Annotated in this window: 51 protein-coding genes and 1 pseudogene; 29 read left to right on the top strand and 23 right to left on the bottom strand. The window is 68.1% G+C overall.

Annotated elements, in window-relative coordinates:
* The first annotated feature begins 102 nt into the window (after positions 1-102).
* From ACTVZP_RS18830 to ACTVZP_RS18805, 6 genes are all read left to right on the top strand, one after another.
* Positions 103-1,005: a GntR family transcriptional regulator gene (locus ACTVZP_RS18830; RefSeq protein WP_443213711.1), complete on the top strand. Its 903-nt coding sequence runs from the start codon at positions 103-105 to the stop codon at positions 1,003-1,005.
* Positions 1,006-1,118: 113 nt separating this feature from the next.
* On the top strand, positions 1,119-1,820 hold the full coding sequence (locus ACTVZP_RS18825; protein WP_443213710.1) for a FadR/GntR family transcriptional regulator: 702 nt from the start codon (positions 1,119-1,121) through the stop codon (positions 1,818-1,820).
* Between the two features lie 23 nt (positions 1,821-1,843).
* On the top strand, positions 1,844-2,818 hold the full coding sequence (locus ACTVZP_RS18820; protein ID WP_443213709.1) for a C4-dicarboxylate TRAP transporter substrate-binding protein: 975 nt from the start codon (positions 1,844-1,846) through the stop codon (positions 2,816-2,818).
* Positions 2,819-2,888: 70 nt separating this feature from the next.
* Entirely contained in the window at positions 2,889-3,383 is a 495-nt protein-coding gene (locus ACTVZP_RS18815) for a TRAP transporter small permease (protein WP_443213708.1), read from the top strand.
* Positions 3,384-3,408: 25 nt separating this feature from the next.
* Entirely contained in the window at positions 3,409-4,680 is a 1,272-nt protein-coding gene (locus ACTVZP_RS18810; RefSeq protein WP_443213707.1) for a TRAP transporter large permease, read from the top strand.
* Between the two features lie 231 nt (positions 4,681-4,911).
* Complete coding sequence (locus tag ACTVZP_RS18805) at positions 4,912-5,541, top strand: class I SAM-dependent DNA methyltransferase (protein WP_443213706.1); 630 nt, start codon at positions 4,912-4,914, stop codon at positions 5,539-5,541.
* Between the two features lie 90 nt (positions 5,542-5,631).
* Here ACTVZP_RS18805 and ACTVZP_RS18800 read toward each other — a convergent pair whose 3' ends face one another.
* A complete protein-coding gene (locus tag ACTVZP_RS18800) occupies positions 5,632-6,561 on the bottom strand; it encodes a DMT family transporter (protein WP_443213705.1) in 930 nt (309 codons plus the stop codon).
* A 99-nt stretch (positions 6,562-6,660) separates the two neighbouring features.
* On the opposite strand from ACTVZP_RS18800, the gene ACTVZP_RS18795 reads away from it, so the two are divergent.
* On the top strand, positions 6,661-8,310 hold the full coding sequence (locus tag ACTVZP_RS18795; RefSeq protein WP_443213720.1) for an acyl--CoA ligase family protein: 1,650 nt from the start codon (positions 6,661-6,663) through the stop codon (positions 8,308-8,310).
* Between the two features lie 113 nt (positions 8,311-8,423).
* Positions 8,424-9,443: a hypothetical protein gene (locus ACTVZP_RS18790; RefSeq protein ID WP_443213704.1), complete on the top strand. Its 1,020-nt coding sequence runs from the start codon at positions 8,424-8,426 to the stop codon at positions 9,441-9,443.
* Positions 9,444-9,585: 142 nt separating this feature from the next.
* On the opposite strand, the gene ACTVZP_RS18785 is transcribed toward ACTVZP_RS18790, so the two are convergent.
* The 6 genes from ACTVZP_RS18785 to ACTVZP_RS18760 form a co-directional block, all read right to left on the bottom strand.
* Positions 9,586-10,491: an SPOR domain-containing protein gene (locus ACTVZP_RS18785; protein WP_443213703.1), complete on the bottom strand. Its 906-nt coding sequence runs from the start codon at positions 10,489-10,491 to the stop codon at positions 9,586-9,588.
* A gap of 67 nt (positions 10,492-10,558) precedes the next feature.
* Positions 10,559-11,191 (bottom strand): uracil phosphoribosyltransferase, encoded by a 633-nt coding sequence (gene upp / locus ACTVZP_RS18780; RefSeq protein WP_443213702.1) that lies wholly within the window; start codon positions 11,189-11,191, stop codon positions 10,559-10,561.
* A complete protein-coding gene (locus tag ACTVZP_RS18775; RefSeq protein ID WP_443213701.1) occupies positions 11,184-12,167 on the bottom strand; it encodes an adenosine deaminase in 984 nt (327 codons plus the stop codon). The genes upp and ACTVZP_RS18775 overlap by 8 nt, the downstream gene beginning before the upstream one ends.
* A complete protein-coding gene (locus tag ACTVZP_RS18770) occupies positions 12,164-13,360 on the bottom strand; it encodes a phosphopentomutase (protein ID WP_443213700.1) in 1,197 nt (398 codons plus the stop codon). The genes ACTVZP_RS18775 and ACTVZP_RS18770 overlap by 4 nt, the downstream gene beginning before the upstream one ends.
* Entirely contained in the window at positions 13,360-14,667 is a 1,308-nt protein-coding gene (locus tag ACTVZP_RS18765) for a thymidine phosphorylase (RefSeq protein ID WP_443213699.1), read from the bottom strand. Before ACTVZP_RS18765 ends, ACTVZP_RS18770 begins: the two co-directional genes overlap by 1 nt.
* Position 14,668: 1 nt before the next feature.
* Entirely contained in the window at positions 14,669-15,061 is a 393-nt protein-coding gene (locus ACTVZP_RS18760; protein ID WP_443213698.1) for a cytidine deaminase, read from the bottom strand.
* Positions 15,062-15,270: 209 nt separating this feature from the next.
* On the opposite strand from ACTVZP_RS18760, the gene ACTVZP_RS18755 reads away from it, so the two are divergent.
* The 4 genes from ACTVZP_RS18755 to ACTVZP_RS18740 all read left to right on the top strand — a co-directional run bounded on the left by ACTVZP_RS18755 (position 15,271) and on the right by ACTVZP_RS18740 (position 21,756).
* Positions 15,271-17,550, top strand: a complete 2,280-nt coding sequence (locus ACTVZP_RS18755) for an NADP-dependent malic enzyme (RefSeq protein ID WP_443213697.1) — start codon at positions 15,271-15,273, stop codon at positions 17,548-17,550.
* 163 nt (positions 17,551-17,713) lie between these two features.
* Positions 17,714-19,606 (top strand): propionyl-CoA synthetase, encoded by a 1,893-nt coding sequence (locus ACTVZP_RS18750; RefSeq protein WP_443213696.1) that lies wholly within the window; start codon positions 17,714-17,716, stop codon positions 19,604-19,606.
* Positions 19,607-19,813: 207 nt separating this feature from the next.
* Positions 19,814-20,311, top strand: a complete 498-nt coding sequence (locus tag ACTVZP_RS18745; protein WP_443213695.1) for a hypothetical protein — start codon at positions 19,814-19,816, stop codon at positions 20,309-20,311.
* Positions 20,308-21,756: a sigma-54-dependent transcriptional regulator gene (locus ACTVZP_RS18740; RefSeq protein WP_443213694.1), complete on the top strand. Its 1,449-nt coding sequence runs from the start codon at positions 20,308-20,310 to the stop codon at positions 21,754-21,756. The genes ACTVZP_RS18745 and ACTVZP_RS18740 overlap by 4 nt, the downstream gene beginning before the upstream one ends.
* Here ACTVZP_RS18740 and ACTVZP_RS18735 read toward each other — a convergent pair.
* The 10 genes from ACTVZP_RS18735 to ACTVZP_RS18690 form a co-directional block, all read right to left on the bottom strand.
* Positions 21,726-22,727, bottom strand: coding sequence for a glutathione S-transferase family protein (locus ACTVZP_RS18735; protein ID WP_443213693.1), 1,002 nt, complete (start codon positions 22,725-22,727; stop codon positions 21,726-21,728). The two genes, ACTVZP_RS18740 and ACTVZP_RS18735, sit on opposite strands and share 31 nt — an antisense overlap.
* Before the next feature lie 68 nt (positions 22,728-22,795).
* Positions 22,796-24,628: a transducer, TlpC gene (locus tag ACTVZP_RS18730; protein WP_443213692.1), complete on the bottom strand. Its 1,833-nt coding sequence runs from the start codon at positions 24,626-24,628 to the stop codon at positions 22,796-22,798.
* On the bottom strand, positions 24,625-25,740 hold the full coding sequence (locus ACTVZP_RS18725) for a protein-glutamate methylesterase/protein-glutamine glutaminase (RefSeq protein ID WP_443213691.1): 1,116 nt from the start codon (positions 25,738-25,740) through the stop codon (positions 24,625-24,627). Before ACTVZP_RS18725 ends, ACTVZP_RS18730 begins: the two co-directional genes overlap by 4 nt.
* A gap of 2 nt (positions 25,741-25,742) precedes the next feature.
* Positions 25,743-26,579, bottom strand: a complete 837-nt coding sequence (locus ACTVZP_RS18720) for a protein-glutamate O-methyltransferase (RefSeq protein WP_443213690.1) — start codon at positions 26,577-26,579, stop codon at positions 25,743-25,745.
* Positions 26,576-27,109 carry a chemotaxis protein CheW gene (locus ACTVZP_RS18715; RefSeq protein WP_443213689.1) on the bottom strand — a complete coding sequence of 178 codons (534 nt, stop codon included), beginning with the start codon at positions 27,107-27,109 and terminating at the stop codon, positions 26,576-26,578. Before ACTVZP_RS18715 ends, ACTVZP_RS18720 begins: the two co-directional genes overlap by 4 nt.
* Positions 27,110-27,384: 275 nt before the next feature.
* On the bottom strand, positions 27,385-27,876 hold the full coding sequence (locus tag ACTVZP_RS18710; protein ID WP_443213688.1) for a chemotaxis protein CheW: 492 nt from the start codon (positions 27,874-27,876) through the stop codon (positions 27,385-27,387).
* Positions 27,873-29,837, bottom strand: coding sequence for a chemotaxis protein CheA (locus tag ACTVZP_RS18705; protein ID WP_443213687.1), 1,965 nt, complete (start codon positions 29,835-29,837; stop codon positions 27,873-27,875). Before ACTVZP_RS18705 ends, ACTVZP_RS18710 begins: the two co-directional genes overlap by 4 nt.
* Positions 29,834-30,199, bottom strand: coding sequence for a response regulator (locus tag ACTVZP_RS18700; protein WP_443213686.1), 366 nt, complete (start codon positions 30,197-30,199; stop codon positions 29,834-29,836). Before ACTVZP_RS18700 ends, ACTVZP_RS18705 begins: the two co-directional genes overlap by 4 nt.
* Positions 30,196-30,465: an STAS domain-containing protein gene (locus tag ACTVZP_RS18695; RefSeq protein WP_443213685.1), complete on the bottom strand. Its 270-nt coding sequence runs from the start codon at positions 30,463-30,465 to the stop codon at positions 30,196-30,198. The genes ACTVZP_RS18700 and ACTVZP_RS18695 overlap by 4 nt, the downstream gene beginning before the upstream one ends.
* Positions 30,466-30,831: 366 nt before the next feature.
* A complete protein-coding gene (locus tag ACTVZP_RS18690; RefSeq protein WP_443213684.1) occupies positions 30,832-31,080 on the bottom strand; it encodes an accessory factor UbiK family protein in 249 nt (82 codons plus the stop codon).
* Positions 31,081-31,183: 103 nt separating this feature from the next.
* Between ACTVZP_RS18690 and lgt the strand changes: the two genes are divergently transcribed.
* The 3 genes from lgt to pgeF are packed head-to-tail and all read left to right on the top strand — an operon-like array spanning position 31,184 to position 33,869.
* On the top strand, positions 31,184-32,062 hold the full coding sequence (lgt, locus tag ACTVZP_RS18685; protein ID WP_443213683.1) for a prolipoprotein diacylglyceryl transferase: 879 nt from the start codon (positions 31,184-31,186) through the stop codon (positions 32,060-32,062).
* Positions 32,059-33,120, top strand: a complete 1,062-nt coding sequence (locus ACTVZP_RS18680) for a class I SAM-dependent methyltransferase (RefSeq protein WP_443213682.1) — start codon at positions 32,059-32,061, stop codon at positions 33,118-33,120. The genes lgt and ACTVZP_RS18680 overlap by 4 nt, the downstream gene beginning before the upstream one ends.
* On the top strand, positions 33,117-33,869 hold the full coding sequence (gene pgeF / locus ACTVZP_RS18675) for a peptidoglycan editing factor PgeF (RefSeq protein WP_443213681.1): 753 nt from the start codon (positions 33,117-33,119) through the stop codon (positions 33,867-33,869). Before ACTVZP_RS18680 ends, pgeF begins: the two co-directional genes overlap by 4 nt.
* 224 nt (positions 33,870-34,093) lie before the next feature.
* Here the strand turns inward: pgeF and ACTVZP_RS18670 are convergent, their stop codons facing one another.
* Complete coding sequence (locus ACTVZP_RS18670; protein ID WP_443213680.1) at positions 34,094-34,594, bottom strand: Lrp/AsnC family transcriptional regulator; 501 nt, start codon at positions 34,592-34,594, stop codon at positions 34,094-34,096.
* Between the two features lie 221 nt (positions 34,595-34,815).
* Between ACTVZP_RS18670 and trxB the strand changes: the two genes are divergently transcribed.
* Both trxB and ACTVZP_RS18660 read left to right on the top strand, forming a co-directional pair.
* Entirely contained in the window at positions 34,816-35,754 is a 939-nt protein-coding gene (trxB, locus tag ACTVZP_RS18665; protein WP_443213679.1) for a thioredoxin-disulfide reductase, read from the top strand.
* 190 nt (positions 35,755-35,944) lie between these two features.
* Positions 35,945-37,651, top strand: coding sequence for a bifunctional sulfate adenylyltransferase/adenylylsulfate kinase (locus ACTVZP_RS18660; protein WP_443213678.1), 1,707 nt, complete (start codon positions 35,945-35,947; stop codon positions 37,649-37,651).
* A gap of 102 nt (positions 37,652-37,753) precedes the next feature.
* On the opposite strand, the gene ACTVZP_RS18655 is transcribed toward ACTVZP_RS18660, so the two are convergent.
* From ACTVZP_RS18655 to ACTVZP_RS18645, 3 genes are all read right to left on the bottom strand, one after another.
* Positions 37,754-38,230, bottom strand: coding sequence for a cytochrome b (locus tag ACTVZP_RS18655; RefSeq protein ID WP_443213677.1), 477 nt, complete (start codon positions 38,228-38,230; stop codon positions 37,754-37,756).
* Between the two features lie 439 nt (positions 38,231-38,669).
* Positions 38,670-38,894: a DUF1150 family protein gene (locus ACTVZP_RS18650; RefSeq protein ID WP_443213676.1), complete on the bottom strand. Its 225-nt coding sequence runs from the start codon at positions 38,892-38,894 to the stop codon at positions 38,670-38,672.
* Positions 38,891-39,358: an Hsp20 family protein gene (locus ACTVZP_RS18645; protein WP_443213675.1), complete on the bottom strand. Its 468-nt coding sequence runs from the start codon at positions 39,356-39,358 to the stop codon at positions 38,891-38,893. The genes ACTVZP_RS18650 and ACTVZP_RS18645 overlap by 4 nt, the downstream gene beginning before the upstream one ends.
* 381 nt (positions 39,359-39,739) lie before the next feature.
* On the opposite strand from ACTVZP_RS18645, the gene ACTVZP_RS18640 reads away from it, so the two are divergent.
* The 6 genes from ACTVZP_RS18640 (at position 39,740) to ACTVZP_RS18615 (ending at position 47,232) form a co-directional block, all read left to right on the top strand.
* Entirely contained in the window at positions 39,740-39,958 is a 219-nt protein-coding gene (locus tag ACTVZP_RS18640; RefSeq protein ID WP_443213674.1) for a YdcH family protein, read from the top strand.
* Between the two features lie 273 nt (positions 39,959-40,231).
* Entirely contained in the window at positions 40,232-40,717 is a 486-nt protein-coding gene (gene purE, locus ACTVZP_RS18635; RefSeq protein WP_443213673.1) for a 5-(carboxyamino)imidazole ribonucleotide mutase, read from the top strand.
* Positions 40,710-41,792 carry a 5-(carboxyamino)imidazole ribonucleotide synthase gene (locus ACTVZP_RS18630; protein WP_443213672.1) on the top strand — a complete coding sequence of 361 codons (1,083 nt, stop codon included), beginning with the start codon at positions 40,710-40,712 and terminating at the stop codon, positions 41,790-41,792. Before purE ends, ACTVZP_RS18630 begins: the two co-directional genes overlap by 8 nt.
* Positions 41,789-43,162 (top strand): aspartate aminotransferase family protein, encoded by a 1,374-nt coding sequence (locus tag ACTVZP_RS18625; protein WP_443213671.1) that lies wholly within the window; start codon positions 41,789-41,791, stop codon positions 43,160-43,162. The genes ACTVZP_RS18630 and ACTVZP_RS18625 overlap by 4 nt, the downstream gene beginning before the upstream one ends.
* 8 nt (positions 43,163-43,170) lie before the next feature.
* A complete protein-coding gene (locus ACTVZP_RS18620; protein ID WP_443213670.1) occupies positions 43,171-44,565 on the top strand; it encodes a glutamine synthetase family protein in 1,395 nt (464 codons plus the stop codon).
* A gap of 93 nt (positions 44,566-44,658) precedes the next feature.
* Positions 44,659-47,232: an ATP-binding protein gene (locus ACTVZP_RS18615; protein ID WP_443213669.1), complete on the top strand. Its 2,574-nt coding sequence runs from the start codon at positions 44,659-44,661 to the stop codon at positions 47,230-47,232.
* 2 nt (positions 47,233-47,234) lie between these two features.
* Here the strand turns inward: ACTVZP_RS18615 and ACTVZP_RS18610 are convergent, their stop codons facing one another.
* Entirely contained in the window at positions 47,235-47,930 is a 696-nt protein-coding gene (locus ACTVZP_RS18610; RefSeq protein WP_443213668.1) for a sirohydrochlorin chelatase, read from the bottom strand.
* 488 nt (positions 47,931-48,418) lie between these two features.
* Between ACTVZP_RS18610 and ACTVZP_RS18605 the strand changes: the two genes are divergently transcribed.
* The 6 genes from ACTVZP_RS18605 to ACTVZP_RS18580 all read left to right on the top strand — a co-directional run bounded on the left by ACTVZP_RS18605 (position 48,419) and on the right by ACTVZP_RS18580 (position 55,667).
* The gene (locus tag ACTVZP_RS18605) at positions 48,419-49,771 is read left to right on the top strand and encodes a BLUF domain-containing protein (RefSeq protein ID WP_443213667.1); all 1,353 of its coding nucleotides are present in this window, start codon (positions 48,419-48,421) and stop codon (positions 49,769-49,771) included.
* Positions 49,772-49,888: 117 nt separating this feature from the next.
* Positions 49,889-51,073: an AI-2E family transporter gene (locus ACTVZP_RS18600; protein WP_443213666.1), complete on the top strand. Its 1,185-nt coding sequence runs from the start codon at positions 49,889-49,891 to the stop codon at positions 51,071-51,073.
* A gap of 141 nt (positions 51,074-51,214) precedes the next feature.
* Positions 51,215-52,198, top strand: coding sequence for an LLM class flavin-dependent oxidoreductase (locus ACTVZP_RS18595; RefSeq protein ID WP_443213665.1), 984 nt, complete (start codon positions 51,215-51,217; stop codon positions 52,196-52,198).
* A gap of 169 nt (positions 52,199-52,367) precedes the next feature.
* Positions 52,368-53,054, top strand: coding sequence for a fumarylacetoacetate hydrolase family protein (locus ACTVZP_RS18590; protein ID WP_443213664.1), 687 nt, complete (start codon positions 52,368-52,370; stop codon positions 53,052-53,054).
* 106 nt (positions 53,055-53,160) lie between these two features.
* Positions 53,161-54,696, top strand: coding sequence for an acyl--CoA ligase (locus tag ACTVZP_RS18585; RefSeq protein ID WP_443213663.1), 1,536 nt, complete (start codon positions 53,161-53,163; stop codon positions 54,694-54,696).
* Complete coding sequence (locus ACTVZP_RS18580) at positions 54,693-55,667, top strand: 2-dehydropantoate 2-reductase (RefSeq protein ID WP_443213662.1); 975 nt, start codon at positions 54,693-54,695, stop codon at positions 55,665-55,667. Before ACTVZP_RS18585 ends, ACTVZP_RS18580 begins: the two co-directional genes overlap by 4 nt.
* A gap of 47 nt (positions 55,668-55,714) precedes the next feature.
* Here ACTVZP_RS18580 and ACTVZP_RS18575 read toward each other — a convergent pair.
* Positions 55,715-55,889: pseudogene (locus ACTVZP_RS18575) on the bottom strand (NADP-dependent isocitrate dehydrogenase); the annotation flags it as partial.

Below are 55,889 nucleotides of genomic sequence, written 5' to 3'. Positions count from 1 at the left end.
AGAACGAGGCGGCGGCTTGCCCGCTGCGTGTGTTTTTTATTTAATAAGAACCGTTCGCGTCAAATCAATTCCTGCGGACGGCTGGACGGCAGAGAGGGCGGCATGGCGCGCGACAGGAACCTGTTCAAGATGCTGGTAAATCGGTTGCTCGATCGGCTGGCCTCCCTGCCGGTGGGGGCGGAACTGGGCTCCGAGGGCGAGCTTGCGGCCGAGCTTCAGGCGAGTCGGACGACCGTGCGGGCGGTGCTGACCCATCTGGCCGAAGCGGGCCTCCTGTCCTGGGAGGGGCGGCGCAAGGTGGTGCTGCGCTCTCCCTCCCCTTCGGACCGGTTCGACGAGGGCGAGACCCGCCCGCGGCAGGAGCTGGTCGAGGAGCCGTTCCTCGCCTGGGTGCTGCAGGGAGACCTGCCGCCTGGCACGCGCCTGCAGGAATCCGACCTCGCGCGGCGGCTGGGGGTGCCGGTCGCCGCGATGCGCGAGTTCCTGATCCGGTTCGAGCCCTTCGGCCTGATCGAGAAGCAGCCGAACCGGCACTGGGTGCTCAAGGGCTTCACCCGCGCCTTCGCCGAGGAGATGTTCGCGGTCCGCGAGATGTTCGAGCGCCACGCCCTTTCGGGTCTCCTTGCGGCTGCGGCGCCGGGCGGGCCCCTGCGTGCCGCGCTCGAATCGATGCGGGCCGAGCATGAGGCGCTTGCGGCCGCCCCGGAGGAGGAACTGACCGCCTTCCCGGCCCTCGACGCACGCTTCCACCGGCTGCTCTGCCTCGCGGGGCGGAACCGCTTCATCCTCGATTTCAGCCGGACGATCTCGATCATCGTCCACTTCCACTACCGGTGGAACAAGCGGGACGAGCTGCGCCGTAACCTCGCGGCGCTGAACGAACATCTCGCCGTGATCGATGCAGTTCTGGACGGCGACGCCTGCGGTGCCGCAACCGCGCTGGATGCCCATCTCGCCACGGCCTACCGCACGCTGATGGCCTCTGTCGCCTGGACCGACGACTGAGCCGACCCGCGTCATCCCGAGATTTTTCCGGTTGACAGCCCGCTGCCTCCTGCGCCATCGAAAGAGGCAACTTTGGTCCAACCATCGGACCAAGCGCCAGTGGAGGGGAGGCCATGGCAGGGCAATCGGCAGTCGAGGACATCCGGGAGGTGCTGCGTCGCGAGATCGTCGAGCGGATGCAGGTCGGCGACCTGCTGCCCAACGAACGTGAGCTTGCCGAGCGGTTCGGAGTGGCGCGCAACACCGTGCGCGAGACGATGATCCACCTCGAGGCCTTCGGACTGATCGAGAAGACCCGTCGCGGTGCCCGCGTCCGGCAGCCCGACTTCGACCCGATCTTCTCGGTCTTCGCGCAGCATTTCGACCATTCGCCCAAGACACTGGGCGACGTGCTGAACTTCCGCCGCATCGTCGAGACCGGGGCGGCGCCGCTGGCGGTGCAGGGCGCGACCGACGAGACGCTGGAGCGCATGGCCGAGGCCGATGCCCGCATGGTGCGCGCGCTGACCGTGTCGGATGCGGCGGCGCGCGACTACGACTTCCACATGGCAATGATCGAAGCCACCGGCAACACGGTGCTGATCCGCATGTATCGCGTGCTTTCGGTCCCGCTGAAATTCTACCTCGAGGTGGGCAAGTCCCGCTCGCCCGAGACCGAGGAATCGAGCGCGCAGCACATGCGCATCGTCGCGTCCCTTCGCACGCGGGACACGCCCGGTCTCCTGGCCGCGCTCAATGCACATTTCGACCATTCCGGCGCCGTCCTCGCCTCCGCCTCCGCGCGGCTGGCGGGACAGACGAGCCGGACCACCTGACAGCCACCTCCGGAGGAGACCCCATGAAGCTGAAATCCCTCGCCCTTGCCGCGCTTCTCGGCGCTGCGGCCGTCCTTCCTGCCGCCGCGCAGGAAGTGGTGGTGCGCGTCGCCTACGAGAACAATCCGGGCGAGCCCACCGACCTCGTGATGAACCGCTGGGCCGAGCTCGTGAAGGAAGCCTCGGAGGGCAACGTGGCTCTCGAGCTCTATCCTTCGTCGCAGCTGGGTGCGAAGCAGGACGTGATCGAGCAGGGTCTCCTCGGCGTCAACGTCATCACCATCGCCGACGTGGGCTTCCTGACCGACTATGACCCCGATCTCGGCATCCTTTTCGCCCCCTACCTGACCGACAGCCCCGGGCAGCTCTTCAAGATCTACGAGAGCGACTGGTTCAAGGAGAAGGAAGCCGCGTTGCGCGAGAAGGGCGTGCATATCGTCATCTCGAACTACCTCTACGGCACCCGTCAGCTTCTGGCGAAGAAGAAGGTCGAGAAGCCCGAGGATCTGGCCGGCATGAAGATCCGCGTGCCGAACAACATCATGCAGATCAAGGCATTCGAGCTGATGGGCGCGACGCCGACGCCCATGCCGCTGGGCGAGGTCTATCCCGCGCTGACGCAGGGCGTCATCGACGGGGTCGAGAACCCGCTGCCCGTGCTCTACGGCCAGAAGTTCCAGGAGCAGGCGAAGGAGCTGTCGATGATCAGCTACCTGACCAACACCTCGCTCTGGCTGGGCGGCGAGGCCTATTTCTCGACCCTCGATCCCGAGGTCGTGACCATGCTGCACGAGACCGGCCATCAGGCGGGCCTCTACAGCCAGGAACTTGCGGCCGAACAGGAAGCGAAGATCCTCGACGAGATGAAGGCTGCGGGCGTCACCGTCACCGAGCCCGACATCGAGGCGTTCCGCGAGAAGACCAAGCCCTTCTACACCATGTTCCCCGAATGGTCCGAAGGCCTCTACGAGCAGATCCAGGCGGCTCTCGCCGAGTGATCGCTCGCGGCCGGTCGCGCATCCTCCCTGCGCGGCCGGTCCCTTTCCCCTGGCCGACCGGAGCTTCCCGATGCGACTGATCTTTCTCGCCGCCTCCGCGTTCGGAGCCCTGAGCGTGGCCGTCCTCGTGCTCATGACGGCGGCTGCCGTCTTCGCCCGCTACGTCCTCGGCATGCCCATCGCCTGGACCGAGGAGGTCTCGGGCCTCCTGATGATCTGGATCGTGATGGTCGGAGCGATCGCCTGCGAGGCCAACCGTCAGCACCTGACCATCGACCTGATCGAATCAGCGCTGTCGCCCCGGCTGAACCGGGCGCTGTCCACTCTGATCGGTCTCGCCTCGGTCGGGCTTCTGACCTTCATGTCGTGGCAGGCCTGGGCGCTGAGCCAGACCACGGCCTTCAAGAAGACCCAGATCCTGTCGATCTCCTGGTTCTGGCTCGATCTCGCGGTCGTCGTCGGGGCTGCGGGCACGGCGCTTGTCATGGCGTGGCGGCTGATCCGTCCGGATGCCTCGGCACGGCCGGACGCCGCTTCCGGCCACGAACCCGCCGACAGACACTGACGCCTCTCCTGGGACGGAACGGAACATGACCTGGTTCATCGTCATCGCCCTGATGTTCGCGCTCTTCGCGCTGAACATGCGGATCTATCTCGCCATGTTTGCGGCCGTGGTCGCCTATTTCGTCTTCTTCTCGACGGTGCCGCTGCCCATCGCGGTCCAGCGCATCATCTCGCCCACGCAGAACACCTCGCTGCTGGCGATCCCCTTCTTCGTGCTGCTGGGCACGCTTCTCGGGACGACCGGCATCGCGGCACGGCTCCTGAAGCTCGCCGACCTGATGGTGGGCCGCCTGACGGGCGGGCTCGGCCACACCAACGTCATGCTCTCGACCCTGATGGGCGGCATCTCGGCGTCGAACCTTGCCGACGCGGCGATGATGTGCCGGATCCTCGTGCCCGAGATGCGCAGGCAGGGCTACAGCGCCGGGGCCGCCGCCGCGATTACCGCCTGCGGCTCGCTCATCACGCCGATCATCCCGCCGGGGATCGCGCTCATCATCTACGCGCTGGTGGCCGATGTCTCGATCGGCGCAATGTTCACCGCCGGCATCCTGCCGGGTCTGACCTGCGCGCTTCTGCTGCTCGTGGCCGTCTGGCTCAACGCCCGCAGCCGCGGCCTGCGGCCGTCGCGGCACAGCTGGCCCACCGCCCGAGAGACCGGACATACTCTGCTCGGGGCCTGGCCCGCACTCTTCCTCGTGTTGATCATCGTGGGCGGCATCCGGCTCTCGATCTTCACGCCCACCGAGGCGGGCGCCGTGGCCACCCTCGTCACCCTCGGCATCGGCCTCTTCCTCTACCGCGAGATGAAGCTTGCCGACGTGGGCGCAGCCTTCGCCGAGACGGCGCGGCAGACCTCGGCGGTGCTCCTTGTCATCATGACCTCATCGGCGCTGGCCTGGATCTTCTCGATGGAGCGCGCCGGCATCACCATGGCCGAGATCATCACCCATCTCACGACCAACCCCTGGCTCTTCCTGCTGGCGGTGAACGTGATGCTCCTCGCGCTCGGCATGTTCGTCGAGGGCACGGCGCTGATGATCATCCTCGTGCCGCTGCTGAAGCCGGTGGTGCAGCAGCTGGGCATCGACCCGGTGCATTTCGGGATCGTGATGATCCTGAACCTCTCGATCGGCACGCTGACCCCGCCTGTGGGGACGGTGCTCCTGCTGGTCACGAACCTGAGCGGCGCGAAGCTGGTGGAGTTCCTGCGCGACGGCTGGCCCTTCCTGCTCGCGCTGGTGGTGGCGCTGCTGATCGTGACCTTCGTGCCGGCCCTGTCGCTGGCGCTCGTCTGACCGGACCGCCCCGGGCGACGCGCCCGGCGACACCCCGCGGACCGGCATCCGCAGGGCAGACGCGGCATGCTGCACGTTCGGACGCAGCTGGGCCGCGACGTCTCCTCCGGGCGGATGCCCGACCTTTAGCCGGAGGATGGAAGGTCGCATCACCTTCCCTTTCGACAGCATTTCTCGACGCTTCGCCGAGAGCTATGATTGTCCGGTGTGACGGCAGTGCGAGGGAAGGGAATGGCGCAGCATCACGGGCATCTTGGCGCGGTCTACGGCGCAGCCGGGCCTCAGGAGGTCGCGGCGCTCTATGATCGCTGGGCCGAGACTTATGAGACCGAGATGGCCCGCGCGGGCTACCGCCACCCCGCCATCGGCGTGGCGCTGCTCGCGCGCCACCTGCCGCGCGGCGCGCGTCCGCTGCTCGATGCGGGCGCGGGAACCGGCCTTCTCGGCGAATGGCTGGGGATCGTGGGCTATCCGGAGGTCGAGGCGCTCGACATCTCGGCGGGCATGCTCGAGGTGGCACGCTCGAAGGGGATCTACGCGCGCGTCCACAACCTGCCGCTCGGCGCGGCCCTTCCCTTCCGCGACGGAGCCTTCGCGGGCGTGATCTCGACCGGCGTCTTCACCACCGGCCATGTCGGGGCCGAAGCCCTGCCCGAGCTGCTGCGCATCTGCCGCCCCGGCGGTGTGATCGTCCTCACGGTGAAGGAGTCGCTCTGGCAGGGCGGCTTTGCGGTCAGCCTCGAGGCCGCCGTCGCCTCGGGACGGGCAAGCCTTGCCGAGATGACCGAGCCCTATGTCTCGATGCCCGGCGAGCCCGGCACCACCCCCAGCCGCGCGGTGGCCCTGCGACTGACGCCCTGACCGCAGCGCAAGTGGGATGCGTCCCACCTGCCGCGAACGCAACGCCAGCCTTCCGCGGCGGCGCCGCAAAGAACGACCGCGACAGACCTCTCAGGGCGCGGCCGCCGGCGCCGGCGTGCGCGCGCCGAGCGTGATCGTCACGCCGGCCAGCGCGATCAGGGCCATTCCGCTGGCCGCGATCGGCGTGAGTTGCTCGGACCAGAGGATCCAGCCCCAGAGCGCCGAGGCAGGCAGGGTGATGTATTCGAACACCGAGACACGGCTTGCCGTCGCGACCTGATAGGCCCGGATCATCATGCCCACCGCGAAGAGCGATCCCGCCGCCTGCACGAAGGTCCAGAACCAGAAGCTCTGCGAGGGGACGACGAAACCGCGCGTGACGAAACCGTCCGGCCCCTGGGGCACCGGCAACGGGACCAGCGCGAGGAGCCCGAGCCCCGCCGCGCCCAGCACCCCCAGCGCCACGAAGAACCCGCCGAGCAGCGTGGCCGCGCTTTCCTGCGGGCACCAGGCGCGGGTCGCGATATTGCCCATGGCGTAGAAGAGCCCGGCCAGCACCGGCAGTGCCGCCGCGAGACTTGCCCCCTCCATGGCCTCGGGCCCGAGGACGAGCAGCACGCCCGAGAACCCGACCAGCACCGCCACGATCCGGAACGGCCCGATCCGCTCGCCATACACGAAGCGCGAAATGAGAAGCACGAAGATCGGCGCCGTGAAGAGGCCCGCCGCGACCTGCGCCACCGGCAGGAAGGCCAGAGCGCCGAAGTAGATGAGCATCGCGGCCGCATGGATGGCCGAGCGCGCCGCGACCGCCCGCCCGTCCACCGGGCGGAGTCGCAGCCGCAGCACCAGTCCCGCCACGCCGAGGATGGCAAGCGCCATCACCGACCGCGTGAGGTGAAACTGCCAGAGGCCGGCTTCGGTGGCGATGACCCGGACATAATTGTCCGTAAATCCGATCACTATGGCATAGAGCATGATGAAGCCTGCGGCGGCCACCGTCCGATCCTGGGAATTCATCTGCGCCTCTCCGCGTTCAGCCCTTTCCTAAATGCCGATCCCACGCCATTCTGCGCGTCGGAAAACGACATGTTCGGCACAACGAGGGGAGGCGTTGCGATGGCGTGGCTGGCAGACGAGCGCGGGTTGGAGAAATGCGCAGCGAACTACGCGCCGCTGACGCCGCTGTCGCATCTCAAGCGTGCTGCGGAGATCTATTCGGAGCGGACCGCCCTGGTCCACGGCTCGACCCGTCGGACCTATGCCGAGTATCACGCCCGCGTCGGCCGGCTTGCCTCGGCTCTGGCCGGAATGGGCATCCAGCCGGGCGACGTGGTGGCGACGATCCTGCCCAACATCGCCGCCCACGCCGAGGCGCATTTCGGCATCCCGGCCTGCGGAGCGATCCTGAACGCGATCAACACGCGGCTCGACCTCGAGACGGTGACCTACATCCTCGACCACGGCGGCGCGAAGCTGGTGCTTTGCGACACGGCCTTCCTGAAGCTGGCCAAGGAGGCGGCGGCGCGGCTCGAAGGCAGGGCGCCCGTGATCGTCGAGGTCTGCGACCGGGAGTCCGGCTTCACGCCCACGGGCGAATTCCTAGAATACGAGGAGCTTCTCGCCAAGGGCAGCCCCTGGGCCGAGTGGCTCATGCCCGAGGATGAATGGGAGAGCCTTGCCCTCAACTATACCTCGGGCACGACGGGTCGCCCCAAGGGCGTGGTCTATCACCACCGCGGCGCCTATCTCGCGACCTATGGCAACGCCATCGCCTGGCGGATGCAGCTCTATCCGGTCTACCTGACCATCGTCCCGCTCTTCCACTGCAACGGCTGGTGCCACACCTGGATGGTGCCCATGCTCGGCGGAACGGTCGTCTGCTGCCGCGACATCACCGCGAAGGCGATCTATGCGGCCATCGCCGACGAGGGCGTGACGCATTTCGGCGGCGCGCCCATCGTGCTGAACACGATCATCAACGCAGGCCCCGAGGACCGGCGCGAGTTCGGGCAGGTGGTGGAGGTCTTCACCGCGGGGGCCCCGCCCCCGGCGGCGACGCTGGCCGCCATCGAGCCGCTGGGTTTCAACGTGACCCAGGTCTATGGCCTGACTGAGGTCTACGGCCCCGCCACCGAGTGCATCTGGAAGCCGGAGTGGGAGGAGACGACGGGAGAGGAGCGCGCGGCGCTGAAGGCGCGCACCGGCGTCGCGATGGCGACGCTCGAGGGGGCGGAGGTCCATGACACCCACGGCCAGCCCATCCCGCGCGACACCGTGCACCTCGGCGAGATCGCGATGCGCGGCAACATGGTGATGAAGGGGTATTACAAGAACCCGGAGGCCACGGCCGAAGCGTTCAAGGACGGCTGGTTCCGCTCGGGCGACATCGCCTTCCAGCATCCCGACGGCTACATCAAGATCACCGACCGCGCCAAGGACATCATCATCTCGGGCGGCGAGAACGTTTCCTCCGTCGAGGTCGAGGGCGTGATCGCGCACCACCCTGCCGTCAGCCTCTGCGCGGTGGTGGCGAAGCCGGACGAGCGCTGGGGCGAGGTGCCCTGCGCCTTCATCGAGTTGAAACGCGGCAAGGAGGCCACCGAGGAAGAGATCATCGCCTTCGTCCGCGAACGGCTGGCCGGCTTCAAGACGCCGAAGCAGGTGATCTTCTGCGATCTTCCCAAGACCTCCACCGGCAAGATCCAGAAATTCGAGCTGAGGGCCGTGGCGAAGCTCGCCCTGACGGAGACGGAAGACGCCGGGTGAACCTGTGTGCCGAGGATTGTGGGGCCAGGGATTGTTTGGCCGGTGATTGTGGCTGCCGGTGAGGCAGGCTATCGTCGCCGGGCAGGAACTCAGGGCCGGGGCCGACCGCGCGCATGACGGCGCTGAAGAAGTACCAGAAACTCGAATGCACGGGCCTCTGGCGCAGCGCGCCCGAGGCGCAGCGGCGCGAGGTGGTGGTCAGCTTCGGCGAAGCCTCCCTGACCATGTCCGACCCGCGCACCGAGCTCGCGCTGTCGCACTGGTCGCTGCCCGCCGTCGAGCGGCTGAATCCGGGCGAGCGCCCGGCGCTCTATGCGCCCGGAGCGGATTCCGACGAGACGCTCGAGATCGAGGACGGCGACATGATCGCGGCCCTCGGCACCGTGCAGGACGCCCTTGTCTGGATCAAGCCGCATCCGGGCCGCCTGCGGACAACAGTGCTGGCGGGGGCCAGCCTCGTCGTGCTGCTCCTCGGGCTGTTCTGGCTGCCGGGGGCGCTGGTCGAGCATACGGCCGCCGTCGTCCCGCCCGCGACCCGCGCGGAGATCGGCCGGATGGTGCTCGCCGACGTGATCCGCCTCACCGGCAAGCCCTGTGTCGAGCCGCTCGGGAAGCGGGCGGCGGACAGGCTCGCGCGGAGGCTCTTCGGCAACGGCAGGATGACCATCCTCGTGGTGCGCGAGGGCGTGCTGTGGCCGGTCCACCTGCCGAACCACCAGATCCTCTTCGGGCGCAGCATGGTCGAAGCCGCGGACGGGCCCGAGGTTCTCGCCGGGCACGCGCTGGCCGAACAGCTTCGCGCACAGGCGCAGGACCCGCTGATCCCTGTGCTCGAGCATGCGGGGATGGCTGCGACCTTCCGGCTTCTGACCACCGGAGAGCTGCCTGCGGAGGCGGTGGACGGCTATGCGGCAGGTCTCCTGCGCGCGGTCCCTCCACCCGTCCCGGAGGATGCGCTGATGGCCCGGTTCACCGAGGCCGGTGTGGCGGCGACCCCATACGCCTTCTCGGTCGATGAGACCGGCGAGTCGATGCTCGGGATGATCGAGGCCGACGAGCTTCGCGAGACCCCGCCACAACCGGTGCTGCAGGACGAGGACTGGGTGAGCCTGCAGGGCATCTGCACGAAGTGATCCGCCTTGCCGGGCTAGGGGTTGCCGCCGGGCGCCTGCGCTCCGACAGACAGAAATGCCGTGATCCGCAAAAAAAATCGCCCCGCCGCCGAAGCGGGGGGCTTTCAGGTTTGTTGCTGCCCGGGTTTCGACTGCCTTCTTGCTAACGGATGAATGCGTCTCGGTAACCTGCGCCTCGCAGATTGCGGAGCGCGTCGAGTGTAGTCGTGCGGTCATCGAACGGACCCGCGAGGATGATCTCGAGCGCGCCGCCCTCGGCCACCGAGACGGGCAGGCCGAGGTCGGCCAGCCGCTGACGGGCGCGGCCCGCGTTGCCTTGACGGAGATATGCGCCGATCTGGACGTAGCGGCCCGCTGCGGCTTCCGGCCGCCCGCTGCCGGCCGCGCTGAGACGGGCGACCCCGTCCGCCGGATCGAGCACCGGCACGCGAACGCCCTGCAGGCCCTGGCCGGCCCGGGCGCAGAGGAGCGTGGATCCCCCCTCGGATGTGGCGAAGCGGCGAAGCTGCGGAGCAGAGGGCGGGCAGGTGACGCCGGAGGGCAGGTCCGCGGCGGCCCGGATCTCGTCCCGATGCAGCGTCAGCCGGCGGAGCGCCTCGGCCTCGGCGGCCGTATCGGCCCGCACGACCACCCGCGCGATCCTCTGGTGCGATCGGCGATGCTTCAGGACGGTCCGGGTCCGGGTGGCTTCGATCGCGGGTTGCACCGACACCGACGCCGGTGCAGCGACTTCCGCCTCTGTTTCCGCGGGTGCCACGGCCGTGACCGGAGCGGCCTCGACCCCGGCCGCCACAGGTTCGGCCGGAGCCGGAGTCGCCGCGAACGACGGAGGGTAGCCGCACAGGGGTTGCCGGTCGCGCGTGACGCGCGGCACCCAGTTCACCGTGCCGCCGAAGCCCGCGCGGAGGTAGACACAGCCCTTGCTGTCCACGTATTGCGGCCCGCGGAAACTTTCGGGCGGACGCTCCGCCGGTCCATCCTGCGCGATGGCCATGCCTCCACCGGCGACGGAGCACCAGATCGCGAAGGTGATCGCCCTGAACAGCATGAAGGCTCCCGTGAAGATACCGGCGATCTTGCCCCGGTCGGAGCACGCTGTAAAGCGGCTTCCTCCCTTATTTTGTGCCGAACATGCGGTCGCCCGCATCCCCTAGGCCAGGGACAATATATCCATGGTCGTTGAGCATTTCGTCCACAGCGGCTGTGACGATCGGCACGTCCGGATGCGCCTCCTTCATCCGCGCGATCCCTTCGGGCGCAGCGAGCAAGCAGAGGAAGCGGATGTTCTTCGCGCCCTTCTCCTTCAGCAGGTCGATGGCCGCCACCGAGGAATTGCCGGTCGCGAGCATCGGATCGACCGCGATCACCAGACGGTCCTCGAGCATGTCGGGAACCTTCGCGTAATACTGAACGGGCTTCAGCGTCTCGGGGTCGCGGTAGAGGCCGATGAAGCCCACCCGCGCCGCGGGCACCAGTTCGAGGATGCCGTCGAGAAGCCCGTTGCCCGCCCGCAGGATCGAGATCAGCGCCAGCTTCTTGCCGTCGAGGATCGGCGCCTCCATCTCGCAGAGCGGCGTCTGGATCGTCGTCGTGGTCATATCGAGCTCGCGCGTGACCTCGTAGGCCAGAAGCAGGCTGATCTCGCGCAGAAGGCGCCGGAAGCCCGCCGTCGAGGTCTCCTTGTTGCGCATGATCGTCAGCTTGTGCTGCACGAGCGGATGGGTCACGACGGTCAGGTGATCAAGCATGGTCGGGCTCCAGAAGCTTGGCGATGCGGGCGCGGGTATCGGGGTCGCAGAAGGCCGCGTCAAGGGCGGTGCGCGCAATGGTCCGGAACACGCCGTCGTCCCAGTCGAAGGCCTCGGCCAGCCGGTCGTATTCGCGCGCCATCGTCGTGTGGAAGAAGGGCGGATCGTCCGTCGAGACCGTGACCTTCACGCCGCGATGGAAAAGCTCGCCGATCGGATGCTGCCGCCAGCCCGGGTAGATCCCCAAGGCGATGTTCGAGCCGGGGCAGCATTCGAGCACGACGCCCTGCTCGGCCAGCTCGTCCACCAGCGCCAGATCCTCGATGGCGCGCACACCGTGGCCGATCCGCTCGACGCGCAGGTCGCGGAGTGCGTCGCGGATGCTGCCCGGTCCGCCCCACTCGCCGGCGTGGCAGGTCAGGCGAAGGCCGGCTTCCCGCGCCATGTCGAAGGACCAGGCGAAGTCACCGGGTTTGCCCACCGTCTCGTCGCCTGCGAGGCCGAACCCCGTGACGAAGCGCCCCGCCGTCTCGGCGGCGCAGAGCGCGGTTTCCTTCGCCTTCTCCGGGCCGAAATGGCGTATCGGCGTCACGATGGCGCGAAGGGTGATTCCCATGGCCCGCTCGGCCTCGGCCGCGGCCTCCTCGATGGCATGGAGATACTCCCGCCACGCGCCGGGATCGCGGCCGCCGCAGAAGTCGGGCGACAGGAAGGTCTCGGAATAGACGACGCCCGAGCCCGCGCTCTCCTCCAGCACGGCGAGCGTCAGGCGGCGGTAGTCCTCTGGCCCGGTCAGGACGGAGGTCGCGGCCTCGTAGACCTTCAGGAAATGCCGGAAATCCTTGTAGGAATAGCTGCCGTCAGGGGCGAAGATGCCCGAGATGTCGATCCCCTTCTCGCGCGCGAGGCCGCGGATGAAGGCGGGCGGCGCCGCGCCTTCGAGATGGAGGTGAAGCTCGACCTTCGGCAGGCTCACGGAAGCGCCCTCCCCGGCCCCGGGTTGGTCAGCCCCAGATGCGCGGCCACGGTCGCCGCCACATCGGCATAGGCGCAGAGCCCGAGCGGTCCCGCCCCCGAGCCCGCGATCAGAACCGGCACCCGCTCGCGCGTGTGCTCGGTGCCGCGGAAGGTGGGATCGTTGCCGTGGTCGGCGGTGAAGATCGCCATGTCGCCGGGCCGGAGACGGGCGAGGAAGCCGCCCGCCCGCCCGTCGAACCATTCGAGCGCGCGGGCGTAACCCGCCACATCGCGCCGGTGGCCGTAGAGCGTGTCGAACTCGACGAAATTCGCGAAGGTGAGCGCGCCTTCCTCGGCCTCCCCGGCCAGCCGGTCGAGATGGTCGAAGAGCGCGGCATCATCCCGCCCCTTGTGGAGCCGGCCAATTCCGCGATGCGAGAAGATGTCGCCGATCTTGCCGATGGCATGGGTGGCGCGGCCCGCCTCCTGCGCCACGTCGAGGATCGTGGGCGCAGGCGGGGCGATGGCATAGTCGCGCCGGTTCGGCGTTCGGGTGAAGGCCCCCGGCTGCCCGACGAAGGGTCGTGCGATCACCCGGCCCACGCGCATCGCATGGACGGTCGGCGCCAGCCCCTCGCAGAGGGCAAGAAGCCGGTCGAGCCCGAAGGCCTCTTCATGCGCCGCGATCTGAAGCACGCTGTCGGCCGAGGTGTAGCAGATCGGCCAGCCAGTGCGCAGGTGCTCCGCCCCGAGGTCCTCGATGACCGCCGTGCCCGAGGCGTGCCGGTTGCCGAGGATGCCCTCGGTGCCTGCGCGACGGCAGATCTCGGCAGTCAGATTCTCGGGGAAGGCGGGGAAGCGATCGGGGAAGTAGTGCCAGTCCCAGGGCACCGGGACGCCCGCCAGCTCCCAGTGGCCCGAGGGCGTGTCCTTGCCCTTCGAGACCTCGGTCGCAGCACCCCAACGGCCCTCGGGGTCGGCTCCGAGCCCCGGCGGGCACAGGCCCGAGGCAAGTTCGACGGCGCGGCCGAGACCCAATGCGTCGAGGAAAGGGAGCCGCAGGGGGCCGCTCCGCCCCTCCTCGGCGCGGCCCGCCGCACAGGCCTCGGCGATGTGGCCCAGCGTGTTCGAGCCCTCGTCGCCGAAGGCCACCGCATCCGGCGCACCGCCGCAGCCCACGGAATCCATGACGATCAGGAAGGCGCGCGGCATCAGGCGATCCTCGCATGGATCAGCGGCGGCTCGGCGGGCTCCTGGTCGGAGATCACATAGGCGGCCTGGATCGCGGCCACCGCCGCCTCGGCATCCGCCTCGGTCGCGGCATGGACCATGGCGAGGGGCAGATCCTCGGACACTTCCTCGCCAATCCCGGCAATGTCGGCCAGACCCACCGAGGGGTTCACGCGGTCCGTCTCGCGCAGCCGCCCGCCGCCGAGCCGCACCACGGCCTGACCCAGCGCCGCCGTGTCGATGCGCAGGACGAACCCCGTCCGCAGGCTCGGCACCTCGCGCATCACCGGGGCCGAGGGCAGCCTGTCCGGCCAGCGTTCGACGAAATCGACCGGGCCGCCCTGCGCCGCCACCATCCTGGCGAAGTATTCGGCCGCATGGCCGCTTTCCAGCGCCTGCTCGATGCGTTGCCCGCCGTCCTCGGCATCGGCGGCAAGCCCGCCAAGCGCAAGCGCCTCGCCCCCGAGGGCGACGGTGACATCCCAGAGAGCGGCATTGACCGAGGTGCCGGTCAGCGTCTCCATCACCTCGATTACCTCGAGCGCATTGCCGGCCGCCGTCGCAAGCGGCTGGCTCATGTCCGTGATGAGGGCCGAGGTCATGCAGCCCGCGCCCTGCGCCGCCCCCACCAGCGCCCGCGCCAGCGCCTCGGCCTCCTCCATGGACTTCATGAAGGCGCCCGAGCCGACCTTCACGTCGAGCACCAGCCCCTCGAGGCCGGCGGCCAGCTTCTTCGACAGGATCGACGCGGTGATGAGGTCGATGGACTCGACCGTCCCCGTCACGTCGCGGATGAGGTAGAGCCGCCGGTCCGCCGGCGCCATGCTCTCGTCGGCGGCGACGATGGCGCAGCGCACGTCCTCGATCTGCGCGCGCAGCCTCTCCTCGCCGAGGTTGACCCGGAAGCCGGGGATCGCCTCAAGCTTGTCGAGCGTTCCTCCGGTATGGCCGAGGCCGCGCCCCGAGACCATGGGCACATAGGCGCCACACGCCGCCAGCGCCGGCGCGAGCAGCAGCGAGGTGCAGTCGCCGATCCCTCCCGTCGAGTGCTTGTCGAGCACCGGACCCGGCAGATCCCATTCGAGAACCCGGCCGGAGTCCCGCATGGCACGGGTGAGGGCCACGCGCCCCTCCTCGCCCAGGCCCTGGAGGCAGACCGCCATGGCGAAGGCCCCGGCCTGCGCGTCGGTGACATAGCCGTCGGCCAGCCCGGCGGCGAACCAGCCCAGTTCGGCAGCCGAAGGCACTTCGCCCCGGCGCAGTTTCGCATTGATCGAGCGCGCGTCCACGTCAGGCCCTGTCCATGTGCGCGGCCGTGAAGACGCCGGGAAGGAGCGCCGCGACGCTGGTGCGAAAGCTCTTGCCATCAATGGTGCAGAGCGTGACGGGAACCTCCTGCTCCGCGAACTCGGCGATCTTCTGGCGGCAGCCTCCGCAGGGAGGAACGGGCTCGGGACTGTCCGCGATCACGAGGATCTCCGCGATGGCGGTCTCGCCCGCCGCGACCATGGCCGCAATGGCGCCAGCCTCGGCGCAGGTGCCCTCGGGATAGGCCACGTTCTCGACATTGCAGCCGACGTGAACCGACCCGGAAGCTGTGCGCAGCGCCGCTCCCACCTTGAAGCGGGAATAGGGCGCGTAGGCGTTCTCGCGTACCGCCACGGCGGCTTCGAGCAGGGACATGAGGTTCTCCCATCTGAATTGCGCCGACATTGGGACGTGGGAGGTCCGGATGCAAGCGCGCGCCATGACTGGCCACAGCAGTGCCGGACAAAGATCGCCGAGGGCCTGCATGCCGACCGTTGCCCCGGGGATCACCGCGCATCCGGCCGCTTCGCAGTTGCGCCGGCCACCGGATGGTTTAGTGCTGAACCATCGTCAGGGAGGGGATGATGGACGAGGCACGCCACGACAATACGCGCCATGCGGCGCTGGACTACCACGAGTTCCCGAAGCCGGGGAAGCTGGAGATCCGGGCAACGAAGCCTCTGGCGAATGGCCGTGATCTGGCCCGGGCCTACTCGCCGGGCGTGGCCGAGGCCTGCCTAGAGATCAAGGCCGATCCCTCGACGGCAAGCCGCTACACCTCGCGCGGGAACATGGTCGGCGTCGTGACGAACGGCACCGCCGTCCTCGGTCTCGGCAACATCGGCGCGCTGGCCGCGAAACCGGTGATGGAGGGCAAGGCCGTCCTCTTCAAGAAATTCGCCGGCATCGACTGTTTCGACATCGAACTGGCCGAGCCCGACCCTGTGAGGCTGGCCGAGATCGTCTGCGCGCTCGAACCCACCTTCGGCGCGATCAACCTCGAGGACATCAAGGCGCCCGACTGCTTCATCGTCGAGAAGATCTGCCGCGAGCGGATGAACATTCCGGTCTTCCACGACGACCAGCACGGAACGGCCATCGTTGTCGGCGCGGCCGCGACCAACGCGCTTCATGTCGCGGGCAAGCGGTTCGAGGACATCAAGGTGGTCTCGACCGGCGGCGGCGCGGCAGGGATCGCCTGCCTCAACATGCTGCTGAAGCTGGGGGTGAAGCGCGAGAACGTCTGGCTCTGCGACATCGCAGGGCTGGTCTGGAAGGGCCGCGAGGTCGAGATGACGCCGCAGAAGGCCGAGTATGCGCAGGACAGCGACCTGCGCACGCTGGCCGAAGTGATCGAGGGCGCGGACCTCTTCCTCGGCCTCTCGGGGCCCGGCGTGCTGACGCCCGCCATGGTCGAACGGATGGCCGAGCGCCCGATCGTCTTCGCCCTCGCCAATCCGACCCCGGAAATCCTGCCGGACGAGGTGCGCTCCGTCCGGCCGAACGCGATCATCGCCACGGGCCGGTCGGACTATCCGAACCAGGTCAACAACGTCCTCTGCTTCCCCTTCATCTTCCGCGGCGCCCTCGACGTGGGCGCGACGACGATCAACGACGAGATGCAGCTGGCCTGCATCGAGGGCATCGCGAGCCTCGCCCGCGCAACGACCAGCGCCGAGGCCGCCGCCGCCTACAAGGGCGAGCGGATGAGCTTCGGGGCGGACTACCTGATCCCCAAGCCCTTCGATCCGCGCCTGATCGGCATCGTGGCCCTGACGGTCGCGCGGGCCGCGATGGAAAGCGGGGTGGCGACCCGGCCTATCTCCGATCTCGGCGCCTACCGGCGCAAGCTGGACGGGTCGGTCTTCCGCTCGGCCCTGATCATGCGGCCGGTCTTCGAGGCATCCGCCGCCGAATCGCGCCGCATCGTCTTTGCCGAGGGTGAGGACGAGCGCGTGCTGCGCGCTGCCAACGCCGTGCTCGAGGAAACCGTCCACAAGCCGGTCCTCATCGGCCGCCCCGAGGTGGTCGAGATGCGCTGCGAGCGGGCCGGCCTGCCGATCCGCCCGGGGCGGGACTTCGACCTGGTGAACCCCGAGAACGATCCCCGCTACCGCGACTACTGGGAAAGCTACCACGCCGTGATGGCCCGCAAGGGCGTCACCCCGGACACGGCGCGGGCGGTCATGCGGACGAACACGACCGCAATCGGCGCGATCATGGTGCACCGCGGCGAGGCCGACAGCCTGATCTGCGGCACCTATGGTCAATACCTGTGGCACCTGAACTACGTCACGCAGATCCTCGCCAACCATGGACGCAGGCCCATCGGCGCGCTGTCGCTGATGATCCTCGAGGATGGGCCGCTCTTCGTGGCCGACACCCATGTCCACCACGAACCGACGCCCGAAGAGATCGCCGACACGGTGCTGGGCGCCGCGCGCCACGTCCGCAGGTTCGGCCTCGCCCCCAAGGTCGCGCTCTGCTCCTCGTCGCAGTTCGGCAACCTCGACTGCTCGACGGGGCGCCGGATGAGGGCTGCGCTCGAGATTCTCGACCGTCGCAATCCCGATTTCGCCTACGAGGGCGAGATGCACATCGACGCCGCGCTCGATCAGGACATCCGCGACCGCATCTTCCCCGGCGGACGCTTCGACGGACCCGCCAACGTGCTCGTCTTCGGCAATTCTGACGCGGCCTCGGGGGTTCGGAACATTCTCAAGGTGAAAGCAAACGGACTGGAGGTCGGGCCGATTCTGATGGGCATGGGAAACCTTGCCCACATCGTTACGGCTTCCATCACGGCACGCGGATTGCTCAACATGTCGGCTCTGGCGGGGACGCCGGTGACCCACTACGGCTGACCGAACTTCTCATCCCGATCCGATCTTCGCCCCTCCCTGCGGCTTATGGTAGCGCAAAACGTGACCATAGGCCGCGGTGCGCTTTCTGAAACACCCTTGAAACAATCTTGCGTCGTGACGCGACCCGTCTTAACAGAACATGCGCGACGAGGGAGGGCATACGATGGCATACGCAAGTCTTTACAAGTGGTCTCTGGAGGATCCCAACGGCTTCTGGATGAAGGCAGCCGAGCAGATCGACTGGACGACTCCTCCGTCGAAGGCGCTGTTCGAGGAGAAGGAGCCCTTCTACGAGTGGTTCTCGGACGGCATGGTCAACACCTGCTGGAACGCCGTCGACCGCCATGTCGAGGCCGGACGCGGCAAGCAGATCGCCATCGTCCACGAAAGCCCGATCACCCATTCCTACAAGGGCATCACCTATGCCGAACTGCAGGCCCGCGTGGCCTCTCTGGCGGGTGCGCTGCGCGCGAAGGGTGTCGAGAAGGGCGACCGCGTCATCATCTACATGCCCATGATCCCCGAGGCGCTCGAGGCCATGCTGGCCTGCGCACGCCTCGGCGCCATCCATTCGGTCGTCTTCGGCGGCTTCGCGGCGCATGAACTTGCCGTCCGGATCGACGACTGCAAGCCCAAGGCCATCATCGCCGCCTCCTGCGGGCTCGAGCCGAGCCGCGTCGTCCACTACAAGCCGCTGCTCGATCAGGCGATCGAGGAAGCCTCGCACAAGCCCGACTTCTGCGTCATCTTCCAGCGCGAGCAGGAAGTGGCGAAGCTCATCCCGGGCCGCGACGTCGCCTGGCACACGTTCCAGTACGGCGTCGAGCCTGCCGAATGCGTTCCCGTCGAAGGCAACCACCCGGCCTACATCCTCTACACCTCGGGCACCACGGGGCAGCCGAAGGGCGTCGTGCGCGCCACCGGCGGCCATCTTGTTGCGCTCAACTGGACGATGAAGGCCATCTACGACATCGACGTGGGCGACGTCTTCTGGGCCGCGTCGGACGTGGGCTGGGTCGTGGGCCACAGCTACATCTGCTACGGACCGCTGATCGCGGGCGCGACCACCATCGTCTACGAGGGCAAGCCCGTCGGCACGCCCGATGCGGGCGCCTTCTGGCGCGTGATGCAGAACCACAAGGTCAAGACGTTCTTCACCGCGCCGACCGCCCTGCGTGCCATCAAGCGCGAGGATCCGAAGGGCGAGCTGATCCAGGACTACAACCTGCGGAACCTCAAGGCGCTGTTCCTCGCGGGCGAGCGGGCGGACCCCGACACGATCGTCTGGGCGCAGAAGAACCTCAACGTCCCCGTCATCGACCACTGGTGGCAGACCGAAAGCGGATGGGCCATCGCCGCCAACCCGCTCGGCGTGCAGGCGCTTCCGGTCAAGATCGGCAGCCCCTCGGTGCCGATGCCGGGCTATGACGTCCGGGTGCTGGACGAGGGCGGACACCAGATGCCGGCGGGCCAGCTCGGGGCCATCGCGATCAAGCTGCCGCTTCCCCCCGGCACGCTGCCGACGCTCTGGAATGCGCAGGACCGCTTCGTGAAGAGCTACCTGACCCACTTCCCCGGCTACTACGAGACCGGCGACGCGGGCTATATCGACGAGGACGGCTACGTCTACATCATGGCCCGCACCGACGACGTCATCAACGTGGCCGGCCACCGCCTGTCCACCGGCGCTATGGAAGAGGTGCTCGCCTCGCATCACGACGTCGCCGAATGTGCGGTCATCGGCGTGTCCGACACGCTCAAGGGCCAGTCGCCGCTCGGCTTCCTCTGCCTGAACAAGGGCTCGAACCGGGCGCCGGAGGACGTGGTCAAGGAATGCGTGAAGCTTGTCCGTGATCAGATCGGTCCCGTGGCCGACTTCAAGCGCGCCTGCGTGGTGGACCGCCTGCCGAAGACCCGCTCCGGCAAGATCCTGCGCGGGACGATGGTCAAGATCGCCGACGGGCAGGACTTCAGGATGCCGGCAACGATCGACGATCCCGCCGTCCTCGACGAGATCCGCGACGCCCTGAAATCGGTGGGCTACCCCCGCGCCTGAGGCGCCTGCTCGGCGCCGCAGCTCTCCGCTGCGGCGCAATTCCGCACAAGATTCGACGGAAGCCTGGGCTGGACTTTACCGACCCAGAGGGTAACCTGCGACCAACATGCTGCCCTTGTCAGTTCGATGTCCATGACAGCTCCACACGATGGTTCGAATGCTGCCCTGACCAACGGTCGGGTTCTTGGGCATGAGCGCGCGACGGGCGTGGACCTCGCCAGCACCCTCGACGAGGCGATGGAACACCTTTCCGACCTTGAGGCCGTCGTTGGTGCTGGACCCGCAGCGCCGCTCCGGCAGACGATGCTGCGGTTGCGGTCGCTGATCGGGCAGTCTGCGGGCTCCGACGGGACCACGGCGCAGGAGTCGGTCGACGAAGCCCGCTTCCGCCGGCTGCTCGAGATCGCCGGTCCCGACACCGCAAATGAGCTCGTCCACCGGCTGCATCTCGACCTCAAGAGCACGCGCGAGCGGCTGGACGAGGCGATGGCCGCAATCGACTGGATGGAGATACGCGCCCAGACCCACGTGCTCATGAGCCTTGCAGGCACGGTCGGCGCGGGGGACCTCCAGCGGCTGTCGGAGGAGCTGAACGCGGCTGCGCATCAACACGATCGGGACCAGGCGGCGGGTCTCAAGACCGAGCTTCTGATGCGGCTCGACGGCCTCCTCGCCTTCGTCGCGCAGCAACGGGATGGCGCATGAGCGCGACCACGCGCGCGGCCGGCGCCGAAGGCCGTCCACGTGCCGCAACCGGCAACGTGGACGCGAGCCGCCCGCGGCCGATCCTGCTGATTGAGGACACGCCATCCCTGCAGATGGTCTACCGGTCGGTTCTGGCTTCGGCAGGGCACCGTGTTGCCGTGGCGGGCACCGCTGCCGAGGGCCTTACGCGGTTCCGCGAATCGCTGCCGAATGTTGTCCTTCTCGACCTGATGCTTCCCGATCGCGACGGCCTCGACCTGATGCAGGACATGCTGCGTCTGCGGCCCGAAACCAATGTGATCGTCATCACGGCGAACGGCTCGATCAACAAGGCGGTGGAAGCCATGCGCGCCGGAGCGCACGAGTTTCTCGTCAAGCCGTTCGACGAGCAGCGCTTCCTGGGCGCGGTCGAAAACGCCTCGGTGGCGCGCGAGGTTCGCGCGCCGCGCCGCCCGCCGCCGGAACCGACCCCGGTCAACGGAGCTTTCCTCGGCTCATCCGAGGCGATGGCCCGGATCCATGCCAAGATCCGCTCCGCTGCACGCTCGATGGCCACCGTTTTCATCACCGGCGAGAGCGGCACCGGCAAGGAACTCTGCGCACTCGCCGTGCACGACACGTCGCCGCGCGCCTCCGGGCCCTTCATCGCGCTGAACTGTGGGGCGATCCCGCAGGACCTGCTCGAATCCGAGGTCTTCGGCCATGTGAAGGGAAGCTTCACCGGAGCGATCGCCGACAAGCCGGGGGCCGCGGCCGCGGCCGATGGCGGCACGCTCTTCCTGGACGAGATCTGCGAGATGGCGCCCGCCTTGCAGACCAAGCTGCTGCGGTTCCTGCAGACCTCGATGGTGCAGCCGGTCGGCGCCACCCGGCCGCGCAAGGTCAACGTCCGGATCGTCTGTGCGACCAACCGCGATCCGCTCGATGCGGTCCGCCGCGGCCAGTTCCGCGAGGATCTCTACTACCGCCTCTACGTCGTGCCAATCCACATGCCGCCCCTGCGCGAGCGCGGCAACGACGTCATCGAGATCGCGGAGGCCGCCCTCGCCCGGTTCGCGGCCGAGGAGGGGCGAGAGTTCATCGGACTCGACGCCGAGGTCAAGGCGCGCTTCCGCAGGCATAGCTGGCCCGGGAACGTGCGGCAGGTCCTGAACGTCATTCGCAACATCGTCGTGCTGAACGACGGTGGCCTCGTGACCATGCGGATGTTGCCCGACGCCTTCACCGACCAGATGGCGGCGCCTGAGGAACTGGCGCGGCGGATCGAGCCCGCCCCGAGCGAACCAAGCCTCGACGCCCTGATCGGATTGACCCTAGCCGAGATCGAGCAGATCGTGATCGAGGCGACCATCGCGCGCCACGGGGGCTCGGTCCCGAAGGCGGCGCGCGTCCTCGACGTCTCGCCCTCGACCCTCTACCGCAAGCGCGAGGCGTGGAAGGACTGACCGCGCCCGTGCGGCGCATCGAAATCGGGATCGGGCGTCAACGGCACGATCCTGTGCGGGTTGATGTGTTCGTGGCTGTAGTAGTAGTGCCGCAGGATGTGGTCGAAGTGGACCGTTCCCGCGACGCCGGGCCATTGCCACATCTCGCGCAGCCAGCCCCAGAGGTTCGGATACTGAACGATCTGTCGGCGATTGCACTTGAAATGCGTGTGGTAGACCTTGTCGAACCGGACGAGCGTGGTGAAGAGACGCCAGTCCGCCTCGGTCGCGACGTCGCCTGCGAGGTAGCGCCGTTCTCCCAGCAGATCCTCCAGCCAGTCCAGCGTCTCGAAGAGCGCAAGCGCCGCCTCGTCATAGGCCTCCTGCGAGGTGGCGAAGCCTGCGCGGTAGACCCCGTTGTTCACTGTCTCGTAGATCCGGTCGTTGAGGCGGTCGATTTCCTCGCGGTGCTCGGCAGGCAGGAAGGTTTGGGTATTGCCGGTAAGATGATCAAAGGCCGAATCGAACATGCGGATGATATCGGCCGACTCGTTGCTGACGATGGTCTCGCGCTGCCGATCCCAGAGGACAGGCACGGTCACGCGCGCCGAGATCGCGGGATCGGCCTTCAGATAAAGATCGCGCAGAAAGGGCAACCCCCCAAGCCTGTCGCCCGTCGCTCCGGGGAATGAGGTCTGGAACGTCCAGCCGTCGTCCAGCATCTCGGGGTGGACGACAGAGACGTCGATCAAGTCCTCCAGACCCTTGAGCGTGCGGAAGATCATCGTCCGATGCGCCCAGGGACAGGCGAAGGAAACGTAGAGGTGATACCTCCCCGGTTCCGCCGCGAAGCCGCCTTCCCCCGAAGATCCGGGCCTGCCGTCCGACGTGATCCAGTTCCGGAATTGCGTCCGGCTTCGCACGAACCGGCCACCGCTGGATTCGGTGTCGTACCAGTTGGTGTGCCAGACACCCTCGATCAGTTCACCCATCGCGCCCTCCGGTCGCCCCGCGAGGCCGCCCCGGTCAAGACCTAGTGCGTGGGCTGCCGAGACAAGGCCTAGAAGAAGATGTCCGCGAGGCTGTCTTCTGTCCCGTCACTGTCGGCTTCGTTCCCAGCGCCATTGCCATCGGCCTGACCAGCGGCGCCGCGAGCCGTGGCCGCCACTCCGGACATATCGTCAGCCGCGATCTGCCCCGGGAGAGGGAACTGCCGCCCGGCGCCCACTGCCATGGCCGCGGTTGCCAGGATATCATCATGGATCTGGCGTTCTTCGGGGACCGTATAGCTCCTGCGGACCTGAGCGAGGAGAGCCTCGGCAGGCGACCCCGGCTCGACCGAAAGCGGCTTCGACGGCAGGGCCGCTCGCTGCCGTGCCAGTTGATTCATGAAGACGTGGAGACTGGTCAGGTTGCGGCGGTACCCGCTCATCAGGCCGGCAGCCGTCTCGAGACTGGTCGTCAGGATCCGACCCGCCTTTCCGAATGCATGTCCCGTCTCGTCATGCGCGCGGTTGGCCTCGAGCAGGATCCCACGGATCGCGGAGGCCCCTTCGGACACACGCCGCATCTCCTGCTCGAGCCCCGCAACCGCCTCGGTCCCGATCGTCGAGGCAAGATCCTGCGTACGTTCCAGGCGCCCGTGGAGACGGGTGAAGACCGCCGCCGATACCTGCGTGAGGTCGCGCAGCTGGCGCGAGATTTCCTGCAGCGCCCGTCCTTCCTGACCGAGCTTGGCGCAGACGATGACGGCGTTCAGGCCGAAGAGGCGAACCAGATCCTCGATCCGGCGCATCCGTTCCTCATGGTGCCGGATCTTCTCCAGATGGGCCGCGACCCGCGCAGCATTTCCGGAGAGCAGGCGAAGATGCTCTGCGCAGCGGGCGAGTCCCGCCTCGATCACCTCGGCCCTGCCGACCATTGCGTGGATCGCCCCTCCGCCGCGCTGCGCCTCGCCAAGATAGAGATGACGCGCCGCACCGATGGCCGCGCCGGCATTGCCCTGCACCTCGAGGAAGTTCCGCGTGGCAGTGTCGAGATCTCTTGTCAGAGCGCCGACGGTGGCATCCGTCTGGGCATACGCGATATCGAGAAGCACGGCCTGCAGGGTCGGCTGGCCCTCGGCCCCCGCCAAGGCATCCGACGTCAGGTGGCGCACATGCTCGAACCGCTGCCGAGCGCTGTCGCCCGCCTGAAGCGACAGGATGAGGCTCGACACGGCGCCAAAGATCCCGTCCATCCGGCGCGCCAGCGACTCGTTGCCGTCGGCGATGCGCTGGCGGTCGGAGCGGACCTCTGCCGCGGTCATGCCGATCGCCGCGAGGTTCGGCAGCACGAACTCGCGCAAGGTCTGAGACAGATGTGCCGCCTCGGCATCCATCGCACCGGTCTCGACCGCGATCTCGTTCATCGCCTCATCGACTTCGGCGACCAGGTCGGCGGCCTCCGCCGCCATGCGGGTCAGGCCCCCGGTGAAGGCTTCGACGCGCTGGCGGCTGCTCGTCAGCATGTTCCCGATGATGCGTGCCTGCAGCTTCACGATGGAGATCGCGCGGATCGTCGCCATGAGGTCCGTGACCTCCGAGCGCATCGCCGCGACGGCGGCACGCAGGCCGCGGGAGGCGGATTCAAACCGCGCGAATTCCTTCGCAAGGTCCGCGGCCTGAGCGCCCGTGTCCGTCGACAGCCCCAGGAAGACCGCCGTCCTCGCGGGTCCCAAGGCCTCGTCAAGACGCGCAAAATCGGCGCGCAGGCCATTCAGGTGTCCCACCGCGAGAGATAGTGTCTCTCCGGCACGCAGGAAGGTCTGTTCGGTGCTGACCAGCACGAAGTCAAGCGGATGAGCCGGTTGCACCGAGGCGGAACTGCTCAGCAGATCGGGATCGAATTTCACCGGACCATCCTTTCCGCAAACCTGCGACCGAACTCCACGATGCGGGTGGCGAGCTTCTCGAGCGGCTCCACGCGCAGGACACCGCCGTGAGCGACGGCTTCGCGCGGCATGCCATAGACCACGCAGGTCGCTTCGTTCTGCGCGATGGTCTCGGCACCGGCCTGACGCATCTCGGCCATGCAGCGCGCGCCGTCATCGCCCATGCCGGTCATGATGATACCGAGGGCGTTCGCGCCTGCCTCCTGCGCGGCCGACCGGAAGAGGACGTCGACGGAGGGGCGGTGTCGGCACACGTAGGCCCCATCGAGGACGGACACCCGATAACCTTGGTTGCGCCGCCGCAAAAGGAGGTGGCGGTCGCCCTGGGCAATGATGGCCCGTCCGGGCAGCACCTGCATCTCATCTTCCGCCTCGAGCACCTCGATGGCGCAGAGCGAGTTCAGACGGCGGGCAAAGGCTGCGGTGAAGCCGCGTGGCATGTGCTGCACGATGACGATCGGAGGAGCCGAAGCCGGCAGCGCCGTGAGGACATCGCGCAGGGCCTCGGTACCGCCCGTCGAGGCACCGATGCAGACAACGGGCATGGTCTCCGGCACGAGCCGCGGCGCACGCGCCGGCAGGATCTCGTCGGCCGTCAGCTTCGGACCCGGTGCGAGAGGCCTCGGCTCAGGCTGGCTGCGCCGCGCGGCGGTCTCGGTCGCGGCGCGGATCGCGTCGCAGATCCGGATCGAAGCCTCCTGTCGCTCCATCTCGTTGCGCGCGGCAGGCTTGGAAATGACCTCCTTCGCGCCGAGTTCGAGCGCCGTGACCATCGCATCGGATCCGGCACCGACATGGCTCGAGCAGACCACGACCGGGATCGGGTGCTGCTGCATGATCTTGCGGAGGAACGTCAGGCCGTCCATCCCGGGAAGCTCAAGATCCAGCAGGATGACATCCGGCAATTCCGTACGCATCGTGCGTGCCGCGGCGAAGGCGTCGGGCACCGCAGCCATGACCTGAAGCGCGGGATCGCTTTCGACGATCACCTTGAACATCGCTCGGGCCGCAGCGGAGTCGTCCACGATCAGGACGCGGGTCGGGGTCGATGAGGATGCCGCGCGAATAGGCATGGTCAGGTCTTTCGAAAGATTGAAGGCGAATGCTGTTTCATCTGCGGGTGGTTGACCACCATCGACTCCGAATGGCCGACGATCAGGTAGCCATTGGGGCGCAGGTGGCTGACCATGCGCGCGATGACGGCCGACTGGTCCTCGGGTCCGAAGTAGATCAACACGTTGCGCAGAAAGATCACGTCCACGTCGCGGTCGACCGGATAGGTGCGATCCATCAGGTTGAGATGCATGAACTGAACCCGATCGCGCAGTTCCGGCACCAGCCGGGCGGTGCCGGCATGGGCGGGCGCTCGCCCGACCATCGTGTAGCGCGCCCGAAGCTCCGCCGGGACCGGAGAGAGCTGCTCGGCCGAGTAGATCGCGCGGCGAGCGCGGTCCAGCATCCTCTGCGAGATGTCCGTGCCCAGGATGGCGTAGGAGAAACGCTGGCCCGCACGCTGTGCTTCGGCAAGCACGATAGCTGTCGTGTAGGCTTCGGCGCCCTCGGAACTGGCGGCGCTCCAGATCTTCAGTCGCGGCGGATGTGGCGCTGCACGGCGGACCGCCTCGGGGACGATCTCTTGCACGAGCACGTCGAAATGCGTGGCCTCGCGGAAGAAGTCCGTCTTGTTCGTGGTCAGCAGGTCGATGACGAGAGGAAGCTCGTCCTCCAGCAGGCCATGGTCAAACAGCTGGGCAAGATAGCCTTCGAAGCCTGAAGCTCCGACTGCGGCAATCCTTGGCCGGAGGCGCGACTCGATCATCTGTCGGCGGTGAACGGGCAGCTGGATGCCCGTGCGGTTGCGGATCAGCTCCGAGAACCGCTGGTCGTGCGCCTGGCGGAGCACCTGGTTCATTGCAGTACACCCGAGCGCATGTCGGCGAGGCCCAGCCGGGAGGGATCCATCAGCCGATCGATGTCGAGCAGCGTGACGAAGGCTCCGTTCCGCTTGCCGATCCCCATGACGGCCGTGTCGGTCCAATTGAGCATGTCGGCGCTGCTCATGTGCTGCATGCGGCCATCGTCGAGCATGGTCACTTCGATCACGCGCTCGGTCTTGAGGCCGACCACATGACGTGCGGAAGCGGATTCCACCCAGGTGACGAGGATACGGCTGTGCCCCGTGTCTTCCGCCGGCGGCAGGCCGAGGAGGCTCCGCAGATCCACCACCGGCACGCCCGTGCCACGCACGTCGCAGAGACCCAGCAGATGCGCAGGTGCGTTCGGAAGCGGAGCAATCGGCCGCAGGTCCAGGATCTCCTGCACACGTTCCACCGGGAGCGCATAGAGCATCTCTCCTGCGGCGAACGTCACCACGGGCGGCGCTTCGGCGGGCCGGGCCTCTTCAGGCTGCGTCATGGCGGAGGAAGCCGTCATCGAGATCATCTCTGTTCTCCGGGTTCAAGGGCGAAGGCGAAGCCGCCCGGCAGGGTGTCGTGAAAGGCAGGCAAGGCACGGAACGGCCAGTGCCTGGCGGGCGAGTTGAGGACGCGCGGCCGCACGTGCAGGATATGTGCCAGCCCCCGCGTGGAAGCAGAGCGAAGCGCTTGCGGATGTCGTCCCCTCGTCCTCGGGGCGGACAGCAGGAGCCGCAGGCCTCCGCCAATGAAGGCGGCAGCGGACCACACCTTGATCTCGGGCTCCATCATCCCCACCGGTCGTCAGGCGACGGCAGGACCGGCCGCAGAGGCCTGTGCTGCAAAGATGTTGGAGAGGTGAGGAAGCACCAGGAGGCCCTTCTTCGTGCGGAAGACGCCCTGCACGAAGGAATGGGGCCAGCTGCTTCCCTTCGGGGGCAACGGCTCCATCGCGGTCCGCTCGAGTTCGGTCACTTCGAGCACCGCGTCCGCCGCTATGGCGACCACGATCGGCTCGCCGGCCAGCTCGACCTCGACGACCAGCATCTTGCTCGCCTCGGTCCTGGGTTCTTCGGCTATGCCGAAGGCGAAGCGGAGTTCGGCCAGAGGCACGACGGCGCCCCGCACGTTGATCACGCCCCAGACGGAGCGGTCGGCAGTGGGCACCCGCGTCACGGGCAAGGGATCCAGGATCTCGCGCAGGGCGGAGGCCGGGATCGCGAGCATCTGCCGCCCGAGACGCATGGTGACGACCGTCATGGGAGCAGCCGGTTTCAGTTCGACGATATTGGTCATGCCGCGGCCCCTCTGCGGTCTTCCACGCCCTGCCCGACGCCCGCCAGATGCGGAACGTCGAGGATCAGCGCAACTGTGCCGTCGCCCAGGATGGTCGCACCCGAGAAGGCACGAACTCCCGAATGAAGGCGAGACATCTGCTTGATGACGATCTGGTTCGTACCGATGATCCGGTCTACGACGGCGCCCGCACGGGTCTCGCCCGCGCGCACGATGACGACCGTCTGGAAGTCGCCAGGTCCGCCGGGACTAGAGAACATGCGGCGCAGGCGAACGAGCGGCACCAGCCGATCGCGCACATCGAGGAAGTCGGCGCTTCCGTCCTCCTCGATGCGATCGGCCGGAAGCTCGACGATCTCCTGCACCGCGGCCAGAGGAATGGAGAACCGTTCGCCCGCAACTTCGACCAGAAGGCCCTCGATGATGGCGAGGGTCAGCGGCAGACGCAGGGTGAAGGTGGTACCACGGCCTTCGACGGACTGGACCTCGATCGATCCGCGCAGGCTCTCGATGGTCTTCTTGACTACGTCCATGCCCACACCGCGGCCCGAGAGTTCCGTGATCGCCTCTGCCGTCGAGAAACCCGGCTCGAGGATCAGGGCGTTCATGGCGGCCTCGGTCAGGATCGCGTCGGCGCCGATGATGCCGTTGGCAATCGCCTTGTTGCGGATGCGCTCGCGGTTCAGGCCCCGCCCGTCGTCGCTGATGCGGATGACGACCTCGGCGCCGGAATATTCCGCCTCGAGCGTGATGCGTCCTTCCGCGGGCTTGCCCGCGGCAGCGCGATCGGCGGGGGATTCCAGCCCATGATCGACGGAATTGCGCAGCATGTGGACGATCGGATCGGCGAGCTGCTCGATCACCGTCTTGTCGAGTTCGGTGTCCTCTCCGTGGACGACGAAGCTCACCGGCTTGCCGACGGTCTCGGAGAGACCGTGGATCAGGCGGCGGAAGCGGCCGATCATCGAGCGCACCGGCACCATCCGGATGCGCATCGTGGTGTCACGCAGACCGGCGGCGAGCCGGCTGATCTCTTCCGCCGCGGCCATGAGGGCGGGGTCGCGGCTCTGATGGGCAAGTTGCAGGAGCCGCGCATCGGCGATCACTAGTTCACCGACGCGGTCCATCAGGTGATCGAGCCGCTCTGCGGCGACGCGCATGGTTGCGCCACCCTTGTCGCCGGTCGGAGCGTCTTCCGACGGTTTGCGGCCGGCAGGAGCCTTGGGCGCGGCGGCCGGCGCTGCAGCGGCCACCACCGGCGCCGCGGCCACCGCCTCGGGTTCTTCCAGACGAAGCTCTGCGTCGTTGAAGAGGAAGACGTTGTCGAGCGCGTCCCGCGAGACGCCATTGGGGAAGTGCATCGACCAGCCGATCATGCAGACTTCGGGATCCAGCGCATCGAGCGGCGGCACGCCCGAAAGATCCGCGCTGATGTCGGTCGCGCCGAGATCGCGCAGTTCCGACAGCAGCAGGTCAGGGCGGGCACCGAGGGCCAGTGAGTTGCCTGTCAGCCGGAACCACAGCCGGTGCGCGCCTTCCGGGGCGGCATCCCCTGCGGCAGCGGCAGGCGTCTCGTCGGTCGCATGACCGCTACCGCCCACGGCAGCCGCGAGTGCAGCGAGGATCGCCGGACGGCGGCCGGTCGGATCGGCCTCTTCGGCGAGGAAGCCGATGATTTCGTCCCGCGCGGAAAGGGCGAGACTTATGATCTCGGGCGTGACCGCGGCCTGGCCGGACCTGAGCAGGTCGAAGGCCGATTCGAAGGCATGCACGAAGGCCGCCATGTCGGCGAAGCCGAACATCGCGCCCGATCCCTTGATCGTGTGGAGGTCGCGGAACACCGCGTTGATCAGGTCGCGGTCTTCCGGCGAGTCGCTCAGATCCAAGAGGCCCCGTTCGAGGCTTTCAATCAGATCAGTCGCTTCCTGCCGGAAGACGGCCATCATGTCGTCGTCCATCATCCGAGCACCTTCTTGATGACTGCGAGCAATTGCGGCTGGGTGAAGGGCTTGACCATCCATCCCATCGCCCCTGCGTCACGGGCCTGTTGCTTGAGAGTGTCGGCGGAATCCGTGGACAAAAAGATAATGGGTTTGCCCTTGCTCTCGGGATGCTGCCGAAAGGCCCGGATGAAGCCCAGACCGTCGAGGTTCGGCATGTTCTGATCGGTGATGATCGCGTCGATCGGATGGCTGAGCGCCTTCTCCAGACCCTCGCGACCATCCGTGGCCTCGATCACCTGATAGCCCGCCTCACGGAGCGTCATGGCGACCATGCACCGGATGGACGGCGAATCGTCGACGGCGAGAACGGTCTTGCTCATGCCGCAGCCTCCGCCACGGCGTCGATCCCGAGGGCCGCGTATTGCGCCGACAGCGCGGCGCAATCCTGAGGCAGCACCAGCCGGCGCCCGAGAGCCGCCGCGGTGGCTGCGGCGGACACCAGAACCTGGACCACTGCCGCGTCGGCTCCGACCAGCGCGGAGGCGTCGACCTCGACATCGCCGGCCGCCAGAGCCTCCTTCAGCCGCGCCATCAGCCCGGGCGCATCCTGCAGGCGCAGGTCCCCGGACAGCGTGAATGCGTTCATCAGCTTCATCCCTTGCACTCGTCCAATTCCGGCAGGCAGACGCCTGAGGATCATCGGCTGGACGCTAGCGAAGGGAACGGCTCAAGACGTCCCGGGTTTATGGCGAAGGGGGCCTGTCTTGAGAAAGGTCATGCGGCCTTTGGTTGGCCTCACATCCTAAAGAAGGGGAAGCAACCGGGAGAAGAGCCGCCCTGAGTGCGCACGGTGCGCAGCGGCAGGGGACGCGGGTTAAGCCGGGCACGGCCGGCGGACCCGGTGGACCACCCGGCGATTCGGGTGCAGTCATGCACCCGCGGTCGATCATGGAGGGGCTGCATGGCGCCCAATGCGCGAACCGATGCCGCGCAGAAGCCTGGCTGCGTCAGGTCAGCCCTTGGCCTTTGCTTCGAGGGCCGCGAGCCGGGCGGAAAGCGCCTCGTTCTCCTCACGGGCCTTCTGGGCCATGGCACGCACCGCGTCGAACTCCTCACGCGTCACGAAATCGCGGTCGGCCATCCAGCGGTCGATGAAGCCCTTCATCGCCGTTTCAGCCTCGGTCCGGGCACCCTGGGCCACGCCCATGGCATTGGTCATGAGCTGCGACATGTCGTCGAAGAATTTGTTGCGGGTCTGCATTCGGTTACCTCCAGCGATCGGCCCTATATGGTCGTGCGCCACCCTGCGCGCAAGGTTGACTTCGCCGCAGCCGCGCCGGAAAAACCGGGCGAAAGGAAATCCGATGGCCTACATCCCCTTCCCGGACATCTCGCCGGAAATCTTCTCGATCGAGCTGTTCGGCGTGACCTTCGCGCTCCGCTGGTATGCCCTGGCCTACATCGCAGGCCTGCTCATCGGATGGCGACTGGTCCTGCGCATGATCCGCACGCCCCGGCTCTGGACGTCCGGTGCGCCAATGAACGAGGACCAGATCGAACGGCTCCTGACCTGGGTGATCCTCGGCGTGATCTTCGGCGGTCGGCTGGGCTTCGTGCTCTTCTACCAGCCCTCGCATTTCCTCGCCCATCCGCTGGACATCCTGAAGGTCTGGGAGGGCGGCATGTCCTTCCACGGCGGCTTTCTCGGCGTCATGGTCGCAATGGTTGCCTTCTGCCTGAAGGAGCGCATCCCGGTGCTGCCGGTGGCGGACCTTCTGGCCGCGGCGACGCCTCCGGGGCTCTTCCTGGGGCGGATCGCGAACTTCATCAATGCCGAGCTCTGGGGCCGACCGACCGGCCTGCCCTGGGGCGTGGCCTTCCCCGGCGAGGCGGCCCAGACCTGCCCCGGCATCGAGGGGATCTGCGCACGCCATCCCTCGCAACTCTACGAAGCCGCGCTTGAGGGGATCCTGCTCTTCGCCGTCCTCTCGGTTCTCGTCTGGCGGCGCGGCTGGCTGGGCAGACCCGGCGCGGTGGCGGGCGCCTTCCTCACGGGCTACGGCGCGACACGCTTCCTCGTCGAGTTCGTCCGGCAGCCCGACGCGCAATTCGTAAGCCCGGGCAACCCGCTGGGTCTCGCCTGGGAGATCGGCGGCTACGGTCTGACCATGGGGCAGATCCTCTCGCTGCCGATGATCCTCCTGGGCCTGTTCCTGATGATCCGCGCCCGGCGGGCGGCGTGACGGCGCTGGCCGACCTTCTCGCGCGCCGGATCGGGGCCACCGGGCCGATCACCGTGGCCGACTACATGGCGGAGTGCCTGCTGCACCCGGAGCATGGCTATTATTCCACGCGCGATCCGTTCGGCATCCGGGGCGACTTCACCACGGCGCCCGAGATCAGCCAGATGTTCGGCGAACTCCTGGGCCTCTGCCTCGCACAGGCCTGGCTTGACCAGGGCGCTCCGGCCCGGTTCACGCTGGCCGAACTGGGGCCGGGCCGCGGGACGCTGATGGCCGATCTGCTGCGGGCGACCCGTGGCGTGACGGGCTTTCATGACGCTGCCCGCCTGCAGCTTGTCGAGGCCTCGCCGACACTCCGCACGCTGCAGCGCCGGACACTGGGCGACCATCCGGCCCGGTGGCTGGACCACGCGGCAGAACTGCCCGACGGTCCGCTCTACCTGATTGCAAACGAGTTCTTCGACGCGCTGCCGATCCGGCAGTTCGTGCGCAGCGGCAGGGGCTGGCGCGAGCGCATGGTCGGGCTTGCGGAGGGCACGCTGGGATTTGGCCTGGGTCCGGAAACCGGGCTGGCGCCGCTCGCGCATCGCCTCGCGGACACCGCACCGGGGGAAATCGTCGAACTCTGCCCGGCCGCGGCCCCGATCATGGAGGAGATCGCGCGGCGCATCTCCGGCCATGGCGGGCTGGCGCTTGCGGTCGACTACGGTGGATGGCACTCGCGCGGCGACACACTGCAGGCGCTCCGCGGCCATCGCCGGGACGATCCGCTGGCAGCGCCGGGCGAGGCGGATCTGACGGCGCATGTGGACTTCGAGGCGCTGGCGCTGGCCGCCGCCCCCTGCGCCACGGCCTTCACCACCCAGGGCGAGTTTCTGTCGGGTCTCGGCATCGGCAGCAGGACCGAGCGGCTTTCGCAGGCACTCGACGGAGACGCGCTCGCCAGCCATCTCGCTGCATCTCACCGCTTGACCGATGCCGCCGAAATGGGAAGGCTCTTCAAGGTGCTCGCGGTGTTCCCGCCGCAGGGTCCGCCGCCCGCAGGATTTGCCATATGATCGAACTCGTTACGGCCGACGCTCTGGCACCCCTCCGCCACGGGTTCTTCACCCGGAAGGGAGGGGCCTCCTCGGGGATCTTCGCAGGCCTGAACTGCGGCCCCGGATCCTCAGATCTCGCCGAGGTCGTGACGATCAATCGCGCGCGTGTGGCGGAAGCGATGGGCGTGGCCCCGGACCATCTGGTGACGGTGGACCAGGTGCATTCGCCCGACGTGCTGCATGTGACGGGACCGGTGGCGAACCGACCGAAGGCCGATGCGCTGGTGACGACGACACCCGGGCTCGCCATCGCGGTGCTGACGGCCGATTGCCAGCCGGTGCTGATGGCCGATGCCGAGGCCGGCGTGGTCGCTGCCGCCCATGCAGGCTGGCGCGGGACGCGGTCCGGCGTGCTCGAGGCGACGGTCGAGGCGATGGAGGGGCTCGGCGCCCGGCGCGAGCGGATCGCTGCGGTGATCGGGCCCACCATCAGCCAGCGCGCCTACGAGGTCGGTCCCGAATTCGTCGAGGAATTCCTGGACGAGGATCCGGAGAGTGCCCGCTTCTTCGCCCAGGGCAACGGCGACCGCGCGCTCTTCGACCTGCCGGCCTTCGGTCTCGCCCGGTTGCGCGCGGCCGGAGTGGGGCATGCCGAATGGACCCGCCACTGCACCTACCACGATCCGGATCGGTTCTTCTCCTACAGACGCACCACCCATGCGGGCGAGGCCGACTACGGCCGGCTCATCTCGGCGATCCGGCTCTGAGGCAGGTGCGCCCCGCGATGAACGGCCGGGTCGGCCGCCCTCACGCCGCAAGAAGCGGAGCGCATCTCTGCGGCATCGTGTCTGCACAATTAGCGGGCGGCGCTGCGCCTTCTGACCCGAAAGCAGCGGCTCAATGGCCTTGTGCTCACGCTCTACCTGCGGATCACCGGGGAGAGCACGGACCAATGTCCGGTCCGGATCCGCTCCTGCCCGGACGCGCTCTCTCAGGCGCTGCGCTGCAGCCGTGCCTCGAGCACGTCGAAGGGCACGCCAGGCTCGTCCTTCGCGCAGCGGATCACGAGGCTCGTCTTGACCGAGGCCACGTTCTCGGCTGCCGTCAGCTCCTGCGTGAGAAAGCTCTGGAAGCTTGGCAGATCGGGGGCCACGCATTTCAGGATGAAGTCGATCTCGCCGTTCAGCATGTGGCACTCGCGCACGAGGGGCCAGGACCGGCAGCGTCCCTCGAAGGTGGAAAGATCCGCCTCGGCCTGACTGTGGAGCCTCACCATGGCGAAGACCTGCACCTCGAAGCCGAGTTCGCGCGGGTCGATGTCGGCGTGATAGCCCCGGATGTAGCCCGCCTCCTCGAGCGTGCGCACGCGCCTCAGGCAGGGCGGTGCAGAGATCCCGACGCGCTTGGCCAGTTCCACGTTGGTCATCCGGCCGTCGCCCTGGAGCTCCGCCAGGATATGACGGTCGATGGGGTCCAGTTTCGATCCGGCCATGAAGCTCTCCTTGCTGCCGGGGGATTCTAAAGGCTCCCGATGCCCTGCGCAATAATGTTTCGCGCACGCATCAAAAAGCGCCGGACCATTGCGGAAAACCGGCATATCACGCAATCCCTTCAGCACAATCCTGCGGTCGGGGAAGCGGCGGATTGGGGACTTCCGGCCCGCTGCGCCAGGTCCTATATGAGGCGCCGGGAAAAGACCATGAGGGGCAGGGCATGTCGGAGACGCGGCACACGAGGGTTCTGATCATCGGCTCGGGACCGGCCGGCTACACGGCGGCCGTCTATGCGGCGCGGGCGATGCTGAACCCGCTGCTGATCCAGGGGCTGCAGCCCGGAGGCCAGCTCACCATCACCACCGACGTCGAGAACTGGCCCGGCGACCGCGAAGTTCAGGGGCCGGACCTGATGGTGCGGATGGAAGAGCATGCCCGCGCCATGGGGGCCGAGGTGATCTCGGACTACATCTCGTCGCTAGACCTCTCGCAGCGGCCCTTCGTGGCCCAGGCCGACAGCGGCATGACCTATACGGCCGATGCGGTGATCCTCGCCACCGGGGCGCAGGCGCGCTGGCTGGGCCTGCCGACCGAGGAGAAGTTCAAGGGCTTCGGCGTCTCGGCCTGCGCCACCTGCGACGGCTTCTTCTATCGTGGCAAGGAGGTCGTCGTGGCGGGCGGCGGCAACACGGCCGTCGAGGAGGCGCTGTTCCTCACCAACTTCGCGACCAAGGTGACGCTGGTCCACCGCCGCGACAGCCTGCGTGCCGAGAAGATCATGCAGGACCGGCTGTTCCGCAATCCGAAGATCGAGGTGTTGTGGAACCACACGATCGACGAGGTGAAGGGGACAGAGGCGCCCCTCGGCGTGACCGGCGTCGTCGCGAAGAACGTCCTCACCGGCGAAAGCACTGAGGTGCCCTGCGCGGGGTTCTTCGTGGCCATCGGCCATGCGCCGGCCAGCGAACTGGTCAGGGATCAGCTCGAGCTGCACAACGGCGGCTATGTGAAGGTCGAACCCGGCTCGACCCGGACCTCGATCCCCGGTGTCTTCGCCGCGGGCGATTTGACCGACCACGTCTATCGCCAGGCCGTCACCTCTGCCGGCATGGGCTGCATGGCGGCGCTCGACGCGGAACATTTCCTCGCCGGGGAATAGGCGCGGCGGCACATACTCCGGGAAGGGGCGGCAAGATCGGACGACTGTTTGCCGCTTCCGCCGGATGGTGGCATTTTCGCCTTATTCGACTGCCGTTCCCTGCTCCGAGCTTGAACCGCTGCGGAGCACGGGATAAGCCCCCCGCGAAACCGGGGCAGCCCGGTGCCCTTTCCCGCAGAGGCAGTCGCTCATGTCCCTTTCGAACCACGCTCCCGTTCCAGAACTCTACGTTTCCTACGACTCCGCGCAGAAGCTGAAGGCGGATGCCGGCAATCTTCCCTCGTGGGACCTGACGCAGCGCCAGATCTGCGATCTCGAGCTTCTGATGAACGGCGGCTTCCACCCGCTGAAGGGCTTCCTGACCGAAGCCGACTATGACGGCGTGGTCGAGGACATGCGCCTTGCCGATGGCCGCCTCTGGCCGATGCCGGTCACGCTGGACGTGTCCGAGAAGTTCGCCGAGACGGTCGAGCCGGGGCAGGACATCGCGCTGCGCGACGCGGAGGGCGTGATCCTCGCCATCCTGTCGGTCACCGACAAGTGGATCCCGAACAAGGATCGCGAGGCCGAGAAGGTCTTCGGCGCCAACGACCTCGCGCATCCGGCGGTGAACTACCTGCACAACACGGCCGGCAAGGTCTACCTCGGCGGCCCGATCACCGGCATCCAGCAGCCGGTGCACTATGACTTCAAGGCCCGCCGCGATACCCCGAACGAGCTGCGCGCCTTCTTCCGCAAGATGGGCTGGAGCCGCGTCGTGGCCTTCCAGACGCGCAACCCGCTCCACCGCGCGCACCAGGAATTGACCTTCCGCGCTGCCCGCGAGGCGCAGGCGAACCTGCTGATCCACCCGGTCGTCGGCATGACGAAGCCCGGCGACATCGACCATTTCACCCGCGTCCGCTGCTACGAGGCGGTGCTGCACCAGTATCCGGCCTCGACCACCACGATGTCGCTTTTGAACCTCGCCATGCGCATGGCAGGCCCGCGCGAGGCGGTCTGGCACGGGATCATCCGCAAGAACCACGGCTGCACGCACATGATCGTCGGTCGCGATCACGCCGGCCCCGGCAAGAACTCCGAGGGCAAGGACTTCTACGGCCCCTATGACGCGCAGGCGCTGTTCAAGGAGCACGCCGCCGAAATCGGCATCGAGATGGTCGATTTCAAGCAGATGGTCTACGTCCAGGAAAAGGCCCAGTACTTCCCCGTGGACGAGGTGCCGGAAGGTTCGACCGTCCTCGACATCTCGGGCACCGAGCTGCGCCGCCGCCTCCGCGAGGGGCTGGAGATCCCGGACTGGTTCTCGTTCCCGGATGTCGTGCAGGAACTGCGCCGCACCTCGCCCGCGCGCGCGAAGCAGGGCTTCACGGTGTTCTTCACCGGCCTTTCCGGCTCTGGCAAGTCCACCATCGCCAACGCGCTGATGGTCAAGCTGATGGAGATGGGCGGCCGCCCGGTGACGCTCCTTGACGGCGACGTGGTGCGCAAGCACCTCTCCTCGGAACTCGGCTTCTCGAAGGAGCACCGCGACATCAACATCAAGCGGATCGGCTATGTCGCCTCCGAGATCTCGAAGAACGGCGGCATCGCCATCTGCGCGCCGATCGCGCCCTATACCGCGACCCGCCGCGCCGTGCGCGAGATGATCGAGGCCTTCGGCGCCTTCATCGAGGTCCACGTCGCGACACCGATCGAGGAATGCGAGCGGCGCGACCGCAAGGGCCTCTACAAGCTGGCCCGCGAGGGGAAGATCAAGGAATTCACCGGGATCTCAGACCCCTACGAAGTGCCCGCGAAGGCCGAACTCGTGGTGGACACGACCAACGTCGACGTGGACCACTGCGCGCACCAGGTCATCCTGAAGCTCGAACAGATGGGCCTGATCCGCGGCTGAGGTCCCACGACTGCGGCAAGAAGGGGCGCCTGCTGGCGCCCCTTTTCCTTTTCCGAATAAGGCTTGGCGCCGCGGCGACACCCCATCGCGCAGAGCGAAGCTTCAGCGCGCCCGCATCATCCGCAGAAGCAGCCGGTCCTTCAGGACATATTGATGGAAGAGTGCCGAGAGCGCGTGCAGCACGGCGAGCAGCATGATCGCATTCGCGCCGATCACATGCGGCCCCGCGGCCCAGCCCTGCCCGCCGCCCCATGCCGTCATGCCGAGGACAGGCACCAGCACCGTGAGCAGGTAGAGCAGACCCTGCAGACCTGCCGCCACCTTGTCGCCGGGCGTCGGACCCTTCTCGGGAGCGCCCGAGATGAAGCGCGCGCCGATCCGGACCAGCGTCAGCACCAGCACGAGGATGCCGACGATCACGTGGAGGTAGTGTCCCACGCCGGCGGGCTCGGCGCCTTCGCGCACCGCATCGAAGGCGCGCTCCATCGTCTCGCCGAAAAGGTAGTTGAAGAGAACGAGCCCCGCGACCGCCCAGTGAAGGGAGATCTGAAGCTTGGTATATCCCGGGTCTTGCGTCATCGCCTCACCTGACTTTGCCTGGCACAGCGGAGCCGGAGGCGCCGTCGCCTCCTTCGTCCGAAGCCTGAAGGCTGCCACAGGACGATCCGAACGGAAGAGGCCTTGATGTCGCGGAAGGCGAAGCGGGCGGCGGAGCGCCTGCACGATTGCGGTGCACGGGACGCATGCACGACGCAGGGGCGGACGATCGTGGCGGTTCAAATGCGGCAGCGTCCGCCGTTCAGGAATGGACCGGATCCGTCACGGCACCGATCCCGCATCCCTGTTCATGCAAACCCGAACCTGCCCGCCTCACCCGCAGCAAGGAAGCGTCGAGGTCACACCGCCACGCAGAGAACCCCCGCGGCGGATGAGGCAAAAGCCCGACCGCAAAGAGGCAGCCGACGGAGAAACCTGCTGCCACCCACCTGGACTGACGCGGCCCCTGCGCCGCGTGCCATCAGTGCACGTTGACCGGCGCGAGGTCGTTCTGGCGGGCCAGAATGAAAGCGAGATGCCGGTCGCGCACCAGCGCGAGCCGTTCGCCATCGGCATCGTGGAGCGCGTAGACATGGTCGAGACCCCGAGCCATCGACTGCACGTCCTCGGGCAGTTCTGCGACGGAGACCGGACGGACATAGACCAGCCGGCCGTTGCCCTCGGGAAAGTCGAATGGCGTGTTCATTGCTCGGCTCCTTCCTCCAGTGCACGTCTGCCGCCGATCGGAATGGTCTGGACCACCGGTTGCGGCACCTGCCGCCGGAGATCGATGTGCAGAAGTCCATGTTCCATGTTCGCCCCGGCCACCTCGACCCCATCCGCCAGCACGAAGCTGCGCTGGAAGGCGCGCGAGGCGATGCCGCGGTGCAGGAACACGCGCTCGGCCGGCTCCTCGCCCTGACGTCCGCGCACGACCAGTTGCCGGTCCTCGACGGTGATGGCGATGTCATCCTCGCGGAAGCCGGCGACGGCCAGCGTGATGCGGTAGGCATTCTCGGCCACGGCCTCGATGTTGAAGGGCGGGTAGCCCTCGCTCGCCGTCTTCGCCGTGCGCTCCACCAGCCGCTCGAGCTGTTCGAAGCCGAGAAGGAACGGGTGGCCTCCGAAAGTCAGTTTCGTCATTCCGTCATGTCCTTGCAGAAGCGACATTATCGCGCGGAACCCCTGCGGGCATCCCACTGTCGGAATATGGGCGGGTGGCAAGGGTGTTGCAAGGGCGCACCGGTCGGCGAGCGCCCCTGCCCCGCGCCGATCCTCGCCGGCTGCCGCCATCGCCGGAATTTGCACATCCGATGCCGGCGAGGCCGCAAGCCGTCGCAGGAAGGGTGGCGTGCCGGTTGCCTTCACACCGCCTTTCGCAGGCCGGGAAGCCTCTGCTTCGCCCGGCTCAGGCATGACAGGGAGGAATGATGCGCATCCAGCGCGCCTGTCACGCAGGATTCTTCCCGCAGGCGCCCACGATCTGTATTATCAATCCACGGCGACTCATCCAAAACGCAACGGGCGAACTATCCCGACAGGTCAAGATTCATGAATGCGTCCCCCGAACTGAGCTTCGAAGACATGCTGCGCATCCGGCTGGAGGTGCTCCGGCGCGAGCACCGGGATCTGGACGAAGCGATCACCGCGCTTGAGGCCGGTGGCCGCGGCGACCAGCTGACCCTGAGGCGGCTGAAGAAGCAGAAGCTGGCCCTCAAGGACCAGATCGTGAAGATCGAGGACCAGCTCATCCCCGACATCATCGCCTGACGGCGCCGGGCCGGAGGGCAGCGACCGCGGGACGACACTGCCGGCCGCAAACGGGGCGCGGCACCCGCCGCAGCACAAGACCTTGGCGCCACCTGCGGAGGCTCGGCGAACGGATTTGCCGGTGTCGAAGCCCTGCCGGCCCGTGCGAGGGGAAGAGGCAAGCACCGGCCGCACGACCCGGCGCTCCGCAGGCGAGGAGTGCGCAGCCGCCGCTTGCCCCTCCTTTGCCGCTGGCTATAGTGCGCGCTTCAAGGCAGAGCGGGGATGTCGCAAATGGCGGTTGACGTTGGGATCATCATGGGCAGCCAATCGGACTGGGCCACGATGAAGGAGGCGGCGGCCATTCTGGACGAGCTGGGGATCGGCTACGAGACGAAGATCGTCTCGGCGCACCGTACGCCCGACCGCCTCTGGGACTACGGCAAGACCGCCGTCGGCCGCGGTCTCAAGGTCATCATCGCGGGCGCGGGCGGGGCTGCCCACCTGCCGGGAATGATGGCGTCGAAGACCCGCGTGCCGGTGATCGGCGTGCCCGTCCAGACCAAGGCGCTTTCCGGGGTCGACAGCCTCTATTCCATCGTCCAGATGCCCAAGGGCTTCCCGGTCGCCACCATGGCCATCGGCAGCGCCGGGGCCGCGAATGCCGGGCTGATGGCCGCGGGCATCCTCGCCGTCTCCGATCCCGCACTCGGCCAGAGGCTCGACGCCTGGCGCGAAGCCCTCTCCGCCTCCATCCCCGAGGAACCCTCCGATGTCTGACCGCCTGCACCCCGGATCCACCATCGGCATCCTCGGCGGCGGGCAGCTCGGACGGATGCTCTCGGTCGCGGCCTCGCGGCTGGGCTTCCGAACCCATATCTTCGAGCCGGGCGCCAACCCACCCGCCGCTGACGTGGCCCATGCGGTGACGACCGCGCCCTACGAGGACGAGGAGGCGCTCCGCGCCTTCGCCGCCTCCGTCGACGTCATCACCTACGAGTTCGAGAACATCCCCACCTCGGCGCTCGACCTTCTCGAGGCGCTGAAGCCGATCCATCCGAACCGCCGCGCCCTCGCCATCAGTCAGGACCGGCTGGAGGAGAAGGGCTTTCTCACCTCGCTCGGCCTCGCCGTGGCCCCCTACCGGCCGGTCTCCACCCGCGAGGACCTCGATGCCGCGATCCACGGCATCGGCACGCCCGCGATCCTGAAGACCACGCGGCTCGGTTACGACGGCAAGGGGCAGGCCCGGATCATGGAGCCAGACGACGCGGCCGAGGCCCTCGCCGCCATGGCGGGCCAGCCTGCCGTGCTGGAAGGCTTCGTGCGCTTCAACCACGAGGTCTCGGTGATCGCGGCCCGCGGGCGGGACGGCTCGGTCGCGGTCTACGAGCCGGGCGAGAACGTCCACCTCTCGGGCATCCTGCACACCACGACGGTGCCCGCGCGGCTCACGCCCTCGCAGCGCACCGATGCGGTGCTGCTGGCGGGCCGCATCCTCAATGCGCTCGATTACGTGGGCGTCATGGGCGTCGAACTCTTCGTCACGCCCGAGGCGCTCCTCGTGAACGAAATCGCGCCGCGTGTGCACAATTCGGGTCACTGGACACAGAACGGCTGCACGGTGGACCAGTTCGAGCAGCACATCCGCGCCGTGGCCGGCTGGCCGCTGGGCGACGGCTCTCGCTTTGCCGATGTCGAGATGGAGAACCTGATCGGGCATGACGTGGCCCGCATCCCGGCCCTTTCGCTCGAGAAGCACACGGCGATCCACCTCTACGGCAAGGCCGAGGCCCGCCCGGGCCGCAAGATGGGCCATGTGAACCGCGTCCTGCGCCCGGTGGACGGGGCATGATCGAGGCCGTGACCCGGACGGCCGGCGTGCTCGACGGGCGGATCGCGGCCTTCCTCGCGCGGGAGGCGGATGCCTTCAAGCGCGCAAATCCCCGCTCGCGCGCAGCCCTTCAGAGCGGCGCGGCCGCCTGGCTCGGCGGCGTGCCGATGCACTGGATGAAGGACTGGCCCTCGCCCTTTCCTCTCGTGGCAGCGAAGGCGAGGGACGCGCGGCTGACCGATCTCGACGGGCACGACCTCGACGACTTCTGCCTTGGCGACACCGGGTCGATGTTCGGCCATTCGCCGGCGCCGGTCGCGAGGGCGATCCGGCGGCAGGCGCGGCAGGGGCTGACCTACATGCTGCCGACAAAGGCCGCCTTCGAGGCGGCGCGCCTGCTCTGCCGCACGTTCGGCGACTTCCGCTGGCAGGTGGCGATGACGGCGACCGACGCCAACCGCTTCGCGCTCCGCGTGGCGCGGGCGGTGACGGGCCGGCCGAAGGTGCTGGTCTTCAACGGCTGCTATCACGGAACGGTCGATGAGACGATGGTGCGGCTCGACGGAGGTCGCACCGTGCCGCGGCCGGGGCTGGTGGGACCGGGAGCGGATCCAGCAGCGCAGGCCGTCGCCGTCGAGTTCAACGACATTTCCGGCGTCGAGGCCGCGCTTGCCTCCGGCGAGATTGCGGCGATCCTGACCGAGCCCGTGATGACCAATTCCTGCATGGTCCTGCCGGAGGCCGGGTTCCACGACGCCTTGCGCACCCTCTCGCGGCGCCATGGGACGCTGCTGATCCTCGACGAGACGCACACGCTGTCCTCCGGACATGGCGGATACGGGCGGGTCCACAGCCTCTCTCCCGACATCCTCGTGGTCGGCAAATGCGTGGCGGGCGGCATGCCCGCGGCCGTGTGGGGCCTGACGGAAGAGGTGGCGGATCGCTTCGCCGCCTGTGACGCCACCCGGCCCGAGGGCCACAGCGGCATGGGCACGACGCTGTCGGCGAACCCGATGCAGTTCGCCTGCCTTTGCGCGACGCTCTCCGAGGTCATGACGCCTGAGGCCTACGCCCGGATGGAGAAGGGTGCGGACCGGCTCGCGACCGGCCTTGCCGCCACGATTTCCCGGGTCGAGGCGCCCTGGCATGTCGTCCGCGTCGGTGCACGGGTCGAGGTCATTTGCGCGCCCGGCCCACTCCGCAATGGGGCCGAGGCCGCCGAAGCCCATCATCCCCGCCTCGAGGGTGCTCTGCATCTGGGCCTTCTGAACCGGGGAGCCCTGATCGCGCCTTTCCACAACATGATGCTGGTGAGCCCCGCCACGAGGCGGCGCCAGATCGACCGCCTGAACGCCGCCTTCGATTCAATCCTGACCGAGCTCTTCGCGTGACCGTAACGATGACCGACATTCCCAGCCCCTCCGGCTCCACCCTCGCCGAGGCCGAGGCCTTCCTCAGCCAGCACCCCGGGATCGAGGCCTTCGATATCATCCTGCACGACGCCAACGGCATCGGCCGCGGCAAGATCATCCGCCGGCACGAGCTGCTGTCGCTCTACAAGGGCGGGCGGCACCTGCCGATCTCGATCCTCGGCCTCGACATCTGCGGCGAGGACGTGCACGAGACCGGCCTGATCTGGGACCAGGGAGACGGCGACCTGCGTGCCTGGCCCGTTCCGGGCACGCTGGTGCCGCTGCATGGCACTACCCCGCCGCGCGGCGAGGTCTTCATGTGCATGTATGACCTCGAAGGCCGCCCCATGAGCTCGGATCCGCGCCACGCGCTGGCACGGCAGGTCGAGGCGCTGGGATCCCTCGGCCTCTTCCCCACCGCCGCCTTCGAACTCGAGTTCTTCCTGCTCGCCAACGATCGCGGACCGGACGGCCGGGTGCAGCCCGCGGCCGACGTGCTCGACGGGCGCCGGAGCGCGAAGACGGAAGTCTATTCGGTCGACCACCTGCACGGGATGATGCCGCTCTTCTCCGACATCTACGCCGGCGCCGAGAAGGCGGGCATCCGGGCCGAAACGGTCATCTCGGAATATGCCCCCGGCCAGTACGAACTCACGCTGCACTACCGGACGGACATCCTGCAGGCTGCCGACGACCTGATGCGGCTGAAGCGGATCGTGCGCGCGCAGGCGCGGCGGCACGGCGTCACCGCCTGCTTCATGGCGAAGCCGGTCGAAAGCTACGCCGGCTCGGGGATGCATCTCCATGTCTCGCTCTGCGACCGCGAGGGGCGCAACATCTTCGTCGAGGAGACCGAGGGCCAGTGGTCGCGCCCGATCCTCCACGCGCTCGGCGGCCTGCGCGAGACGATGGGCGAGTCGATGCTGGTCTTTGCGCCGCACGCCAATTCCTGGCGGCGCTTCGCGAGCCAGAGCTACGCGCCGGTCTCGCCGAGCTGGGGGGTGAACAACCGTTCGGTGGCGCTGCGCATCCCGGCGGGTGACATTCGCGCCCGGCGGATCGAGCACCGCCCGGCGGGGGTGGACGCCAATCCCTATCTCGTGGCGGCGACAGTCCTTGCCGGTATCCGCCGCGGGCTTGAACAGCAGATCGACCCGGGCCCCGAGACCACGGGCAACGGCTACGAGGGTGCGGACGACACCCAGCCAATCCCGACCTGCTGGCGCAGCGCGATCGCGGCGGCCGAGCATTCGGCCTTCCTGCGCGAGGCGCTGGGGCCCGACATGCACCGGACCTTCACCGCGATCAAGGCCGCCGAATACGCCCGCGTGGCCCGCACGATCCCGGACGTGGACTACGACCTCTACCTTCACTCGGTCTGAGCCGGTCTCTGCCTCCGCGCCCGCGTCCTCATGGGCGCCGCGGAGCACCGGCGCATGCTGGATCGGCGGAGCGGCCTGATCTAGGGTGGATGCATGGCTGCGCGACACGACTCCGATCTTCGGCGGGCGGCTCCCGCCCCGACGCTGTGGCAAAGGCTGCGCCTCCCTGCCGCGGTTTTCGTCGTCCTCGCCGGGGCCACCGCGATCATCGCCCTCGCCTTCGATGCGCGCCAACGCTTCGAGCGGCTGGACCAGATCGTGACCGACTCGGTCGAGACGGAACTGGCCGACCTCGACATGGACGTTTCTCGCCTGGCCCTTGCGCTCGAGGACGGCCGCGAGGAAAACCTCCGCACGCTGCGCGAGATGCTCGGCCAGTACCGGGTGGACCTCGGCGAACTCGATGGGGCCCTGGCACATGCGGACTTCCTCTGGGAGCCGAGCTATGCCGACGACATCGCGCTGCTGCACCGGTTCGCTCAGGAAACGACGGGCCTTCCCACGGCACCCGACGCGACCGTTCGGGCGGCCATCCCCAGCCTGACCGAGGCCCTGCCCGAGATACAGAGGGTGATGGCACGGCTCTTCGACCGGGCGCGCCGCGACCGCGAGGACCGCAACACCGAGAATCGCGAAGTCATTGCCGACTCGATCCTGCGGCTCGTCTCGCTGACGATCGCCCTCGTTCTGATGCTCTCGGCCGGATCGCTGCAGCTCCTCCGGCTTTACCTGCGATCGCGCGAACAGGCGGATGCGGCCAGACGCGCGAGTGCCCGGCTAGAGGCGATCTTCCGCATCTCGGGGGATGCCATCCTCGTCACGAACTGGAGCGGGCGCGTGATCGACTGCAACCGCGCGGCGCTTGCCATCTTCGGTCACCAGCGCGACCGGCTGTGTGGCGCCGACGCGATGGAACTGCTCTTCCCTGCCGAGTTGCAGGGGCGCCAGCGGATGAAGGTGGTCGACTCGCTCCAGGCCTCGGACCCGCGGATCGACGGGCCGCTCCGGCTCGAACTCGAGGCGGTCCATGCCGATGGCACGCGCTTTCCGGTGGAGGTCTCGCTGGCCGCCGCGCGTGTGGATGGCGGCGACATCATCGTGGCACTGATGCGGGACATCTCGGCTCGCCGCCGCGCCGAGCGCGAACTGACCGAGGCGCGCGACAGGGCCCTCGCGGGCGAGCAGGCGAAGGCCGACTTCCTCGCGGTGATGACCCACGAGATGCGCACACCGCTGAACGGACTCGCGGGATCCATCGAGCTTCTCGCCCAGACGGGGCTCGACACGCGGCAGCGCGAACTTGTCTCGGTTCTGCGCGCCTCGGCCGAGATCCTGCTCGATCACGTCAACTCCGTGCTCGACATCGCCCGTTCCGAGGCGAGGCCCTCCGACTCGGAGATGGTCGACTTCGATCTCGAGCGGCTGGTCGAGGAGAGCATCGCCAACCAGTCGGGCTTCGCGGCAGTCGTCGGCAACCGGATCGACCTGCGCCAGTTGACCGGCCCCATCGGCCTCGTGAACGGAGAGCCGGCGCGGGTGCGTCAGGTGCTGCTCAACCTGTTGAACAACGCGATCAAGTTCACCCGGAACGGCCGGATCGTGGTCGAGACGGAACTGCGCGACGAGACGATCCTGATCCGTGTGCTCGACACGGGGCTGGGCATTGCGCCCGAGAACCAGGAGAGGATCTTCGACGACTTCGTCACCCTTGATGCGAGCTACGAGCGGCGGTCGGGGGGAACAGGCCTTGGCCTCGGGATCGCGCGCCGCCTCGCGCGGATCATGGGCGGCGACATCACGGTCGAAAGCACCGTGGGCCGCGGCAGCCGGTTCACGCTCCGCCTGCCGCTGCAGCGGGCGCGCGGCGTCGATCCGCGCCCAGCCGAAGCGCCGGAAGGCCCGCTCTCCGTCCTGCTGATCGAGGACAACGACATCAACCGGTTCATCGCGCAGAACTTCCTCGAGAGCGCGGGGCACCGCGTGGCGACCGCCCGCAGCGGGATCGAGGGGCTGACCGCCGCGCAGGCCCGGCATTTCGATGTGATCCTGACGGACATCAGCATGCCGGGCCTCGACGGGCTGCAGGTGGCGCGCCGTATCCGCGATGGAGGCGGGCCAAGCGCGGCCTCGCGCATCCTTGCCGTGACGGCGCATTCCCTGGCCGCCGCGCCCGAGGCGCTCAGGCTGGCGGGAATAGACGACTGCCTGGAGAAGCCGGTGGGGCGGGACGCGCTGCTCCGCCTGCTGCGCCGCCCGGCCGAAGCCGCTCTTCCGCCGCCGCCCGAAGCACTCGATACGGGGCGCCTCCGCGACCTCGAGGGGCAGATCGGCACGGCAGCGCTTGCGGCGTTGATCCGGCAGATGATCCAGGACGGCGAAGCCATCCTCGCCCGCCTTCAGGCGCTCGGGCCCGAACCCGCGCCCGAGGAAGCGCGCCGTCTGGTCCACCAGATGGCCGGTGCCGTCTCGACCTTCGGCACCGGCCCGCTTCACCGGGGCCTCCGCCAGTTGCAGGAGTCGCTGCGCAGCGGCGCCTCGGCCGCGGCCCACCTTGAGGCGCTGCCCCGTCTCTGGACCCGCATGCGTTCCGCTCTGGAAGAGGCGCTGCAGGGGCTTCCGCAGGAGACCGAGGCTCCGCGCCTGACCAGGAGCGGATCACCCGCCTGAGATCACGCCGAGAGACGGGTGATCGCGCGCGCGATCAGCGCCGGCACACGGGGATCGAGACCGACCGGCTCGAGCACCCGGCCCCGGAACCGCGCCTCTGACAGGGCGTCGGGGAGGTCGCCCGCCACATGACCGCCCCGCGCGGCGAAGAAGGGCAGACACAAGGCGTCCGGCATTCCGGCCGCCACCTCGACGATCCTCGGCTCCTGCTCGATGAAGGCGGCCTCGCACGGGATCCCGGTCTCGCTGGCGAGCCGAAGGGCCATCCGGCGCGCCACGTCCGAGGGCGCCTTGCTGCGGAAGGAGCCGTGGGCCGCCAGAAGGATCGCGGGCGCCGGGGTCTCGGCCAGCGCCTCGCGCGCAAGGGCCACCGTCAGGTCCTCCACCGCCGGATCGGTGCCGAACGGATCCGCAATGCGCCAGTCGCCGCCGCCCGCACTGGCCAGCTGCCGGGGCAGGTTCGTCAGGGTGAACCAGCCGCCCGCCATGAAGAGCGGATAGACGATGCCCGGCGCGCCGGCCGCGGACACCTCGCGCGCGAGAGCGCCGGCCTCGGCCAGCGTCGCCGACCTGACGCGCCAGCCCGGAAGCTGCAGTGCCACGGCCGCGGCCAGAGCCTCGATCTCGGCCGCCGCCGGGCGGGGATCCGAGGGCTGTCCATGCGCAACGATCAGCGCCGTCGTTCCGCCTTGCTCCATCCTGATCCTCCTGTCGGTCACCGACGCGATTGGGACAAGATTCGCCCCGATCCGCAAGCCGCAGCCGTCGTGGAATTCTCACGAATGCGCCAGGCGGCAGTCGCTGCCGCAAGGACGCGAGACCCGCCGCGCAAAAAGATGATCTCAGGTATATGTTGACGCACCCCCCCGCCCGATCCTTGACTCGCGATGGGCCGGAACCGATGCTTGTCGCCATCGTGCGAGTATGGCGGAAGCGGGTGGGATGGTCGTTCAGCGACGGTCGGACATTCTCCTTCGCCCTTGAGATCAGGGATCGGCCGGAACGGCCGCTGACGGATCGCCGACGAGGGACGCCGGCGCCGGATGCTTCGGAGGACGGTGTCCTCCGCGGCAAGGGAACGCTCGGGGAGCAGCAGGACAGGAACCGGAAGACGAATTGACGCAGGTCGTGGCCTGCGTCGTCGGCACGCTTGTTTCCGTTTCTGCACGGCATTAAGGGGCGAGGGATGGCAAAGAAACTCGAGGTGAACGTCGCGATGGCGGACTCGGATCTGATTTCTTGCTGTTACCGCAGCGAGGCCTCTCCAAGACTGGCGCTGAGCGACATCCTCGACATCGTCGAGATTTCCCGCGCGCGCAACGCCCGGATGCAGGTCACCGGCGTCCTCTTCTTCGCTGACAATCATTTTCTTCAATGGCTCGAGGGGCCTGCCGCGGCCGTGTCCGAGATCATGGGACACATCCTGCGTGATGCGCGCCACTCGGCCATCGAAATCCTCGCCGAGGAAGCCATATCCGAGCGGCGCTTCGCCGGCTGGCACATGCAGCTGTCCTGCTCGGAAAGCGACGTCCGCTGCCTCACCTCCGGCGACAGCGGGCAGATCGTCACCGTAGGGCGCAGCCTGCTGCCCGATGACGCCAACATCTTCTCCTTCGACAGGATCGCAGCCGTGCGCCGTTTCCTCTCCGATGTCTGTGCCGCCCGCAGCGCCGATTCCGACAGCGACGGGGGCGCCGAAACCGCGGCCATCTATACGCTGCCCGACGCCCGGGGACGGAAATCGGCCCGCGCCGAGGCGGTCAGGCGCCTCTGCGACCTGCTGCTGACGGACCCGCTCGGGCAGATCGCCGAGATCGAGTCGCTGCTGCGTGCCCATGCTCCGACGGCCTTGGACTTCGCGCGCATGTACGAGACCTGCGCCGATCGCATGATGCGCGATCTCGCCGAGGATCGCACCTCGCGCCCGGTTGTCGCCCTCGCCTGCCTCGCCCTGCAGATGGTGCTCCGCCGTATCCACCACATGCCCGACCCGCAGAACGGCGTCGGCGCCGTGACCGTGACGGCCGTCCCCGGCCAGAAGCCGATCCTCGAGGCGGCGCTGGCCGGAGAGATGCTTAGGGCGGCGGGCTGGTCCACCTCGGTCTTCCACCCCGCGACGGTGGAGGAACTGGCGGAACGCCTGAAGACGACACGGACCGCGACGCTCGTGGTGGCGCCCAGCCTGCTCGACGGGGCGGAGCACGACGTCGAGACCCTGCGCTTCATCGCGGAGCTGCGCGCCCGCAAGGACCTTCCCGCACAGAGGATCGTTGTCGGCGGCCGCCTGGCACAGCTGGCGCCTTCGCTGATCGAGGAAGCGGGCGCGGACGCAGGGTTCCATCATCTGTCCCAGCTTCCCGGCTCGGTCGCGCATGTTGCCTGCCCGAACAACGCCGAATGCTGCTCGATGCGGGCCTGCCGGATGCCCTCGACCTACTGCTGCGAGAAGCGCATCAATCCGGATTTCCTGCTTGCGAATGTCATGCCGAGCGTGATGACCCGGTTGTCCGCCCGCCAGGAGCGTCGACGCACGGCCTGAGGCAACTGTTTTTTTCGACTTGTGGTCGCCTCCGCGGGTGCATCTTGCCGATCTTTGCTTAAATAGGGTCGTGGCGGCATGCCTGCCGCCGCGATGGGAGGCAGAGCCGGCACCACGATGAACGAGACGAGATCCGAAGGGCTGGGCGACCCCCGTCAGTTGTCCAAGCGTGCGCGCAGGCCCCTCATCACCGACATATCCGCCGCAAGATGGCTTCTTCTGCTGATCCTCGCGGCGTCGGTCTATTTCTTCCATGGCTTCCTCGTTCCGGTGCTCGCGGCGCTGATCATCGCCTTCGCCAGCTGGCCGGTGATGCTCAAGCTCGAACAGTCGCTGCCGATCAGCCGCGGCGTGGCCGGCGCCCTTCTGGTCGTCATGATCGTGGGCTTTCTCGTGATCCCCGTCATGATGGCGCTGCTCTACGCCTTCCGCGAGTTGCAGGCCTGGATCGGCTGGGCGATCAACACCAACAGCACCGGCGCGCCCCCGCCGGTATGGCTCGAAAGCCTGCCCCATGTGGGCCCCTGGATCGGCGAGAAGTGGCGCACCTACATCGGCGAGCCCGGCGCCATCAGCGAGATGGTCCAGCTCGTGTCGGGCGCCAATATCGGCACCATTTCGCGTGGGATCCTGACAGCCGGGACATTGGCCTTCCACCTCGCGCTCACGCTGCTCTTCATGCTGATCGCGCTTTTCGTCTTCTATCGCGACGGCGAGCGGATCGCTGCGCAGGTGGATCGCGTGGGCAGCCGCATCCTGCCCGACCGCTGGGACAGGATCTCTCGCGTCGTCCCCGCCACGATCAGTTCGACCGTCACCGGCATGACGCTGATCGCCATGGGCGAGGGGGTCGTGCTCGGCACCGCCTATTGGATCGCCGGCATGCCTTCGCCGGTGACGCTGGGCGTCATCACCGGCTTCATGGCGCTGGTGCCGGGCGGAGCGCCCTTCTGCGTCGTGGTGGCCTCGTCCTACCTCGCTGCCAGCGGTTCTCCCTGGGCAGGGCTCGGCCTCTTCCTCTGGGGAACGCTCGAACTCTTCATCGTCGACAAGACGATTCGCCCTGTGCTCGTCGGCGGGCCGGTGAAGCTGCCGTTCCTGCCCACCTTCTTCGGTCTCGTGGGCGGCATCGAGACGATGGGAATCGTCGGCCTCTTCGTCGGCCCGGTGCTGATGGCGCTTCTCGTCGCGATGTGGCGCGAGTGGCAGCGCGAGATCGACATCGCCGAAGCCGAGGAAGCGAACCATCTGCCCGAGCCCCTGCCCTCTCCCATCCGGCCCCTGCGGTCCGAGCCGGGCTGAGCGGCGGGACACCTCGCGCCGGAACCGGACGCCATTCATCTGCCGTGAGGGAAGATTGATTACCGGGATCAGTCCCCGGGTGCGGCTGGGTCTGGCGGGTCGGCGCTTGAGCCCCATATTCGGCTGAGCAAAGGACGATCCATGACTCCCTTTTCTCTTCTCGACCTCGCGCCGGTTTCCGAAGGCGCGACCACGGCGGACGCCCTCCACCAGACCGTGAGCCTCGCCCGTCACGCCGAGGCCCTCGGCTACCGCCGCTACTGGCTTGCGGAACATCATGCCATGCCGGGAATCGCCTCGGCGGCGACCGCCGTGCTGGTCGGGCATGTTGCGGCGCATACCTCGCGCATCCGCGTGGGCTCGGGCGGGATCATGCTGCCGAACCACTCGCCCCTCATGGTGGCCGAGGAGTTCGGCACCCTGGCCACGCTTCATCCGGACAGGATAGATCTCGGTCTTGGCCGGGCGCCCGGCACCGACGGTCGGACGGCTCAGGCCCTGAGGCGGAACCTCGACGTGACCGACAACTTCCCGGCCGACGTCATGGAGCTTCTGCGTTACCTCGGCGAACCGCAGCCCGACGCGATTCAGGCCGTGCCGGGGCAAGGGACGCGCGTGCCGGTCTGGATCCTCGGCTCGAGCCTCTATGGGGCGCAGCTTGCGGCCCATCTCGGGCTGCCCTACGCCTTTGCCTCCCATTTTGCGCCACCCGCGCTCGACGCCGCCCTCGCGGCTTATCGCGAGACCTTCCGCCCGTCGGATGATCTCGACCGCCCGCACGCGATGGTCGCCGTCAACGTTTTCGCCGCCGGGGACGATGCAGAAGGCCGCCGCCTTCGAACCTCGGCGCAGCTTGCCTTCGCCAACCTCCGTAGCGGTCGGCCCGGCAAGCTGCCATGCCCGGTCGAGGACATCTCGGCTCACGTCGAGCCCGCCATGCTGCGTGTGGTCGATCAGGCGCTTGCGGTCTCGGCGACCGGCGGACCCGAAACGGTGCGGCGCGAACTCTCGGCGATCATCGCCCGCCATCGCCCCGACGAGGTAATCCTTACCGGGCAGATCCACGACCCCGCCGCGCGGCGCCGGTCCTTCGAGATCGCCGCAGAGGTCATGGCAGACCTCTGACCGCTTCCCGATCTGCCCGGGCAGGTGCTCCCGACGCGCGGCAGGAGTTCCCGCACCCGCAAGTGGTGACGTGCCGGCCGCCGTGCGCCCTCCGGCCGGTCCCGTCCCCCCGGGGCTGGCCGAGGGCACCATTGTCTGCAATCAAGGTCCGAACAGCCAAGGAGATGCAATGCCTGCCCATGTCTTTGCCCCGCCCGCCATCCCCGCACTGCCCGTCGCGGGAAGCGACCTGCTCTTCCCGGTGCGGCGCGTCTACTGCATCGGACGCAACTACGCGGCACATGCGGTCGAGATGGGCGGCGATCCGGACCGCGAGCCGCCCTTCTTCTTCCAGAAGAACCCGGACAACCTCGATCCCTCCGGCCTCTTCCCCTATCCTCCGGACAGCGAGGACGTGCATCACGAGGTCGAACTCGCCGTCATGCTGGGATCCGGCGGCACCGACATTCCCGCCGGGGAAGCACTCGACCATGTCTGGGGCTACGCGATCGCGCTCGACATGACGCGGCGCGACCGGCAGGCCGAGGCGAAGAAGGCCGGCCGACCCTGGGAGATCGGCAAGGCGTTCGAGCGGTCTGCGCCGGTCGGCCCCGTGCATCCGGCGGCGGGGATCGGCCACCCCGCCTCCGGGCGCATCGCCGTCACGGTGGGCGGCGTGACGAGGCAGGAGGGCGATCTCAACCAGATGATCTGGAAGGTGCCCGAGATGATCGCCACCCTCTCGCGCCACTTCGCCCTCGCCGCTGGCGATGTCATCCTGACGGGCACGCCGGCCGGTGTGGGTGCCGTGGTCCGGGGCGACGTGATGGAGGCCAGCATCGACGGTCTCGGCACGCTGCGCGTCGAAGTGGCCTGAGTTCGCTGCCCTGCAGCGAGGATGCTCCCTTGACCGCGCCGCCAATGCGGCGCGACATGGGGACGAGAGGGCGATCCAAGCCCCGCGACTGTCGAAGGAACAGCCCATGACCGCCACCCTGTCGGACCTCTTTGCCTTCCACCGCAACGACGGACTCGCCGTCGGCGCCCCCGACCGGCCCTGGCTGACCTATGCGGGGCTGCGCGACCTCGTCGGGCACACCGTCAACGCGCTCCATGCCGCGGGCATCGGCCGGGGCGACCGGGTCGCCATCGTGCTGCCGAACGGGCCCGAGATGGCCACGGCCTTCGTCGCCATCGCGCAGGGCGCCGTGACGGCACCGCTCAATCCCGCCTACCGGCTGGAGGAGTTCGAGTTCTACCTCTCGGATCTGGGAGCGAAAGCCATCGTCCTCGCCGAGGGCTATGACGGGCCGGCGCTCGCAGCGGCCAACCATCTCGGTCTCGCGGTGCTGCGCCTCGGCCACGACGCAAGCGATCCGGCCGGAAGCTTCACGCTGCGCGCCGAAAGCGTCGCGGCGGGCGAGCCCGATCGCAGCACCTCGCGCCCGCGCGACGTGGCACTGATCCTCCACACCTCGGGCACGACCTCGCGTCCGAAGATCGTGCCGCTCCTGCATGGCAACCTCTCGGCCTCGGCGCATCATATCGCTACGTCACTGGCGCTCTCGCCGCATGATCGCTGCCTGAACATGATGCCGCTCTTCCACATCCACGGGCTCGTCGCGGCGGTTTCGGCCAGCTTCGCGGCAGGCGCCTCCGTCTGGTGCGCCCCGGGTTTCGATGCGCTGAAGTTCTTCGGCTGGATGGAGACTGCCCGCCCCACCTGGTACACGGCCGTCCCGACCATGCACCAGGCGATCCTTGCACGGGCACCCCGCAACGCCGAGGTGATCGGCCGCGTGCCGCTGCGGTTCATCCGCTCGTCCTCGGCCTCGCTGCCCGCGCAGGTGATGGAGGCGCTCTCGTCCACCTTCAATGCGCCGGTGATCGAGGCCTACGGCATGACCGAGGCGGCGCACCAGATGACCTCGAACCCGCTGCCGCCCCGCAGCCAGAAGCCGGGCTCGGTCGGCCTCGCGGCCGGGCCGCAGGTCCGGATCGCGGACGAGAGCGCAGATCGGCTGATCGAGGGGACCGGAGAGGTGGTGATCTCGGGTCCGAACGTCACCCCCGGCTACGAGGCCAATGAGGCTGCCAATGCCAGGAGTTTCTTCGAGGCCGAGGGGCAGCGCTGGTTCCGCACCGGCGATCAGGGATGCTTCGACGCCGAGGGCTATCTCACCATCACCGGCCGGCTCAAGGAGATCATCAACCGCGGCGGCGAGAAGATCTCGCCCCTCGAGGTGGATGGCGTGCTGATGGATCATCCGGCGGTGCAGCAGGTGGTGACCTTCGCGCTGCCCCATCCGAAACTCGGCGAGGAGGTGGCGGCGGCCGTGGTCCTGCGAGAGGGGATGACCGCGGACGAGGCCGCGATCCGTGCCTTCTGCGCCAGCCGCCTGGCCGACTTCAAGGTGCCGCGGCGCGTGGTGCTGCTCGACGAGATCCCCAAGGGCGCGACGGGCAAGCTGCAGCGGATCGGTCTGGCAGAGAAGCTCGGCCTCGTGAGCCCTGCATGAGGATCTGCATCTTCGGTGCAGGTGCGATCGGCGGCTACATGGGCGCGAAGCTCGCTGCTGCGGGGGCCGATGTCTCGCTGGTGGCGCGGGGACCGCACCTCGCGGCGATGCAGGCCAGGGGCCTCACGCTGATCGAAGACGGCGAGGAGCGCACGGTTCCGGTGCGCGCTTCGGCCGATCCGGCCGATCTCGGCGCGCAGGACTACGTCATCCTGACGCTCAAGGCCCATTCGGTGCCCGCCGTTGTGCCTCAGGTCACGACGCTCCTGGGCCAGGCCAGCACGCTGGTCTCCGGGGTGAACGGCTTGCCCTGGTGGTATTTCCATCGCCACGGCGGCCCGCTGGAGGGCCAGCGGCTGGAAAGCGTCGATCCGGGTGGCGTGCAGTGGGACGGGTTCGGACCCGACCGGGTGCTCGGATGCGTCGTCTACCCGGCGGCCGAGGTGGTCGAGCCCGGCGTGATCCGCCATCTCGAGGGCAACCGCTTCTCTCTGGGCGAGCCTTCGGGGGAAAAATCCGATCGTGCGCTTCGGCTTTCGGAGGCGCTGACCGAGGCGGGGCTGAAGGCCCCCGTGCGGCCGCGGCTGCGGGACGAGATCTGGGTGAAGCTCTGGGGCAACCTCTCCTTCAATCCGATCTCGGCCCTGACGGGGGCGACGCTGGACCGGCTCTGCACGGATCCGGGAACGCGCGCCGTCGCGCGGGCGATGATGCTCGAGGCGCAGGCGATTGCCGAGCGCCTGGGCGTGAAGTTCCCGATCGATGTGGAGCGCAGGATCGATGGAGGCGCGGCGGTAGGCGCGCACCGAACGTCGATGCTGCAGGATCTGGAGGCCGGCCGCCCGATGGAGATCGAGGCGCTGGTCGGGTCCGTCGCGGAGCTGGGCAGGATCCTGGACCTGCCCACCCCCACGGTCGATACGGTGCTGGCTCTGGTGCGCCTGCGCGCGAAGGTGGCGGGCCTGGCCTGAGATCCTCGGCGGCAAGTAAGTCCGGGGGCTGAGGCCCCCGGCTCTGGTCAGGCGCCCAGCGCGCGGTCGAGGTATTCGTCGACCTTCTCGAGATAGCCCATCGTCGTCAGCCATTTCTGGTCCGGGCCGACGAGCAGCGCCAGGTCCTTCGTCATGAAGCCGTCCTCGACCGTCTGCACCGTCACCCGCTCGAGCGTCTCGGCGAAGCGGGCGAGCTCGGCG

It is taken from the genome of Rhodobacter sp. NSM (genome assembly GCF_052244495.1).
GTDB lineage: Bacteria > Pseudomonadota > Alphaproteobacteria > Rhodobacterales > Rhodobacteraceae > Cereibacter_A.
Note: the sequence above shows the minus strand (reverse complement) of the source record. Positions and strands in the feature narration are given on the sequence as shown.

What these genes read in the sequence shown, in the direction of transcription:
- ACTVZP_RS18630 (WP_443213672.1), top strand. Translation starts at nt 40,710, where the DNA reads ATGTCTGACCGCCTGCACCCCGGATCCACCATCGGCATCCTCGGCGGC.
- trxB (WP_443213679.1), top strand. Translation starts at nt 34,816, where the DNA reads ATGTCGGAGACGCGGCACACGAGGGTTCTGATCATCGGCTCGGGACCG.
- upp (WP_443213702.1), bottom strand. Translation starts at nt 11,191, where the DNA reads ATGCTTGATCACCTGACCGTCGTGACCCATCCGCTCGTGCAGCACAAG.
- ACTVZP_RS18710 (WP_443213688.1), bottom strand. Translation starts at nt 27,876, where the DNA reads ATGACCAATATCGTCGAACTGAAACCGGCTGCTCCCATGACGGTCGTC.
- ACTVZP_RS18610 (WP_443213668.1), bottom strand. Translation starts at nt 47,930, where the DNA reads ATGGAGCAAGGCGGAACGACGGCGCTGATCGTTGCGCATGGACAGCCC.
- ACTVZP_RS18690 (WP_443213684.1), bottom strand. Translation starts at nt 31,080, where the DNA reads ATGCAGACCCGCAACAAATTCTTCGACGACATGTCGCAGCTCATGACC.
- ACTVZP_RS18700 (WP_443213686.1), bottom strand. Translation starts at nt 30,199, where the DNA reads ATGAGCAAGACCGTTCTCGCCGTCGACGATTCGCCGTCCATCCGGTGC.
- ACTVZP_RS18795 (WP_443213720.1), top strand. Translation starts at nt 6,661, where the DNA reads ATGGCGTGGCTGGCAGACGAGCGCGGGTTGGAGAAATGCGCAGCGAAC.
- ACTVZP_RS18580 (WP_443213662.1), top strand. Translation starts at nt 54,693, where the DNA reads ATGAGGATCTGCATCTTCGGTGCAGGTGCGATCGGCGGCTACATGGGC.
- ACTVZP_RS18620 (WP_443213670.1), top strand. Translation starts at nt 43,171, where the DNA reads ATGACCGACATTCCCAGCCCCTCCGGCTCCACCCTCGCCGAGGCCGAG.
- ACTVZP_RS18805 (WP_443213706.1), top strand. Translation starts at nt 4,912, where the DNA reads ATGGCGCAGCATCACGGGCATCTTGGCGCGGTCTACGGCGCAGCCGGG.
- ACTVZP_RS18670 (WP_443213680.1), bottom strand. Translation starts at nt 34,594, where the DNA reads ATGGCCGGATCGAAACTGGACCCCATCGACCGTCATATCCTGGCGGAG.
- ACTVZP_RS18720 (WP_443213690.1), bottom strand. Translation starts at nt 26,579, where the DNA reads ATGAACCAGGTGCTCCGCCAGGCGCACGACCAGCGGTTCTCGGAGCTG.
- ACTVZP_RS18815 (WP_443213708.1), top strand. Translation starts at nt 2,889, where the DNA reads ATGCGACTGATCTTTCTCGCCGCCTCCGCGTTCGGAGCCCTGAGCGTG.
- pgeF (WP_443213681.1), top strand. Translation starts at nt 33,117, where the DNA reads ATGATCGAACTCGTTACGGCCGACGCTCTGGCACCCCTCCGCCACGGG.
- ACTVZP_RS18770 (WP_443213700.1), bottom strand. Translation starts at nt 13,360, where the DNA reads ATGCCGCGCGCCTTCCTGATCGTCATGGATTCCGTGGGCTGCGGCGGT.
- ACTVZP_RS18740 (WP_443213694.1), top strand. Translation starts at nt 20,308, where the DNA reads ATGAGCGCGACCACGCGCGCGGCCGGCGCCGAAGGCCGTCCACGTGCC.
- ACTVZP_RS18585 (WP_443213663.1), top strand. Translation starts at nt 53,161, where the DNA reads ATGACCGCCACCCTGTCGGACCTCTTTGCCTTCCACCGCAACGACGGA.
- ACTVZP_RS18830 (WP_443213711.1), top strand. Translation starts at nt 103, where the DNA reads ATGGCGCGCGACAGGAACCTGTTCAAGATGCTGGTAAATCGGTTGCTC.
- ACTVZP_RS18650 (WP_443213676.1), bottom strand. Translation starts at nt 38,894, where the DNA reads ATGAACACGCCATTCGACTTTCCCGAGGGCAACGGCCGGCTGGTCTAT.
- ACTVZP_RS18810 (WP_443213707.1), top strand. Translation starts at nt 3,409, where the DNA reads ATGACCTGGTTCATCGTCATCGCCCTGATGTTCGCGCTCTTCGCGCTG.
- ACTVZP_RS18590 (WP_443213664.1), top strand. Translation starts at nt 52,368, where the DNA reads ATGCCTGCCCATGTCTTTGCCCCGCCCGCCATCCCCGCACTGCCCGTC.
- ACTVZP_RS18715 (WP_443213689.1), bottom strand. Translation starts at nt 27,109, where the DNA reads ATGATCTCGATGACGGCTTCCTCCGCCATGACGCAGCCTGAAGAGGCC.
- ACTVZP_RS18755 (WP_443213697.1), top strand. Translation starts at nt 15,271, where the DNA reads ATGGACGAGGCACGCCACGACAATACGCGCCATGCGGCGCTGGACTAC.
- ACTVZP_RS18825 (WP_443213710.1), top strand. Translation starts at nt 1,119, where the DNA reads ATGGCAGGGCAATCGGCAGTCGAGGACATCCGGGAGGTGCTGCGTCGC.
- ACTVZP_RS18790 (WP_443213704.1), top strand. Translation starts at nt 8,424, where the DNA reads ATGACGGCGCTGAAGAAGTACCAGAAACTCGAATGCACGGGCCTCTGG.
- lgt (WP_443213683.1), top strand. Translation starts at nt 31,184, where the DNA reads ATGGCCTACATCCCCTTCCCGGACATCTCGCCGGAAATCTTCTCGATC.
- ACTVZP_RS18695 (WP_443213685.1), bottom strand. Translation starts at nt 30,465, where the DNA reads ATGAACGCATTCACGCTGTCCGGGGACCTGCGCCTGCAGGATGCGCCC.
- ACTVZP_RS18655 (WP_443213677.1), bottom strand. Translation starts at nt 38,230, where the DNA reads ATGACGCAAGACCCGGGATATACCAAGCTTCAGATCTCCCTTCACTGG.
- ACTVZP_RS18705 (WP_443213687.1), bottom strand. Translation starts at nt 29,837, where the DNA reads ATGATGGACGACGACATGATGGCCGTCTTCCGGCAGGAAGCGACTGAT.
- ACTVZP_RS18750 (WP_443213696.1), top strand. Translation starts at nt 17,714, where the DNA reads ATGGCATACGCAAGTCTTTACAAGTGGTCTCTGGAGGATCCCAACGGC.
- ACTVZP_RS18640 (WP_443213674.1), top strand. Translation starts at nt 39,740, where the DNA reads ATGAATGCGTCCCCCGAACTGAGCTTCGAAGACATGCTGCGCATCCGG.
- ACTVZP_RS18645 (WP_443213675.1), bottom strand. Translation starts at nt 39,358, where the DNA reads ATGTCGCTTCTGCAAGGACATGACGGAATGACGAAACTGACTTTCGGA.
- ACTVZP_RS18600 (WP_443213666.1), top strand. Translation starts at nt 49,889, where the DNA reads ATGAACGAGACGAGATCCGAAGGGCTGGGCGACCCCCGTCAGTTGTCC.
- ACTVZP_RS18760 (WP_443213698.1), bottom strand. Translation starts at nt 15,061, where the DNA reads ATGTCCCTGCTCGAAGCCGCCGTGGCGGTACGCGAGAACGCCTACGCG.
- purE (WP_443213673.1), top strand. Translation starts at nt 40,232, where the DNA reads ATGGCGGTTGACGTTGGGATCATCATGGGCAGCCAATCGGACTGGGCC.
- ACTVZP_RS18625 (WP_443213671.1), top strand. Translation starts at nt 41,789, where the DNA reads ATGATCGAGGCCGTGACCCGGACGGCCGGCGTGCTCGACGGGCGGATC.
- ACTVZP_RS18595 (WP_443213665.1), top strand. Translation starts at nt 51,215, where the DNA reads ATGACTCCCTTTTCTCTTCTCGACCTCGCGCCGGTTTCCGAAGGCGCG.
- ACTVZP_RS18660 (WP_443213678.1), top strand. Translation starts at nt 35,945, where the DNA reads ATGTCCCTTTCGAACCACGCTCCCGTTCCAGAACTCTACGTTTCCTAC.
- ACTVZP_RS18785 (WP_443213703.1), bottom strand. Translation starts at nt 10,491, where the DNA reads ATGCTGTTCAGGGCGATCACCTTCGCGATCTGGTGCTCCGTCGCCGGT.
- ACTVZP_RS18735 (WP_443213693.1), bottom strand. Translation starts at nt 22,727, where the DNA reads ATGGGTGAACTGATCGAGGGTGTCTGGCACACCAACTGGTACGACACC.
- ACTVZP_RS18725 (WP_443213691.1), bottom strand. Translation starts at nt 25,740, where the DNA reads ATGCCTATTCGCGCGGCATCCTCATCGACCCCGACCCGCGTCCTGATC.
- ACTVZP_RS18820 (WP_443213709.1), top strand. Translation starts at nt 1,844, where the DNA reads ATGAAGCTGAAATCCCTCGCCCTTGCCGCGCTTCTCGGCGCTGCGGCC.
- ACTVZP_RS18615 (WP_443213669.1), top strand. Translation starts at nt 44,659, where the DNA reads ATGGCTGCGCGACACGACTCCGATCTTCGGCGGGCGGCTCCCGCCCCG.
- ACTVZP_RS18800 (WP_443213705.1), bottom strand. Translation starts at nt 6,561, where the DNA reads ATGAATTCCCAGGATCGGACGGTGGCCGCCGCAGGCTTCATCATGCTC.
- ACTVZP_RS18605 (WP_443213667.1), top strand. Translation starts at nt 48,419, where the DNA reads ATGGCAAAGAAACTCGAGGTGAACGTCGCGATGGCGGACTCGGATCTG.